56 protein-coding genes, 1 tRNA gene and 1 pseudogene (1 of these 58 running past the window's edge) are annotated in these 55661 nt (G+C 64.7%); 20 read left to right on the top strand and 38 right to left on the bottom strand.

Annotated elements, in window-relative coordinates; genetic code table 11:
• Window positions 1-251: 251 nt before the first annotated feature.
• Window positions 252-1784, bottom strand: a complete 1533-nt coding sequence (locus E2I15_RS05235) for a porin (RefSeq protein ID WP_137477768.1) — start codon at window positions 1782-1784, stop codon at window positions 252-254.
• Window positions 1785-2238: 454 nt separating this feature from the next.
• Here E2I15_RS05235 and E2I15_RS05230 point away from each other — a divergent pair, with 454 nt between their 5' ends.
• Both E2I15_RS05230 and E2I15_RS05225 read left to right on the top strand, forming a co-directional pair.
• The gene (locus E2I15_RS05230; protein WP_170991440.1) at window positions 2239-2751 is read left to right on the top strand and encodes a MarR family winged helix-turn-helix transcriptional regulator; all 513 of its coding nucleotides are present in this window, start codon (window positions 2239-2241) and stop codon (window positions 2749-2751) included.
• A 561-nt stretch (window positions 2752-3312) separates the two neighbouring features.
• On the top strand, window positions 3313-3462 hold the full coding sequence (locus E2I15_RS05225) for a hypothetical protein (protein ID WP_155262222.1): 150 nt from the start codon (window positions 3313-3315) through the stop codon (window positions 3460-3462).
• A 105-nt stretch (window positions 3463-3567) separates the two neighbouring features.
• Here E2I15_RS05225 and E2I15_RS05220 read toward each other — a convergent pair.
• From E2I15_RS05220 to E2I15_RS05190, 7 genes are all read right to left on the bottom strand, one after another.
• A tRNA-Pro gene (locus E2I15_RS05220) sits at window positions 3568-3645 on the bottom strand.
• Between the two features lie 97 nt (window positions 3646-3742).
• The gene (locus tag E2I15_RS05215; RefSeq protein WP_137477765.1) at window positions 3743-4336 is read right to left on the bottom strand and encodes a MerR family transcriptional regulator; all 594 of its coding nucleotides are present in this window, start codon (window positions 4334-4336) and stop codon (window positions 3743-3745) included.
• 128 nt (window positions 4337-4464) lie between these two features.
• Complete coding sequence (locus tag E2I15_RS05210) at window positions 4465-4800, bottom strand: integration host factor subunit alpha (RefSeq protein WP_035631661.1); 336 nt, start codon at window positions 4798-4800, stop codon at window positions 4465-4467.
• A 130-nt stretch (window positions 4801-4930) separates the two neighbouring features.
• A complete protein-coding gene (locus E2I15_RS05205) occupies window positions 4931-5908 on the bottom strand; it encodes a beta-ketoacyl-ACP synthase III (protein WP_137477764.1) in 978 nt (325 codons plus the stop codon).
• On the bottom strand, window positions 5905-6966 hold the full coding sequence (gene plsX, locus E2I15_RS05200; RefSeq protein ID WP_137477763.1) for a phosphate acyltransferase PlsX: 1062 nt from the start codon (window positions 6964-6966) through the stop codon (window positions 5905-5907). Before plsX ends, E2I15_RS05205 begins: the two co-directional genes overlap by 4 nt.
• Window positions 6967-7276: 310 nt before the next feature.
• The gene (locus tag E2I15_RS05195) at window positions 7277-7870 is read right to left on the bottom strand and encodes a YceD family protein (RefSeq protein WP_137477909.1); all 594 of its coding nucleotides are present in this window, start codon (window positions 7868-7870) and stop codon (window positions 7277-7279) included.
• Window positions 7867-8418: a ubiquinol-cytochrome C chaperone family protein gene (locus tag E2I15_RS05190; RefSeq protein ID WP_137477762.1), complete on the bottom strand. Its 552-nt coding sequence runs from the start codon at window positions 8416-8418 to the stop codon at window positions 7867-7869. Before E2I15_RS05190 ends, E2I15_RS05195 begins: the two co-directional genes overlap by 4 nt.
• Window positions 8419-8555: 137 nt before the next feature.
• Between E2I15_RS05190 and E2I15_RS05185 the strand changes: the two genes are divergently transcribed.
• Complete coding sequence (locus E2I15_RS05185; protein ID WP_137477761.1) at window positions 8556-9032, top strand: outer membrane protein assembly factor BamE; 477 nt, start codon at window positions 8556-8558, stop codon at window positions 9030-9032.
• 136 nt (window positions 9033-9168) lie between these two features.
• The gene (locus E2I15_RS05180) at window positions 9169-10176 is read left to right on the top strand and encodes a Bug family tripartite tricarboxylate transporter substrate binding protein (RefSeq protein WP_137477760.1); all 1008 of its coding nucleotides are present in this window, start codon (window positions 9169-9171) and stop codon (window positions 10174-10176) included.
• Window positions 10177-10218: 42 nt separating this feature from the next.
• On the opposite strand, the gene E2I15_RS38640 is transcribed toward E2I15_RS05180, so the two are convergent.
• From E2I15_RS38640 to glyA, 9 genes are all read right to left on the bottom strand, one after another.
• On the bottom strand, window positions 10219-10374 hold the full coding sequence (locus tag E2I15_RS38640; RefSeq protein WP_016844991.1) for a hypothetical protein: 156 nt from the start codon (window positions 10372-10374) through the stop codon (window positions 10219-10221).
• Window positions 10375-10458: 84 nt separating this feature from the next.
• Window positions 10459-12579, bottom strand: coding sequence for a sodium-translocating pyrophosphatase (locus E2I15_RS05175; RefSeq protein ID WP_028333872.1), 2121 nt, complete (start codon window positions 12577-12579; stop codon window positions 10459-10461).
• A 285-nt stretch (window positions 12580-12864) separates the two neighbouring features.
• The gene (gene thiL, locus E2I15_RS05170; protein ID WP_137477759.1) at window positions 12865-13866 is read right to left on the bottom strand and encodes a thiamine-phosphate kinase; all 1002 of its coding nucleotides are present in this window, start codon (window positions 13864-13866) and stop codon (window positions 12865-12867) included.
• Window positions 13867-14002: 136 nt separating this feature from the next.
• Window positions 14003-14497 carry a transcription antitermination factor NusB gene (nusB, locus tag E2I15_RS05165; RefSeq protein ID WP_038385411.1) on the bottom strand — a complete coding sequence of 165 codons (495 nt, stop codon included), beginning with the start codon at window positions 14495-14497 and terminating at the stop codon, window positions 14003-14005.
• Between the two features lie 2 nt (window positions 14498-14499).
• Window positions 14500-14991: a 6,7-dimethyl-8-ribityllumazine synthase gene (ribH, locus tag E2I15_RS05160; protein ID WP_016844995.1), complete on the bottom strand. Its 492-nt coding sequence runs from the start codon at window positions 14989-14991 to the stop codon at window positions 14500-14502.
• A gap of 214 nt (window positions 14992-15205) precedes the next feature.
• Entirely contained in the window at window positions 15206-15814 is a 609-nt protein-coding gene (locus E2I15_RS05155) for a riboflavin synthase (RefSeq protein ID WP_137477758.1), read from the bottom strand.
• On the bottom strand, window positions 15814-16986 hold the full coding sequence (gene ribD, locus E2I15_RS05150) for a bifunctional diaminohydroxyphosphoribosylaminopyrimidine deaminase/5-amino-6-(5-phosphoribosylamino)uracil reductase RibD (protein ID WP_137477757.1): 1173 nt from the start codon (window positions 16984-16986) through the stop codon (window positions 15814-15816). Before ribD ends, E2I15_RS05155 begins: the two co-directional genes overlap by 1 nt.
• Window positions 16983-17465 (bottom strand): transcriptional regulator NrdR, encoded by a 483-nt coding sequence (gene nrdR, locus E2I15_RS05145; RefSeq protein WP_016844999.1) that lies wholly within the window; start codon window positions 17463-17465, stop codon window positions 16983-16985. Before nrdR ends, ribD begins: the two co-directional genes overlap by 4 nt.
• 85 nt (window positions 17466-17550) lie before the next feature.
• A complete protein-coding gene (glyA, locus tag E2I15_RS05140) occupies window positions 17551-18852 on the bottom strand; it encodes a serine hydroxymethyltransferase (protein ID WP_137477756.1) in 1302 nt (433 codons plus the stop codon).
• A 587-nt stretch (window positions 18853-19439) separates the two neighbouring features.
• Here glyA and E2I15_RS05135 point away from each other — a divergent pair.
• Window positions 19440-21716, top strand: a complete 2277-nt coding sequence (locus tag E2I15_RS05135) for a TonB-dependent siderophore receptor (RefSeq protein WP_137477755.1) — start codon at window positions 19440-19442, stop codon at window positions 21714-21716.
• 191 nt (window positions 21717-21907) lie between these two features.
• Here E2I15_RS05135 and E2I15_RS05130 read toward each other — a convergent pair whose 3' ends face one another.
• The 3 genes from E2I15_RS05130 to E2I15_RS05120 are packed head-to-tail and all read right to left on the bottom strand — an operon-like array spanning window position 21908 to window position 24872.
• Window positions 21908-23407 carry a tripartite tricarboxylate transporter permease gene (locus tag E2I15_RS05130; RefSeq protein ID WP_137477754.1) on the bottom strand — a complete coding sequence of 500 codons (1500 nt, stop codon included), beginning with the start codon at window positions 23405-23407 and terminating at the stop codon, window positions 21908-21910.
• Complete coding sequence (locus tag E2I15_RS05125) at window positions 23407-23907, bottom strand: tripartite tricarboxylate transporter TctB family protein (RefSeq protein ID WP_137477753.1); 501 nt, start codon at window positions 23905-23907, stop codon at window positions 23407-23409. Before E2I15_RS05125 ends, E2I15_RS05130 begins: the two co-directional genes overlap by 1 nt.
• Window positions 23904-24872, bottom strand: a complete 969-nt coding sequence (locus tag E2I15_RS05120; RefSeq protein WP_137477752.1) for a Bug family tripartite tricarboxylate transporter substrate binding protein — start codon at window positions 24870-24872, stop codon at window positions 23904-23906. The genes E2I15_RS05125 and E2I15_RS05120 overlap by 4 nt, the downstream gene beginning before the upstream one ends.
• A gap of 685 nt (window positions 24873-25557) precedes the next feature.
• Here E2I15_RS05120 and E2I15_RS05115 point away from each other — a divergent pair.
• The 6 genes from E2I15_RS05115 (at window position 25558) to E2I15_RS38635 (ending at window position 28099) form a co-directional block, all read left to right on the top strand.
• Window positions 25558-26013: an Hsp20 family protein gene (locus E2I15_RS05115; protein ID WP_137477751.1), complete on the top strand. Its 456-nt coding sequence runs from the start codon at window positions 25558-25560 to the stop codon at window positions 26011-26013.
• Between the two features lie 79 nt (window positions 26014-26092).
• A complete protein-coding gene (locus E2I15_RS05110) occupies window positions 26093-26416 on the top strand; it encodes a hypothetical protein (protein WP_137477750.1) in 324 nt (107 codons plus the stop codon).
• A gap of 11 nt (window positions 26417-26427) precedes the next feature.
• Window positions 26428-26733: a hypothetical protein gene (locus E2I15_RS05105; protein ID WP_422109820.1), complete on the top strand. Its 306-nt coding sequence runs from the start codon at window positions 26428-26430 to the stop codon at window positions 26731-26733.
• Window positions 26730-26912: a hypothetical protein gene (locus tag E2I15_RS05100; RefSeq protein ID WP_137477749.1), complete on the top strand. Its 183-nt coding sequence runs from the start codon at window positions 26730-26732 to the stop codon at window positions 26910-26912. Before E2I15_RS05105 ends, E2I15_RS05100 begins: the two co-directional genes overlap by 4 nt.
• Window positions 26913-27717: 805 nt before the next feature.
• Window positions 27718-27897: a hypothetical protein gene (locus E2I15_RS05095; RefSeq protein ID WP_016845008.1), complete on the top strand. Its 180-nt coding sequence runs from the start codon at window positions 27718-27720 to the stop codon at window positions 27895-27897.
• On the top strand, window positions 27875-28099 hold the full coding sequence (locus E2I15_RS38635) for a hypothetical protein (protein WP_170991439.1): 225 nt from the start codon (window positions 27875-27877) through the stop codon (window positions 28097-28099). Before E2I15_RS05095 ends, E2I15_RS38635 begins: the two co-directional genes overlap by 23 nt.
• A 528-nt stretch (window positions 28100-28627) precedes the next feature.
• Here the strand turns inward: E2I15_RS38635 and E2I15_RS05090 are convergent.
• From E2I15_RS05090 to E2I15_RS05075, 4 genes are all read right to left on the bottom strand, one after another.
• Window positions 28628-28849, bottom strand: a complete 222-nt coding sequence (locus E2I15_RS05090) for a hypothetical protein (protein WP_016845010.1) — start codon at window positions 28847-28849, stop codon at window positions 28628-28630.
• 20 nt (window positions 28850-28869) lie between these two features.
• Window positions 28870-29100, bottom strand: coding sequence for a hypothetical protein (locus E2I15_RS05085; protein ID WP_137477907.1), 231 nt, complete (start codon window positions 29098-29100; stop codon window positions 28870-28872).
• Between the two features lie 310 nt (window positions 29101-29410).
• Window positions 29411-29929 (bottom strand): transcriptional regulator LdtR, encoded by a 519-nt coding sequence (gene ldtR, locus E2I15_RS05080; RefSeq protein ID WP_028333857.1) that lies wholly within the window; start codon window positions 29927-29929, stop codon window positions 29411-29413.
• A 663-nt stretch (window positions 29930-30592) separates the two neighbouring features.
• Complete coding sequence (locus E2I15_RS05075) at window positions 30593-31054, bottom strand: DUF6163 family protein (protein WP_016845013.1); 462 nt, start codon at window positions 31052-31054, stop codon at window positions 30593-30595.
• 197 nt (window positions 31055-31251) lie between these two features.
• On the opposite strand from E2I15_RS05075, the gene hemB reads away from it, so the two are divergent.
• From hemB to E2I15_RS05060, 3 genes are all read left to right on the top strand, one after another.
• On the top strand, window positions 31252-32316 hold the full coding sequence (gene hemB, locus E2I15_RS05070; protein WP_137477747.1) for a porphobilinogen synthase: 1065 nt from the start codon (window positions 31252-31254) through the stop codon (window positions 32314-32316).
• Window positions 32317-32502: 186 nt separating this feature from the next.
• Window positions 32503-33060 carry an RDD family protein gene (locus E2I15_RS05065; protein WP_137477746.1) on the top strand — a complete coding sequence of 186 codons (558 nt, stop codon included), beginning with the start codon at window positions 32503-32505 and terminating at the stop codon, window positions 33058-33060.
• Between the two features lie 86 nt (window positions 33061-33146).
• Window positions 33147-33923: an arginyltransferase gene (locus E2I15_RS05060; protein WP_137477745.1), complete on the top strand. Its 777-nt coding sequence runs from the start codon at window positions 33147-33149 to the stop codon at window positions 33921-33923.
• A 10-nt stretch (window positions 33924-33933) separates the two neighbouring features.
• Here the strand turns inward: E2I15_RS05060 and E2I15_RS05055 are convergent, their stop codons facing one another.
• Window positions 33934-35307 (bottom strand): Nramp family divalent metal transporter, encoded by a 1374-nt coding sequence (locus E2I15_RS05055; protein WP_137477743.1) that lies wholly within the window; start codon window positions 35305-35307, stop codon window positions 33934-33936.
• Between the two features lie 121 nt (window positions 35308-35428).
• On the opposite strand from E2I15_RS05055, the gene E2I15_RS05050 reads away from it, so the two are divergent.
• The 4 genes from E2I15_RS05050 to E2I15_RS05035 all read left to right on the top strand — a co-directional run bounded on the left by E2I15_RS05050 (window position 35429) and on the right by E2I15_RS05035 (window position 40363).
• Window positions 35429-36559: a PspA/IM30 family protein gene (locus tag E2I15_RS05050; RefSeq protein ID WP_137477741.1), complete on the top strand. Its 1131-nt coding sequence runs from the start codon at window positions 35429-35431 to the stop codon at window positions 36557-36559.
• The gene (locus E2I15_RS05045) at window positions 36556-37218 is read left to right on the top strand and encodes an OB-fold-containig protein (protein ID WP_137477739.1); all 663 of its coding nucleotides are present in this window, start codon (window positions 36556-36558) and stop codon (window positions 37216-37218) included. The genes E2I15_RS05050 and E2I15_RS05045 overlap by 4 nt, the downstream gene beginning before the upstream one ends.
• A 3-nt stretch (window positions 37219-37221) precedes the next feature.
• Window positions 37222-38976 (top strand): flotillin family protein, encoded by a 1755-nt coding sequence (locus E2I15_RS05040; RefSeq protein ID WP_137477737.1) that lies wholly within the window; start codon window positions 37222-37224, stop codon window positions 38974-38976.
• 145 nt (window positions 38977-39121) lie between these two features.
• The gene (locus E2I15_RS05035) at window positions 39122-40363 is read left to right on the top strand and encodes an MFS transporter (protein WP_137477735.1); all 1242 of its coding nucleotides are present in this window, start codon (window positions 39122-39124) and stop codon (window positions 40361-40363) included.
• On the opposite strand, the gene E2I15_RS05030 is transcribed toward E2I15_RS05035, so the two are convergent.
• Window positions 40364-41620, bottom strand: coding sequence for an adenylate/guanylate cyclase domain-containing protein (locus E2I15_RS05030; RefSeq protein ID WP_137477733.1), 1257 nt, complete (start codon window positions 41618-41620; stop codon window positions 40364-40366). It abuts the gene before it with no gap.
• Window positions 41621-41794: 174 nt separating this feature from the next.
• Here E2I15_RS05030 and E2I15_RS05025 point away from each other — a divergent pair, with 174 nt between their 5' ends.
• Window positions 41795-41986 carry a hypothetical protein gene (locus E2I15_RS05025; protein WP_137477732.1) on the top strand — a complete coding sequence of 64 codons (192 nt, stop codon included), beginning with the start codon at window positions 41795-41797 and terminating at the stop codon, window positions 41984-41986.
• Here the strand turns inward: E2I15_RS05025 and E2I15_RS05020 are convergent, their stop codons facing one another.
• Window positions 41987-42865 carry a DMT family transporter gene (locus E2I15_RS05020; RefSeq protein ID WP_137477730.1) on the bottom strand — a complete coding sequence of 293 codons (879 nt, stop codon included), beginning with the start codon at window positions 42863-42865 and terminating at the stop codon, window positions 41987-41989.
• Window positions 42866-42955: 90 nt separating this feature from the next.
• Here E2I15_RS05020 and E2I15_RS39140 point away from each other — a divergent pair.
• Window positions 42956-43693 (top strand): annotated as a pseudogene (locus E2I15_RS39140) (helix-turn-helix domain-containing protein); the annotation flags it as partial.
• 51 nt (window positions 43694-43744) lie between these two features.
• On the opposite strand, the gene E2I15_RS39135 reads toward E2I15_RS39140, so the two are convergent.
• The 11 genes from E2I15_RS39135 to E2I15_RS04960 all read right to left on the bottom strand — a co-directional run.
• Window positions 43745-44548, bottom strand: a complete 804-nt coding sequence (locus E2I15_RS39135; protein ID WP_137477906.1) for an N-acyl homoserine lactonase family protein — start codon at window positions 44546-44548, stop codon at window positions 43745-43747.
• Window positions 44549-44697: 149 nt separating this feature from the next.
• Entirely contained in the window at window positions 44698-45654 is a 957-nt protein-coding gene (locus E2I15_RS05005; protein WP_137477728.1) for a cation diffusion facilitator family transporter, read from the bottom strand.
• A 173-nt stretch (window positions 45655-45827) separates the two neighbouring features.
• Complete coding sequence (gene parC, locus E2I15_RS05000; RefSeq protein WP_137477725.1) at window positions 45828-48083, bottom strand: DNA topoisomerase IV subunit A; 2256 nt, start codon at window positions 48081-48083, stop codon at window positions 45828-45830.
• Between the two features lie 72 nt (window positions 48084-48155).
• Entirely contained in the window at window positions 48156-48905 is a 750-nt protein-coding gene (gene recO / locus E2I15_RS04995; protein WP_137477724.1) for a DNA repair protein RecO, read from the bottom strand.
• Between the two features lie 135 nt (window positions 48906-49040).
• Complete coding sequence (locus E2I15_RS04990) at window positions 49041-49421, bottom strand: hypothetical protein (RefSeq protein WP_137477722.1); 381 nt, start codon at window positions 49419-49421, stop codon at window positions 49041-49043.
• 14 nt (window positions 49422-49435) lie between these two features.
• Entirely contained in the window at window positions 49436-50359 is a 924-nt protein-coding gene (gene era, locus E2I15_RS04985) for a GTPase Era (protein WP_137477720.1), read from the bottom strand.
• Entirely contained in the window at window positions 50352-51173 is an 822-nt protein-coding gene (gene rnc / locus E2I15_RS04980) for a ribonuclease III (protein WP_137477718.1), read from the bottom strand. The genes era and rnc overlap by 8 nt, the downstream gene beginning before the upstream one ends.
• The gene (gene lepB / locus E2I15_RS04975) at window positions 51170-51931 is read right to left on the bottom strand and encodes a signal peptidase I (protein WP_028333840.1); all 762 of its coding nucleotides are present in this window, start codon (window positions 51929-51931) and stop codon (window positions 51170-51172) included. Before lepB ends, rnc begins: the two co-directional genes overlap by 4 nt.
• Before the next feature lie 283 nt (window positions 51932-52214).
• Window positions 52215-52631, bottom strand: a complete 417-nt coding sequence (acpS, locus tag E2I15_RS04970; protein WP_016844006.1) for a holo-ACP synthase — start codon at window positions 52629-52631, stop codon at window positions 52215-52217.
• A complete protein-coding gene (locus E2I15_RS04965) occupies window positions 52628-53398 on the bottom strand; it encodes a pyridoxine 5'-phosphate synthase (RefSeq protein ID WP_137477716.1) in 771 nt (256 codons plus the stop codon). Before E2I15_RS04965 ends, acpS begins: the two co-directional genes overlap by 4 nt.
• 155 nt (window positions 53399-53553) lie before the next feature.
• On the bottom strand, window positions 53554-55661 hold the 3' portion of the coding sequence (locus E2I15_RS04960; protein ID WP_137477714.1) for a RelA/SpoT family protein. It continues 184 nt past the right edge of the window; 2108 of the gene's 2292 nt are visible here — the last part of the coding sequence; its start codon lies off the right edge, out of view — the gene reads right to left on this strand; it ends in the stop codon at window positions 53554-53556.

The raw sequence follows: 55661 nt of genomic DNA, 5'->3' as shown, positions 1-55661 counted from the left end.
AGGGCATTGCCGGAGGTTTGGGAGGCTTAGCAGCTAGCTAAGAGCCATCATGCGATGTGTTGGCCGTGGCGTATATAGTTTAGTAGATCAGGTAAGTAAATAAGTTTGCGGCTAATGAATCGCATGGCTCGTCTTCGTGGTTCGCGTGGACCGAAATGACGCAGCTCAGCTCTTCTCGGAATCTTCCGCAAACAAAAACCCCGGCAGTTGCCTGCCGGGGTTCTGTTGGATCGTGATCAGATCAACCGGAATTACCAGTTGCGCTGAGCGCGGAAGAGCATCTGGACAGTGTCCTGATCCTTCAGCTCGTAGGTCGCGGTCGGCTTGCCGATAGCAGTCGACGACGTGGTGATGATGCCGGCATACTTCTGATCGAGGTGCGAGTAGGTCACGTCGGCCGAGAAGGTCAGGTTCTTGACCGGGGTCCAACGGGTGATCACGCCGATCTGCGCGATGTTGTAGTCGGGGTTGCAGGCGGTCACGCCAGCGCCGCCAGCGAATGCGGCACGGAAGGTACCACCGACGCCACCAACGCCGCAGATGAGCGACTTAGCCGTGTCGTTGTACGAAACAGCGGCGAACGCACCGTACAAGCTGGTGTTCCAGTAGGGATCCCAGTTGTGGGTGTACGCACCGCGCATACCCCAGGTCTTGATGGACTGCTGCTGACCGCCGGGGCCGAACACCGTGTCGGGTGCCGTTCCGAAGCCAACGCTGCCATAGACGCCCGGCAGGCTCGAACCGCCGAAGATGGCGATCGAGCCGGCCTGGCTGGCCAGTTCCTGGATGTTGTAACGGGTCGCGCCGTCGGTGTAGACGCCCTGGATGTTGATGGTGTCGCCGGGTCCGGTCGGGATGTTCTTGATCGACAGAGCCAGTGCACCAGCCCAACCCCACTTGTCGTCGGGATGACCGGTCACCTCGGTGCCGCCGTAGTAGGCAGCGTGGTTGTCATGCGCGGCGACCGACGCCTGGAAGATACCCCAAGCCTGGTCGACCTTCAGCGCAGCGACGAAATCCGGCGCGATCGTGCCGGCGTAGTCGCTGGAGCCGTAAGCACCACCGACGCCGAGGTTGTTCACGCCAGCCTGCATGTAGGCAACCTGGTCCTGCGCCGACAGAGCGAGCGACACGCCGTTGCCGAACTGCGCGGTGTAGGTGAACTGGTTGATGCCGTTGGTGGTGTTCACGCCACCGACGAGCGCGTCGTAGTTGTTGCCCGGATAACCGTTCCAGGGGGCAGCGAACTGCGAAACCGCCTTACCCATCGTGAAGCCGGCGAACTGGATGAAGGCATAGTAGACGCCGACGGCACCGGCTGCCACGTTGCCCGAACTAGCGTTGTTCGGCGCCGCGCTCGAGCCAATGGCCGAGTACACGGTCGAGCCGTTGCCCTGACCGGCGTAGGTGTCGGAGGTCCAGGTGAACACCGCATCGAAATAGGTGCGGACCACGCCGTATTCGGTCGCGGTGCGCGTATCGATGTTGAAGTCTTCACGCGAACGCCAAGTGTAGCCGTTCGTGAAACGGTTGTTGGCACCGCTGGCGCCGTTGTAGTTCGCGCCGTACACGCTGTTGCCGTTCACCACGACGTCAGCGCGCACATAGCCGCCCAGCTTGATGCAGGTGTCGGTGCCGGGGATGTAGTAGAAGCCCGGACCGTAAAGCGAGCAGACCTTCACGTACTCGACCGCTTTGGCCTTGACGGGAAGATCGGCCGCCTGTGCCCCGCCGACCGCGACCAGCGCAGCCGTCGAGCCCAGGATAAGGCTCTTCAAATTCATATTAAACCTCCAAGTTGCTCATATGCGGAGAGTCCGAGGCCGCGAGCGCCCCGTGATCCTCCCGCATTGTCCAAGACCGTTTTCCCCAAACCCCGCACCCTCAGATCAATCTGTGGTGTGCGACGGACTTGAACGATCACCGCAACGGGACGATCGAGATTCCCCTACCGCCGGGGTTCAATATGCATTGGCGTGTTCGCCAATCAAAATAGTTTATAAAGTCAGGAATGCGAATGCGGCCACACTGTGTCTCGCCGGCAACGCTGCCTGTAAGTCCTTTGCTTACCTGGGAAAACTTGTCACACCCCAAATAGTCCAACCGTCACACGACCATCATAATTACTTTACGTTCACTTGCGTTCGTTGGCGGCTTACGGGAAAAAACGTATGCCGCGCAGAAAACAAGAAATAAATCAGCACAAAGCTGAGTCGGCGCCTGAGGGAAGAGGAAGCTGTGTCAGTGACAAGGAAGGATACGACGCGCCAGCGCGCCATCGAACATCTCGACATCATCAAGCGCTTCACGCTCGAGATTTCGGCCATCAACTCCCATCTGGAGCGCGTCCGTCAGTTCTGGGGCAAGTCGCTTGGCGTCAGCGGTCCGCAATGGATGATTCTCATCGCGGTCTCGGATCTCGACAAGGATGACGGCGTGCCGATCAACGTGGTGTCGAAGCTGCTGCACGTCGATCCGTCGTTCGTGACCACGCAGTCCAAGCTGCTCGAGCAGAAGGAGCTGCTGCGGCGCGCGCCCTCCCCGGCCGATGCGCGCGTGGTCCGCCTGTCGCTGACCGACAAGACCAAAAGGCATCTCGCGGGCCTCGCCGAACAGCACAAGGCGTTCAAGAAAACCGTCTTCGAGGAGTTCAGCGAGCCTGAGCTGGCCGAGTTCACGGCCAAGCTTTCGATGCTCACCAACCGCCTGGAAAAGGCCTGCCTGATTGTTGCAATGGAGGCCGAGGCCTGAGGCGACGGCTCTTCAGCGGACGGGACGACTGGCAACCGGCACGGTCGCGCCGCTCACCTTGCGAAGCTCACGATGCGGAAACTTATCGGTGTCCGCGCCCCGGCGACTGGAACGCCAGGAAGGCCAGAACGCTCAGCAGCGCAGCCCAGACCAGGAAGTGTTCAGCAATCACTTTGGCCCCCCATTTGCCCCTCAATGGAATGCATGAAACGGGCCAAGCCGCGGTCGATCCGTGAACGGCTATGGAAAAGGAGCCCCGGCGCTGACGGCCGGGACCCCGAGAAACCAACCTTGCGGTGTAACTATCTGGACCTGGTCGAGCTGCCTCCGGTCATCCCGGTGCCCGCCCCCGTTGTCTGACCAGGCGCATAGCCAGAGGCCGCTGGGCTCCCGGCTTTCGATCCTCGTGCCTGCATCTCGTGCCCGGGTGCATAGCCCGAAGCGCCGGGACTGCCCTTCTTGGAGCCCTTCTTTTGCATCTCGTGTCCAGGTGATTTGCTCGAAACACCCTGTGCAAAAGCAACAGGGGTGGAAGCCATCAGGCATGCCGCGGAAAGGACGATGATTGCGCGGTTCATTTTGTCCTCCAAAATGCGCCCCGCAACCAACCGCCTGAAATCAGTGACGTTCCATGAACGCTTGTTCATCGACACCACAGCTGCCGATGCGATCGGCTTGGTGCTGCCTCTTCAACGAGCGTTTGCTCAATAATGACGGCAGCGTGTTGGCTGACGAACAGCATCGGCAGCCAATCGTAAGCCGGCGGCGAGCGATCCGCGTCCGCTTCAAACCTTCACCGAACAAATTTTGAGAAAATGGTCGGAGCGAGAGGATTTGAACCTCCGACCCCTAGTCTCCCAGACTAGTGCGCTAACCGGGCTGCGCCACGCTCCGATGCCGTTCCATTAGCTGCGATCCTGCGTTCGCGCAAGGCGGGGCGGCTCTCAAAGACTGTATTCCGAGGCCGGTTCCCTTAGCAGGCGTCCTTGCCTCAGCCGTCCTTCATCGCCGCGTCGATCATCTGCCGGCAGGCGACCAGCTCCTGCAGCACGCGTTCGAGCCGCTCCCGATCCGCTGACGGAACGGAGGGGCGAACCGGCGGCGCGGCGGGCGCCTTGCCCGGCTGGGCGTGCGCCTTGTAGGTCGACAGGATCGGATCCTCGTCGGGATCGACGAATCGGTAGTCGATTCCCTTCTCGTCGCCGTCGCCCTCCTCGCCGTCGAAATCGAGCCCGTCGCTGTTCTCGAGGTCGTCGGCCTCGGCCATGCTGTTGCCGACGGCCTCCTCGACCGCGCCGAACGAGACCGCCGCGGTCTGGTCGGCGATGCCCTGCACCGACTTGATGCCGTGCTCCTTCAGGATCCGCTGCACGCCGCGGATGGTGTAGCCCTCGCCATACAGCAGCCGGCGGATGCCCTTGAGCAGGTCGACGTCGTCGGGGCGGTAATAGCGGCGTCCGCCGCTGCGCTTCATCGGCTTGATCTGCGCGAAGCGCGTTTCCCAGAATCTCAGCACATGCTGGGGAATATCGAGTTCATCAGCGACCTCGCTGATGGTACGGAACGCATCCGGCGCCTTGTCCAAATGCCCGCTCCTTTGAGCTCAATGCCCAGAGCCCCTTGCGTTCCGATCGAATCGGAACGGGGCTCCGGATTCTAGTTTTGCCGCGCTTTCTTCACGCGAACCGGGTATCCACTTCGCTTGAAAACGCTCTAATCGGCCTTGCTGCCGTCGCCATTGGTGACGACATGGCCATTGATCCGCTGCTTCAGGATCGCCGACGGCTTGAACACCATCACCCGCCGCGGCGAGATCGGCACCTCGGTGCCGGTCTTGGGATTACGCCCGATACGCTGGCCCTTCTTGCGTACCATGAAGGAGCCGAATGAGGACAGCTTCACCGTCTCGCCCTTTTCCAGGCAATCGGTGATCTCCTTCAGCACCAACTCGACAAATGCCGACGATTCCGTGCGCGACAGACCCACCTTTTGGTAGACCGCCTCACACAAATCGACGCGCGTAACTGTTTTTCCGGTTCCCGTGGTCATCGCCTGCCCCGCACTCTCGGCGAACAATTTCTTGACTGAAATTAAAAGCTTAGCGCGCAATGGTCAACAGCGACAAGCATCCGTGTGCAGGAAAGATACCAGCAACCTGTCGATACTCTTTGGCGATGCGCTACCAGCGCACGAGCGCCGAGCCCCAGGTGAACCCGCCGCCCATCGCCTCGAACAGCACCAGATCACCCTTCTTGACGCGCCCGTCCTTGACGGCGACCGACAGCGCGAGCGGGATCGAGGCCGCCGACGTGTTGCCGTGCTTGTCGACCGTCAGGACCACCTTCTGCGGCGCAATATGAAGCTTGTGCGCCGACGCATCGATGATTCGCTTGTTGGCCTGGTGCGGGATGAACCAGGTGATGTCCTCGGCGGTAAAGCCGGTGGCGTTGAAGGCGTCGACGATCACGTCGGTGATCATGCCGACGGCGTGCTTGAACACCTCGCGGCCCTCCATCCGGAGATACCCGACCGTCTTGGTCGAGCCGGGCCCGCCATCGACGAACAGCTTCGCCTTGTGGCGGCCGTCGGAGCGCAGATGCGTCGTCAACACGCCGCGGTCGCCGGTGGTGCCGGACTGCTGCTGCGCCTCCAGCACCACCGCGCCGGCGCCGTCGCCGAACAGCACGCAGGTGCCGCGGTCGTTCCAGTCGAGGATGCGCGAGAAGGTTTCGGCACCGATGACCAGCGCCCGCTTGTGGGTGCCGGCGCGCAGGAAATTATCGGCGGTGGCCAGCGCGAAGACGAAGCCGGAACAGACCGCCTGCAGGTCGAAGGCGACGCCATGGTTGATGCCGAGCCCGTGCTGGACGGCGACCGCGGTGGCGGGAAAGGTGTTGTCGGGCGTCGAGGTCGCGAGCACGATCAGGTCGATCGACTGCGCATCGACTTGCGCATGGGCGAGCGCGGCCTGCGCCGCCCTGATCGCCAGATGCGAGGTGAATTCGTCGTCCGCCGCGATGTGGCGCTCGCTGATGCCGGTGCGCTGCACGATCCAGTCATCCGACGTGTCGATCCGGCTGGCCAGTTCGGCGTTGGTCAAAACCCGCTCCGGCAAATATGAGCCGCAGCCGAGCACTACCGAACGTATAGCAGTCACGAGACAGCCTCCTGCGCGGTCTGCGCCTGCACCAGGGCGCTGCCGTCGCGATTGAGCATCTGATTGATCTTGGTGAGGAGATCGAAGTGGGCCATCTCATAGCCAACATCCACCGCATAGGCAAAGCCTTCCGCGTTGGTGCCGCCATGGCTCTTGACCACCACGCCCTTCAGGCCGAGCAGCAGGCCGCCATTCGACTTGTTGGGATCGAGCTTGTCGCGCAGCTTCTGGAACGCGCCGCGGGCCAGCAAATAGCCGATCCGCGCCAGCCAGCTCGATGACATGGCCTCGCGCAGCAGCGTGAACATCTGGCGCGCGGTTCCCTCAGCGGCCTTCAGCGCGATGTTGCCGCTGAAACCTTCCGACACGATGACGTCGGCGAGGCCCTTGCCGATCGCGTCGCCCTCGACGAAGCCGATATAGTTGAACTGGGTCGAGTTCATCGCGCGCAGCATTTCGGCCGCCTCGCGGATTTCCCCGTGCCCCTTGATCTCCTCGGACCCGATATTGAGCAGGCCGACGGTCGGCCGTTCGAGGTTGAACAGCACGCTCGCCATGGCGCTGCCCATCACCGCCAGCGTCGCCAGATGGCGGGCGTCGCCGCCGATCGTGGCGCCGAGGTCGAGCACGACAGAGTCACCGCGCAGCGTCGGCCACACCGCCGCAAGCGCCGGGCGGTCGACACCGGGCAGCGTCCGCAGATTGAGGCTGCCCATTGCCATCAGCGCACCGCTGTTGCCGGCGGAGACCGCAACGTCGGCCTCGCCATGCTTCACGGCGTCGATGGCGAGCCACATCGAGGACGCCCTGCGGGTCCGCCGCAGCGCCTGGCTCGGCTTCTCATCGTTCTTCACGGCGACGTCGGTATGGATCACTTTCGATACCGCCTTCAGCGCCGGATGCTTGGCGAGCTCCGGCTCGATCTGGGCCCGGTCCCCGACCAGCAGGAATTCGCTGTCGGGATGACGGCTTAACGAGATTGCGGCGCCGGGAATGACGACGGAAGCGCCGACGTCGCCCCCCATGGCGTCAAGCGCTATTCGAACCTTTTGAGGCATGAACGTCCCGGAAGCCTGCTTTCCCGCAGCCTTCAGACGAAGACCGCGAGCTTGAAGTCACCGCCGTCAACGGCGCGCGGCGAAACACCAACTCGCGTCCCGGCCGGGCCGCGACAATAGCGTGTCCTCGATCCGACACAACCTCTTGACCGCAAATGCGGCAGCTGTCGAACCGTCACGCAACACATCGGAACATACCAGAAATACATTGTATTTCAATGTATTGTGACAGATATTTGAAGTAACTGGGAACGCCGCTCGCGCAAGCTTGCAGGCAAGCCATCCCCCGCAAATGTGGCGCCGGCTGCCCTCAACTCCCCTTGGGCTTCTTGCCGTCCGGCTTTTCCTTCAGCGCCTTCAGGGCCGCGAAAGGATGATTTTCCGGGTCAGGCGCTTCAGCCTTCTGTTCAAAGACCGCATCCACCTTGCGCGGATACGGGTCTATGCCGAGAAACAGCGCATCGGTGGCGAGCCGGCCGATGTCGATGAAGCCGCCGACGATCGGCTCCGGCGGGTCCGGCGTTTCCTCATCGCTGTCGTCGGCGTCGTCGACCAGGTCGGCCATTTGCGGGATCTGCTCGGGCGGCGCGAACACCACATCGATCGGCTCATCGATCTCATTCTCGATCGGATCGAGCGTCACCACGCAGGTCTGCCCGACCCTGGCCTGAACTCTGCCGGTGACGTGGTAGCTGCCGTCGCGCTTGGGCTGCAGGTCGAACTCCGCATGCGCGGAGACGACTTCCCGCAACTCGGCAACTTCGGCCATCGCCGTGCGCGCCGCTTCGTCGGCCGCGATCTCGCGATGCAGGCCGGTCTCCGGGATCTGCGCGACATTGACGAGGACCCGCCAGGGGTCGCGATCGCGCCGTGCATCGGGCTGCCCTGTGGTGCCCCCGCTCATGCCGCCGTCCCCACGGCCCGTGGTGCCGGAAAGCGCCACGCGCCCTTGGCCAACGCCGCGAGATCGGCGCGCGCCAGCTCTTCGATCGCCTCCGTGGCGTAGGCGGCGAGTTCGCGGGCCTTGTCGATGTTCTGACCGTTGAGGATGTTCTTGCAGAACGACTCGGCCAAAGCCGCCTCGCTGTCGGTCAGCGCCAGATCATACGCTGCGGTGCGGCCGTAGAAGGCTTCACCGAACGCCTGCATGCGCTTCGGGACGGTGAGGTCGCCGACGCCCATTTCGCGCAGATTGTCGTCCATATCGATGCAGAAATGATCGAACAGGGCTTGGGACAGCCCCACGCCACCCTCGACGGATTTCAGTCGCCGCAGCACCAGCCACAGGTGCATCAGAAGCAGGTCAAAACGGCCGTTAACCGTGTCCGGAACGCCCAAGTCACGGTAAAACAACGGTTCTCGCGCCTGCGTCACGATCATGCCATAGATGGTCTCAATGGTGCTGCGCGCGGGCACCCGGGGTCTTCTGAAGTGATTGAACGGCCAAAGCATGACGGGTTCCGGCTGCCGGTCCCCAAAAGGACACCTGTTGAGGGTTCGCCCGTTGGAGCTCGGCATGATTGCAATCCATTGAGCTGCCCGGTACGTCAATGCCTCGGCCGATGCAAGGGGACGGATCAGTTCCGCCGATGAACCACACTCTTTTAAGACAGTCTCGCGCCGCTTCCGCGCGCGGGTTCTTTTCGCGTCTCCGCGCCGTCGCGGCGATTGGCCTCGTCTGCGCCGCGCTCGGCGGCTGCGCCGGTGAACAATTCCAGAAGGGCTACATCCTGCCCGAAGGGGCGCTCGAGCAAATCCCGATCGGCGCGAGCCAGGACCAGGTGCTGATCGTGCTCGGCACGCCTTCGACGGTCGCAACGCTGGACGGCGAGGTGTTTTATTACATCTCGCAACGGACCTCCCGCCCGGTCGCCTTCATGAATCAGCGGGTGATCGACCAGCGCGTGATCGCGGTCTATTTCGACAAGAACCGGCAGGTGCGCCGGCTCGCCAATTACGGCCTGAAGGACGGCAAGATCTTCGACTTCGTCAGCCGGTCCACACCGACGTCGGGCCAGGAAATGTCCTACCTGACACCGCTCTTCAAGCTGCTGAGCTTCAATTAGAGCGAAGTGGACTCCGGTTCGCGTGGGAAAACGCGTCAAACTGGAGTCCGGCCGCTGCGCCAAGTTGTCGCTTGCCCCAGGGGCAAGCGGTCCCCTAGTTTGCTCGCAAACAAGAGCCTGAGCAGGGGGTAAACGCATGAGAGCCAAGAGATTTTCCCGTCGTACGGTATTGTCGGGCACGGCCGCATTGACGGCCGCGTCGATCCTGCCGCGCGCGAGCCTCGGCGCCGGCGACTGGCGGCCAGCCGAGACCGTCCGCATCATCGTGCCGGCGGCGGCCGGCGGCTCGACCGACGTGATGGGACGGTTGCTGGCCGCGCATTTGCAGCCGCTCTGGGGCCAGTCGGTGGTGGTGGAGAATCGCTCCGGCGCCGGCGGCACCATCGGCACATCCGAGGTCGCACGCGCCAAGGGCGACGGCCACACCATCCTGATCGGCAATCCCGGCCCCAACGCGATCGCCTACAGCATCTTCCGCAACCTGACTTACAAGGCCGACCAGTTGCAGCCGGTCTCCAACATGATCCGGATTCCGAACATCGTATCGGCGCATCCATCGACCGGCCTCAAGTCGATCCCGGAATTGATCGCCTTCCTGAAGAAGAACCCCGACAAGCTCACCTACGGCTCGTCCGGCACCGGGCAGAGCCCTCACCTCACCGGCGCCTGGTTCCTGCAACTCACCGGGCTGAAGATGACGCACGTGCCGTTCCGCGGCGCCGGTCCCGCACTGCAGGCCGGGCTCGCCGGCGACATCCAGATCCTGTTCGACAATCTCTATCCGTCGCTGCCGCAGGTGCAGGACGGCAAGCTCAACGGCCTCTGTGTCACCACGCCGGAGCGCAGCGATTCCGCGCCGAACCTGCCGACGATGCGCGAGGGCGCGCCGGAACTGGCAAAGTTCGACGTCTCGTCCTGGTTCGGCGTGTTCCTGCCGAAGACCGCGCCTGCCCCGGTGCTCGACGAGCTGAACCGTCAGGTCAAGGCGATGCTGGAACGCGACGACGTCAAGAAGAACATCGCCGGCATGGGCGCGCGCGCCGACTACGGCACGCCCCAGCAATTCTCCGATTTCGTCAATGCCGAGACGAAGAAGTTCGCGGCGATCATCGAGAAGGAAGGCTTGCAGATGGAGGTCAAGTAGCGGCCGCCGTCACAAGCATTCCTGAGCATATTGCGCCTCATGCTACGACGACTTGTTGATCTTCTTGACCTTGGCGTCGGTTGCTTCAATCGACATCGCCAATTCCAGGATCGCCTTCGACAGCAGCTCGATGGCCTCCTTCTGATCCTGTGATTTGGAAGCGCGGAGCGCGTAGTTCCGTGCGGATGAGAGCGACATCGATTGATCTCCGTGTTGTTCGCGTCTTCAAAATAAAACCCCGCGGCTTTCACCGCGGGGCTTCGCTTCAGTTGTGTCCGCCGCTCAGTGCGCCAGGATCGCCAGTAGCAGCAGCGCCACGATGTTGGTGATCTTGATCATCGGGTTCACCGCCGGGCCCGCCGTGTCCTTGTAGGGATCGCCGACGGTATCGCCGGTTACCGCGGACTTGTGGGCGTCAGAGCCCTTGCCGCCGTAGTGGCCGTCCTCGATGTACTTCTTGGCGTTGTCCCATGCGCCGCCGCCCGAGGTCATCGAGATCGCGACGAACAGGCCGGTGACGATGACGCCGAGCAGCATGGCGCCGACCGCGGAGAATGCCGCCGACTTGCCCGCAGCGCCACCGCCCGCGATGGCGTAGATCAGGAAGTAGACCACGATCGGCGACAGCACCGGCAGCAGCGACGGGATGATCATCTCCTTGATCGCCGCCCGGGTCAGCAGGTCGACCGCTTTGCCGTAGTCCGGCTTGTCGGTGCCCTGCATGATGCCGGGCTTCTCGCGGAACTGACGGCGCACCTCCTCGACGATCGCACCGGCGGCGCGACCGACCGCGGTCATGCCCATCGCACCGAACAGATACGGCAAAAGGCCACCGAACAGCAGGCCGACCACGACGTAAGGATTGTTCAGGGAGAAGTCCGGGTTGACGCCCTTGAAGTAGGCATGGGCGTTGGCGTCGCTGATGAAGAATTTGAGGTCCTGGTTATAGGCCGCAAACAGCACCAGCGCACCGAGACCGGCGGAGCCGATCGCGTAGCCCTTGGTCACCGCCTTGGTGGTGTTGCCGACCGCGTCGAGCGCGTCGGTCGACTTGCGCACTTCCTTGGGCAGCCCCGCCATCTCGGCGATGCCGCCGGCGTTGTCGGTGACCGGGCCGAAGGCGTCGAGCGCGACGATCATGCCGGCCAGCGCCAGCATGGTGGCGGTCGCGATCGCGATGCCGAACAGGCCGGCCAGGCTGTAGGTGACCAGGATGCCGGCGATGATCACGATCGCGGGCAGCGCGGTCGCTTCCATCGAGACCGCGAGACCCTGGATCACGTTGGTGCCGTGACCGGTGACCGAGGCCGAGGCGATCGACTTCACCGGGCGGTAGTCGGTGCCGGTGTAGTATTCGGTGATCCAGATGATCAGGCCGGTGACGACGAGACCGACCACGCCGCACCAGAACAGCGCCATGCCGGTATAGTCGACGCCGTCGAGCTTGCCGAAGCCGACCAGCCAATTGATCACGAGCGCGACGCCGACCAGCGACAGGATGCCGGTGGCGATCAGGCCCTTGTAGAGGGCGCCCATGATGGACTGGCTCGCACCGAGCTTGACGAAGAAGGTGCCGATGATCGAGGTGATGATGCAGATGCCGCCGATCGCGAGCGGCAGCGTCATCATGTTCACCAGGATCGGCGTCTTGGCGAAGAAGATCGCCGCGAGCACCATGGTGGCGACCGCGGTCACCGCATAGGTCTCGAACAGGTCCGCCGCCATGCCGGCGCAGTCGCCGACATTGTCGCCGACGTTGTCGGCGATGGTGGCCGGGTTACGCGGATCGTCCTCGGGGATGCCGGCCTCGACCTTGCCGACGAGGTCGCCGCCGACGTCCGCACCCTTGGTGAAGATGCCGCCGCCAAGACGGGCGAAGATCGAGATCAGCGAGGCGCCGAAGCCGAGCGCCACCATGGCGTCGACCACGGTGCGGCTGCCCGCTTCCAGACCCATGAACTTGACCAGCACCATGAAGTAGATGGTGACGCCGAGCAGCGCGAGACCGGCAACCAGCATGCCGGTGATCGCGCCCGCCTTGAAGGCGAGCTCGAGGCCGCCGGCGAGCGAGGTGGTTGCCGCCTGCGCGGTGCGGACGTTGGCGCGCACCGAGACGTTCATGCCGATGAAGCCGGCAGCCCCCGACAGGATGGCGCCGATCGCAAAGCCGATCGCCACCGGCAGGCCCAGGAAGTAGGCCAGCACCACGAAGATCACGATACCGACCATGCCGATCGTGGTGTACTGCCGCCGCAGATAGGCCTGTGCGCCCTCGCGCACCGCGGCCGCGATTTCCTGCATGCGCGGATTACCCGCATCCGCGTTCAAGACCGACTGCGTCGCCCAGATCGCGTAGACGATGGAAAGCGCCCCGCAGAGCACAATCAACCATAAAGCTGTCATGTTGCCTCAGATCCTTGATGTAACCCCCGCGCCTTCTTGTGCCGCTAGGGGGCGGCAGGCGCTTATTTTGCGAGGACAATCCTCCCCAAAAACGGATTGCCTCAAATCGGGCGCGACCTTGCCAAAATCGTTACCGGTGTGCAACGCCACCTGTGGCCGAAAACGCCGATATCGGCAGCTATTTAGAAGGAAAATCGGCGCGATCAGGCGCGGGAAGTCCAGCGCTGCTTCCGTTCCGACGCGTTTTCTTAACGCGAACCGGTGCCCGCTTCGCTCGAAACCGCTCTAGAAATGGCTGTAGGACAGCCGCTTCAACTTCAGTTCCCGACCCTGCCCGTCAAGGAAGCTTGGTGGCGACAAGCCCGCGATCAGGCCGCCGATTGCGGTTACCGCGACCTTGGCCTGCCGTGCGTCCCGCAGAAACGCGTCGACATGATCGCTCGGGACCGCGCACAACAGCTCGTAATCATCACCGCCCGTCACCAAGGTCTCGATGTCGATCGCCTTGCGCGCGAGCAACCCTGCGGCTGCAGACGACAACGGCACACTCGGCACATTGATCACGGCCGCCACTCCACTGGCTGCACAAAGCTTGGCCAGATCGCCGGCAAGACCGTCGGACACATCCATCGCAGCGCTGGCGTGGGCGCGGACGGCCCTGGCCAAGGCGTTACGCGGCTGCGGAACACGGTAACGGGCGGCAAGAAAATCCAGCCCGACGACATCGTCCGCCAGCGCCGCGGCGACCGGGCCACCCCGGAGCACATCGAGACCGAGCGCGGCGTCTCCGATCGTGCCGGTGACGAACACACGGTCGCCCGCCTGAGCCCCCGCGCGATGCACCATCGTGCCCTGCGGCACCCGGCCGAACGCGGTGATCGAGATCATCAGCGGCCCCGGCGTCGAGACCGTGTCGCCGCCGAGCAGCGGGCAGCCGAAATGCGCGGCGTCCTCGCCGAGCGCCCGGGCAAACGAGTTCAGCCAGGCCTCCTCGGCGCCGCGCAGCGCCAGCGTCAGCACGAAGCCCGCCGGCACCGCGCCCTTGGCGGCGATGTCGGAGAGGTTCACCCGCAGCGCCTTGCGCGCGAGCGTGTCGGGCGGATCATCGGGAAGGAAGTGCACGCCCTCGACGATGGCGTCCGTGGTGACCACGATGTCCTCGCCGCCTGCCCTCAGCGCGGCGGCGTCATCGTCGAGCCCGAACGCACCCGGATCGGTCGCGAGCGGCTTGAAATAGCGCGCGATCAGGGAGTCTTCGCCGGATATCGGTTTGTCGCTCTGCGTCACGATAGCAGCCCCGTCATCCTGAGGTGCGAGCGGAGCGAGCCTCGAAGGATGCACGGCCCCAGCCGGGCCGTCGCCCTTCGAGACGGCCGCTGCGCGGCCTCCTCAGGGTGACGGTCAAGCGATCATATGTCTCCACTCAGCTCCGCACAAACTCGTCGCCGCGGAACTGGCGCGCGATCTGGTCGAGCACGGCGTTGACCATGCCGGTTTCGTCCTTTTCGACGAAGGCGTGCGCGACGTCGACATATTCGGAGACCACCACCCGGCCCGGCACATCCTTGCGATGCTCGAGCTCGTAGGAGCCTGCCCGCAGCACCGCGCGCAGGATGGCGTCGATCCGCTTCAGCGGCCAGCCCTTCGACAGCGCCTCGTCGATCAGCGGATCGAGCTTGGCCTGGTCGCGCACCACGCCGGAGACCACGTCGCGGAAAAACGCGGCTTCCGCCGGCAGGTATTTCTCGCCCTCGACCTCGTTGCCGAGCCAGTGGCTCTCGAACTCGGCGAAGATGTCGTTGATGCCGGCGCCGCCGATGTCCATCTGATAGAGCGCCTGCACCGCCGCGAGCCGTGCCGCGCCGCGTCGGTTGGCTTTTCTGTCGGGGGCTTTCGCGGGCTTCTTGTTGTCAGCCATGGTCAAGCCTTTGCCAGGCGGCGTTTGATCCGCAGCATCGCCAGCGCCGCACGCGCCGCGTCGCCGCCCTTGTTGAGTTCGCTGGCGCGCGCCCGCGCCCAGGCCTGCGCCTCGGTGTTGACGGTGAGGATGCCGTTGCCGAGCGGGAATTTCCGGCTGACGGCCAAATCCATCAATCCGCGCGAGGACTCCTGCGAGACGATTTCGAAATGGATGGTGTCGCCGCGCACCACGCAGCCGAGCGCGATCGCCGCGTCATAGGGCTTGCCGTTCGTTTCAGCCGCATCGATCGCGATCGCGATCGCCGCCGGAATCTCCAGCGCGCCCGGCACCGTGATCACGTCATGGCTGGCGCCTGCGGCCTTGATCTCGGCAAGCGCGCCTTCCAGCAGCGCATCCTGGATGTCGTCATAAAACCGCGCCTCGACGATCAGCACGCGTGCGCCGGTAATGTCGGTCTGGTCCTTCAGGGGTGCGCGCCGCGCGTCAGCCATTGCAATACCAATCGGAACTTGGGGAGGAGTTGAGCTGCGTTTTAGGCGCAGCAGGGGCTAAAGCCAAGGGCAATACTGGCCCGGATGTCACCGCGATCAGCCCGATTTTTCAGGCCGGGTTCGCCTGCAATGCATAGGCCGCCCGGGCTGAAAATCACCCGAGGCGCATAGGCAGATAGGGACGTCTGTGTTGGCCGCAATGCCCAGGCCGAAGCTATTTCATCTCCGACAGCCGCGCCGCGTAGCGGGCCATCAGATCGACCTCGATATTGACCTCGCTGCCGGCCTTCCAGCCGCTCAGGGTCGTGACAGCAAGCGTGTGCGGGATGATCAGCACCGAAAACGTGACGTCGTCGACCGTGTTCACGGTCAGCGACACGCCGTCCAGCGTGACCGACCCCTTCGCCGCGATGAAACGCGCCAGTTCGCGGCTGGTTCGCAGCTCGAAGCGCGCCATGTCGGGCAGGTCCTCGCGCTTGACGATGGTCGCGATCCCATCGGCATGCCCGGCCACGATGTGACCGCCGAGCTCGTCGCCGATCTTGAGCGCGCGCTCGAGATTGAGCCGGCCGCCCTGCGCCCAGTGCTTGGCGGTGGTCATGCCGAGCGTCTCGGCCGCGGCATCGACATCGAACCAGGTCTTGCCATCGGCGGTGCCGGAGGCGACGACGGTGAGGCAGACGCCGTTGCAGGCGATCGAGGCGCCGTCGGCGATCGTGGTCTGGTCGTAGTCGCAGGCAATCCGCATCCGGTGCAGCTGCCCCTGCGCGACCTGCTTCAGGCTGGTGATCTCACCGATATCGGTGACAATTCCGGTAAACATTACGCACGCTCGTAGATCATGAGACTGTCTTTGCCGAGGGTTTCGCTAGCACGAAGGCGAAAGGCGGGCGACTGCGTGATTGCGTCGAGCGGCATTGCGTCCAGCGCGGGAACGCCGTCGGCACCGATCGTATCGGGTCCGCGCAACAGCCAGATCTCATCGACGAGGCCGGCCGCCACGAAAGAATTTGCCACGCGCGATCCGCCCTCGACCAGCAGCCGCGAGATCCCCTTCTCCGCCAGCGCACGCAGCACGGACGGCAGATCGAGTCCCGCGGGCGCAGTGGCGGCAACACGGATCACCTGCGCGCCGGCGGCGCCGAGCTTCACCGCGGCAGGCGCCTCCGCCATGTCAGATGTCAGGACCCAGAGCGGCGTCTCGCGCGCCGAATGCACCAGGCGGCTGTCGCCCGAAATCCGCAGCGCGCGGTCCAGCACCAGGCGCGCCGGCGAGCGCGTCGCCATCCCCGGCAACCGGCAGGTCAAAAGCGGATCATCGGCCTTGACCGTGCCGATGCCGACCAGGATCGCGTCGCTCTGCGCGCGCAGCAAATGCACCCGGGTCCGCGCGGCCTCGCCTGATATCGCGACCGGCTTGTGGCCGCTGGCTGCGATCTTGTCGTCGGCGGACACCGCGAGCTTGAGGATCACAAGCGGGCGCTTGTCGCGGATGCGCCGGAAGTGTCCGGCATGGTCGCGCGCGGCCTCCGCCGCACACAGCCCGACGTCGACTGCGATGCCGGCGGCGCGCAGCTTGGCATGCCCCTGCCCCGCGACTTCCGGATTGGGATCCTCGATCGCCGAGACGACGCGGGCGAGCCCGGCCGCAACCACGGCGTCCGCACAGGGCGGCGAGCGGCCGAAATGCGAGCAGGGTTCGAGCGTCACATAGAGCGTGGCGCCACGCGCGGCGTCACCTGCGCGCCTGAGTGCCTCGACTTCGGCATGCGGGCGGCCGCCTGCTTGCGTCCAGCCGCGGCCGACGATGACGCCGTCCTTGACGATCACGGCGCCGACCGCCGGATTGGGCCAGGTACGCCCGAGCCCGCGCCGGCCAAGCGCCAGCGCCAGCTGCATGAAGCGCAGATCGGCCGCCTTTGCCGCTTCCTTGGCTGCTTCCTTGGCCTCTTTGGCCTTCTGCGCGAACTGGTCTTCCAGAATGCGGAAGATCATTTGCGTAGCGTCGCGAGCCGCGGGTCCTCTTCGCCGGTCAACTCGTCGAGCACGGCCTCGAAGTCCTTGGCCTCGCGGAAATTACGATAGACCGAGGCGAAGCGTACATAGGCGACGTCGTCGAGCTGGCGCAGGTGCTCCATCACGATCTCGCCGATCGCCTCCGAGGAGACCTCGGCTTCGCCGCCGCTTTCGAGCTCGCGCACGATGGTCGACACCATCTTCTCCACCCGCTCGGATTCCACCGGGCGCTTGCGCAAGGAGATCTGCAGCGAGCGCACCAGCTTGTCGCGGTCGAACGGCACGCGGCGGCCGTTGCGCTTGATGACGGTCAGCTCGCGCAGCTGCACCCGCTCGAAGGTCGTGAAACGGAAGTTGCAGGCCATGCAGACGCGACGCCGGCGAATGACCGCGGAGTCCTCGGTCGGACGCGAGTCCTTGACCTGCGTATCGAGAGAATTGCAGCTCGGGCAGCGCATCCGACGGGACCTCTACACGAGCATGATCCGGAAAAGTGCGAAGCGGTTTTCCGAAGAGATCATGCTCAAAAACAATACGAACCTTTTACTGATAGATCGGGAAGCGATCGGTCAGCGCCTTGACGCGCTCCTTGATCGCGGCCTCGACCAGCGGCGCCTTGCCGTCCGGCGACTGCGCCAGCGCGTTCAGCACTTCGGCGATCATGCCGCCGATTTGCTTGAACTCGGCGACGCCGAAGCCGCGCGTGGTCGCCGCCGGAGTGCCGAGGCGCAGGCCCGAGGTCACGAACGGCTTTTCGGGATCGAACGGGATACCGTTCTTGTTGCAGGTGATGCCGGCGCGCACCAGCGCCTTCTCGGAGATGTTGCCCTTCAGGCCCTTCGGCCTGAGGTCGACCAGCATCAGATGGTTGTCGGTACCGCCCGAGACGATGTCGAGGCCATGGCCGCGCAGCGTCTCCGCCAGCGCCTTGGCGTTCTCGACCACGTTCTTGGCGTAGACCTTGAAATCCGGCCGCAGCGCTTCGGCGAACGCGACAGCCTTGGCTGCGATGACGTGCATCAGCGGACCGCCCTGCAGGCCCGGGAAGATCGCCGAGTTCAGCTTCCTGGCGAGCGTCTCATCATTGGTGAGGATCAGGCCGCCGCGCGGGCCGCGCAGCGACTTGTGCGTCGTCGTGGTGGTGACGTGGGCGTGCGGCACCGGCGAGGCATGCACGCCGCCGGCGACGAGGCCCGCAAAATGCGCCATGTCGACCAGCAGATACGCGCCGACGGAATCCGCGATCTCGCGGAAGCGCTTGAAGTCCCAGGCGCGCGAATAGGCCGAGCCGCCGGCGATGATCAGCTTCGGCTTGACCTGCTCGGCCTGCTTCTGCACCTCGTCCATGTCGATGATCTGGTCCTCGCGCCGCACGGTGTAGTGCGCGGCCTTGAACCACTTGCCGGACATGTTGACCGGCGAGCCGTGGGTGAGATGGCCGCCAGCCGCAAGGTCGAGGCCCATGAAGGTATCGCCGGGCTGCAGCAGCGCCAGAAACGCCGCCTGGTTCATCTGGCTGCCGGAGTTCGGCTGGACGTTGGCGAAGCCGGCGCCGAACAGCTTCTTGGCACGCTCGATCGCCAGCGTCTCGGCGACGTCGACCCACTCGCAACCGCCGTAGTAGCGCGCGCCCGGATAACCCTCCGCGTATTTGTTGGTCATCACCGAGCCCTGCGCCTCCAGCACGGCGCGGCTGACGATGTTTTCCGAGGCGATCAGCTCGATCTCATGACGCTGCCGGCCGAGCTCGCCCCTGATCGCGGCGGCGATCTCGGGATCGGCCTCGGCGAGGTTCGCCGTGAAGAAGGAATCGGGCGCGGAAGCGGTCTTGGTGGATGAGGTCATCGGCGAAATATCTCCACCGCCGCAAGCCTTTAGGCGGGATGCGGACGGTCACGAGTGGCGGTCGAAGCTGGCTTCAGAGCGTTATCACATCGCCCCAAAATGGCCAAGCGCTTGCGGTCCCTGCCGGTCAATTATGCCAGATATGGTGGGGATGGCGGGGATTGCCAGCCGGCCCGGCGCCCGCCCCCTACCCGGTTCCAGCCGCCCCGCCAGCACGGCTGTGGCGGCCGCTGAATGGAACGCGACGTCCGTTGTTGACCGCGCGGGACTCACGCACAAGACGACCAGCGCCTTAAGGTTTGCAAGCGCTGCTCGCGCAACCACGCGACATCAGACGCGCTTGATCATGTCGCGCGCGATCGCGATGCATCGGCTCACGCGAGGACGGGACGATTTTGAATCGTTCAACACTGGATCGATTCAAAGCTCTCACGCGATGCGTGCAATTGCGCGTCATACGCCGTTGTCTCCCGGTCACACAGACAAGCTTTGCGCGCAACTTCGACAGCTTCTAACCGCGCGCAGGCTGCTCGCGAAAATCACCGTGATAACGACTCGCTCAAGATTTTTTACGGGGCGTGGAATAAATGTCGTGCAGGTGGATTCGGCCGCAGCGGTTTGCCGCTTCGGCTGTCGCGGTGCTTTCGGTTGTTGGTGCGGACGATGTCTTCGCCCAGACCCAATTGCCGTCGGTGACCGTCGAAGCCCCGCAGCGGCAGGCGGCGCGATCGCAGCAGCCCTCGCAACGGACCACGCGCGCACGCAGCGCCTCGCGCCGCACAACAGTTGCGCCAGTGGGCGCCCAGCCACAACTCGCACAGCAGCCGGCAGGCGCCGGCGGCGGGCACGAACGCGCCAACGGCCCGGTCACCGGCTATCTGGCGCGGCTGAGCGCCAGCGGCACCAAGACCAGCACGCCGATCATCCAGACCCCGCAATCGGTGTCCGTCATCAGCGCCGAGCAGATCCGCGACCAGAAGATCGTCAGCAAGTTCGACGAGGTGCTGCGCTACACGCCGGGCGTCATTGGCGGCACCTATGGCGCCGATTTCCGCAACGACTGGTTCATGATCCGCGGCTTTCCCGCGCAGAACGAGTCGCTGTTCCTCGACGGCCTGCAGCTGTTCTACACCTCCTATGCGAGCTGGAAGCTGCAGCCCTTCAATCTCGAGCGCGTCGAGGTGCTGCGTGGTCCATCCGGCATCCTGTATGGCGGCTCGGCGCCGGGCGGCCTCGTCAACGCGGTGAGCAAGCTGCCGCAGGCCGAGCCCATTCGCTACATCGAGACCGGCGTCAACAATTTCGGCAACGCCTATACGCAGTTCGACATCGGCGGCGCGACGGCGCAGCCCGGCAATGGCCAGGTACAGTACCGCCTGGTCGGCCAGGCCCAGGGCGGCGGCACCCAGACCGACTATGTCTACGACAACAACTTCTTCTTTGCCCCGTCGGTGACCTGGCGGCCCGATGCCGACACCAGCCTCACCGTCTTCGGCATGGCCTCGCACAGCAACACCCGCGCGCTGAACTTCCTGCCCTATGTCGGCACCGTCACCAACGCGCCGTTCGGCCGGATTCCGACCAGCCTGTTCGTCGGCGATCCCAGTGCCGACCAGTTCCGCCGCGACCAGCAGATGGTCGGCTACCAGTTCCAGAAGAGCGTGACTGACAGCGTCGACTTCCGCCAGAACGCACGCATGGCGCATGTCGACGTCTATTATGCCGGCCTCTACGGGCTCGGCTACGCGACGACGCCGGCCGCCGCCGACATCGCCCGCGGCAATTTCTACACCCGCGGCATCGCCACCCAGCTCAACCTCGACAATCAGCTCGAATACCGTTTCGCCACCGGCGCGCTGCAGCACACTGCGCTGGTCGGCGTCGATCTGAAATATTACGGCATCGACGACCGCCAGGGCTTTGGCATCGGCACGAATCTCAACGTGCTCAATCCGGTCTATGGCACCAACCTGCCGTACAGCGGCCCGCTGTATCAGAACGCCTATCTCGCCCAGGGCATGGCCGGCGTCTATCTGCAGGATCAGGTCAAGCTCGATCGCCTGACGGTCGTGCTGTCCGGACGCCAGGACTGGGTCGATCTCACCAACAACAACCGGATCGGCGCGTCCCAGGGCCGCGACGACAGCCAGTTCTCCGGCCGTGTCGGCGCGATCTACAATTTCGACAGCGGCGTTGCGCCCTACGTCTCCTACATGACGGGCTACAATCCGGTCATCGGCACCACCGCGTCCGGCCAATTGCTGCTGCCGGAAACCTCCGAGCAGACCGAGGTCGGCGTCAAGTACGAGCCGGTCGGGCTCAACGCACGGTTCGGCGTCGCGTATTTCGACCTCAAGCGCAAGAACGCGCTGACAACAGATCCGAACAACCCGCTGTTCCAGACCCAGAACGGCGAAGTCACCTCGCGCGGCGTCGAGCTCGAGGCGGTCGCGAACATCACGCGCGATTTCAAGCTGGTGGCGAGCTACACCAATTACGAGCTGTTCGTCAGCAAGGACCTCAATCCCGCGCTGATCGGCACCGTGCCGACCAACGCACCGCGGCAGCTCGCATCAGCGTGGACCGACTACACCTTCCGCGACGGGCCGCTGAGCGGCTTCGGCTTCGGCGGCGGCGTGCGCTATGTCGGCTCGTCCTTTGCCGACACCGCGAACACCGCACGCGTCCCGGGGGTCGTGCTGGGCGACCTCGCCTTGCATTACGAATGGGACAACAACTGGCGCGCGGCGCTCAATGTCGTGAACGTCACCGACAAGGTCTATGTCGCGAGCTGCGCGACCATCAGCTCCTGCTACTACGGCGATCGCCGCCGCATCACGGCGAGCCTCGCCTACAAATGGTGAGCTGAACATTTCGTTCACGGAAAATCCTGCGACAGCGAGGCGGCGTTTAGTTACCTCGCTTTTTTCGCCGCCGTCAGGGTGGTGTCAGCTTGTCGCGCTAGGTTTCGCGTCGCGGCGATATTTGCCGTGCCCAGACTGGCCCGCTCCGAAATGCGAGCCCCGGAGCGGGCCTTTTACGGTCTGGTCGCGCGCTAATCCTCGTTCGCCTTGAATCGCCCGAGCCCCTTGAGCACGAACGGCGCCAGCAGCGCGATCAGCGCGATGCCGAGCAGCGTCGCCGACATCGGGCTTTGCAGCAGCACCATGGGATCGCCGAGGCTGATCGCCAGCGCGCGACGCAGCTGGCTTTCGGCGATCGGCCCGAGGATCAGCCCGATCACGACGGGTGCGATCGGGAAGTCGAACCGGCGCATCAGAAAGCCCATCACGCCGAACGCCGCCAGCATCGACAACTCGACGACCGACGGCTTCGCCGCGATCGTGCCCATGGTGGCGAATACCAGGATGCCGGCATAGAGCCAGGGCTGCGGGATCGCCAGCAGCCGCACCCAGAGCCCGACCAGCGGCAGATTGAGCACCAGCAGCATGCCGTTGGCGATGAACAGGCTCGCGATCAGGCCCCACACCAGGTCGGGCCGCTCCGCGAACAGCAGCGGCCCCGGGTTGAGGCCGTATTGCTGGAAGCCCGCCAGCATCATTGCAGCCGTTGCCGAGGTCGGCAGCCCGAGCGTCAACAGCGGCACCAGCGTGCCGGCGGCGGACGCGTTGTTCGCCGCTTCCGGCCCTGCGACGCCTTCGATCGCGCCCTTGCCGAATTCCTCGGGATGTTTGGTCAGTCGCCGCTCGGTGGAATAGGACAGGAATGTCGGGATCTCCGCCCCGCCGGCCGGCAGCGCCCCGATCGGAAAACCGAACAGCGTGCCGCGCAGCCACGGCTTCCACGACCGCCGCCAGTCCTCTTTCGTCATCCACAGCGAGCCGCGCACCGGCTCGAGCTTCTCCTCGGCGTGGTGACGGCGCGAGGCGACATAGAGCGCCTCGCCGACCGCGAACAGGCCGACCGCGAGCGTCGTCACCTCGACGCCGTCGAGCAGCTCGGGAATGCCGAAGGCAAGCCGCGCCTGACCGGTCAGCTTGTCGATGCCGACCAGCCCGAGCGTCAGGCCGATGAACAGGCTGGTGAGGCCGCGGACCGGCGAGTCGCCGAAGGTAGCGGACACCGTGACGAAGGCGACGCACATCAGCGCGAAGTAATCCTCCGGCCCGAAGCGCACCGCGACATCGACCAACCATGGCGCGAGGAATGCGAGGCCGATGGTGGCGATGGTGCCGGCCACGAACGAGCCGATCGCCGAGGTCGCCAGCGCCGGGCCGCCGCGGCCGGCCTTGGCCATCTTGTTGCCCTCGAGCGCGGTCGCCATCGACGCGCTCTCGCCCGGCGTATTGATCAGGATGGCGGTGGTCGATCCGCCATACATGCCGCCGTAATAGATGCCGGCGAACATGATCAGCGAGCCGCCGGGATCGAGCTTGTAGGTCACCGGCAGCAGCAGCGCGACCGTCAGCGCCGGACCGATCCCCGGCAACACGCCGACGGCGGTGCCCAGGAACACGCCGATCAGGGCGTAAAGCAGGTTCATCGGCTGCATGGCGACCGCCATGCCGTGCGCCAGCGCGGCGAAAGTGTCCATCACAGCAGTCGCTCCAGCGGGCCGGCGGGAAGACTCAGCGTCAACAGCTTGTCGAACGCGAGATAGATCAAGGTCGTGATCACGAGCGCGATGGCGGTGTCGGCGAGGACGGCGCGGCGGCCGAACGCCGCCGACGTGGTGACGAACAGCGCCGATGTCGCGAGGATGAAGCCGCCGCCAAGGCCGATGATGGCGATCAGGAGCGCCAGGCCGCCGATGATCAGCCCCACCGGTTTCGGATCCATGCTCTCGCGCGGCGGCAGGTTGCCGCGCAGCGCATCGATCAGATTGCCGACCGCGAGGATGACAAGGCCGATTGCGATGACGACCGGCATCGCCTCCGGCCCCATGCCATACATGCTGGTGGACGGCAGCTTGCTGGCGTCCCACACCAGCACCGCGGCAAGCCCGGCAAGTGCGGCCGCGATGACCACGCCGGCGCGATCGACGCGTCGCGCCGACGCGGGCGGGAGATTCTCAGACGCCGCGTCCGGCGTCATGACTTCACGAGGCCGACGGACTTCAGCACCTCGGTCACGCGCGTGATCTCCTTCTTCAGGAAATCCGCGAAGGCGTCGCCACCGAGATAGGCGTCATCCCAGCCCTTCTGCTTCAGGATCTCCTTCCAGGCATCGGACTTCACCATCTTCTCGACCGCATCGCTCAGCACCTTGCGCTGCTCGGACGTGATGCCGGGCGGTGCGACCACCGAGCGCCAATTGGCCAGCACGAGATCGATGCCCTGATCCTTGAAGGTCGGGATGTCGACGCCGGGCAGACGGTTCGCTGACGTCACGCCGAGCGCGCGCAGCTTGCCGGCCTTGATCTGGCCTTCGTACTCGCTGAGGCCGGAAATGCCGGCCGTGACCTTGCCTCCGAGAATGGCTGCAAGCGACTCGCCGCCGCCCGAGAACGGAATGTAGTTGATCTTCTTGGCGTCGGCGCCGACCGTCCCCGCGAACAGCGCCGCCATCACATGGTCGACGCCGCCGGCCGAGCCGCCGGCAAAGGTCACCTTGGCGATATCGGCCTTCACCGCGGCGGCGAGATCCTGCGCTGTCTTGATCGGCGAGTTGGCCGGCACCACGATGACCTGGGTCTCCTCGGTGAGGCGCGCAATCGGTGTCACCTGATCCAGCGTCACCGGCGACTTGTTCATGGCCAGCGCGCCCACCATGACGAAGCCGTTCACCATCATCTGGTTGCCGTCGCCCTTGGCGCCGTTGACGAACTGCGCGATGCCGACGCTGCCGCCGGCGCCGGGAACGTTGGTGACCTGGACGCTGCGCGCGACACCGGAGGCGACCAGCGCCTGCTGCATCGAGCGCGCCGTCTGATCCCAGCCGCCGCCGGGCGCCGCCGGCGCCATCAGCTTGAGCTCGAGTTGCTGCGCGGGCGCCGGACCGCTCGCCCCAAGCAACAGCGCGACGACCGCGCCGACCAGGCGCATGTGGGACGGGATCATGGGGCTTCCTCCTGAATTTTCGGAAAGCAGCCTGCCGATCGCCGGCTGCATCCGGTCACGTGATCGCATCGCCACTCGGACACCGCGATCCCTTCGGGTCAGGAATCGCTCGCCGATCTCGCGTCTGCGTATCCCTAGCGACCATTCGCCACAGGCTTCGGCAAGCGGGAGGGCGCGGCTAGCCAGTGCTGCAAATCGCCGCACCATCTCTGGCCATTTTTCGCTTGCTTTGATTCGGAACGGCTCGCCAACAAAACGGCCCCAGCACCTTTGGGGGCCTAGGAGCCGGTGCTGGGGCCGTTTGCCTGATCCGCGCTGAGCTGTTGGAGACAGGCAGCCCGATCGATCAACGTCCGTACGGTTCCAGCATTAGCCTATGTAAATCGGTGATTTGGTTTTCCACGACGATGTCTTGCCTGCAACAGTCGTCCTTCGAGCGGCGTTAATCCCAGCGACTTGAGCTGTGCCGCCGCAGACGAGCCCCAGGAAGGCGGGGAGCCCTCTCCCATCATCGACCGCAAAATTTTCGGCCGAGCTCTTGACACGGCATCTCCGATTTTTATTTTTTTCCCGCCAGTTCCCACCGCGGAGGCTGGTGCCTGGTCGCCGTTCGGGTCCAGGCGAGACGGGCACCGGTCGTGTCCGGTGCCGTTCATATCCATCTTGCTCTATGGAGGATTTGGCTATGCGCACATACGACTTCTCTCCCCTTTTCCGGTCGACCATCGGCTTCGACCGGCTCTTTGATCTCGCCGAAGCAGCCCACCGGGCCGGCGAAGATCACTACCCGCCCTACAATATCGAACGGCTGTCCGAAGACCGCTATCAGATCGTGCTCGCGATCGCCGGTTTTGCGCCGGACGAGATTTCCGTCACGGCAGAGCAGAACGTTCTGACTGTCGAAGGCGTCAAGGTCGAGAAGGCCGAGCGCGAATACATCTATCAGGGCATCTCGACGCGCAGGTTCAAGCGCCAGTTCAGCCTGGCCGACTACGTCGAGGTCAAAAGCGCAGCGTTCGACAACGGACTTCTCAGAATCGAGCTGGCACGCGAGGTGCCGGAGGCGATGAAGCCGCGACGCATCGCGATCAATGCGGCGTCGAGCAATGCGCCCCGGCAGCTGGAAAACGTCGCCGCCTGATCAAACCGGCGAAGCCGCGTCCGGCGAACGGCACGCGGCTTCGTCTCCTCAGCAACTCGTCTTTCGAATGGAGGCATCCATGCGGCCGACGATCGCGCCTGCACCCAACATTATTGGCTTTCATCTGCCGATTTGCGACCACCACGAATATGAGACCCCGCACGACGTGGTGCGGGACACTCGCCTGAGCCTGTCCGAGAAGCGCGCCATCTTGGCATCCTGGGCCTCGGACGCCAGTGCTGTAGCGTCCAATCCTGCCTTGCGCGCAGCCAAGGGGCTCAAATCTCCCGTTCCTGTCAGCGATATCCTTGAAGCGCTTCGTGCGCTCGACAGCGATCCGCGCCATCCGCCAGGCGGCCGGCCTGCTCGCCTGCGCTCCGTCGACCGCTGCCTGGCTGCATAGGAGGAGAGGAGATGACGGACATCAGACTACCGAAGCAGGTTATCGACCGGCTCGAGGAACGATGGCGGTCGAGATTTGAACAGGCAAGGCGCCGGAACTCAGAACTGTTCGACCACAGGCTTGAACAGTTGCGCGCTCATCGCAACAATATTCATCGTTATCGGCGATTGCTGCAGACCCAGCTCTCCGATCTCGAACGCGAATTCATCGAGAGACGCCTGTCCGAAGAAACCACGGCGATGCAGGGCCTCGCGGCCGACATTCCGCCACTCCCCTCCTCAGCCGTTCGCGCAACTTGCGAGGAGATCACGCCATGAATGAGCTGCAACAGCTGCTCATAAAAGGCAGCGAAAAAGTCATCGGCCACTATCAATTCCTGCTGGACAGCGCGGCCTCGGAACAAGAGCGCGAACGCTATCGACGGCGAATCGAGGAAGAACGCCGGATACTTGGCCGGTTGCTCGATCATTTCGATCAATCGACACGCGCTGCGTGAGGCGATCACGGCGGCGGAAGATTCGCATCGCTCGCGATGTCCCCGCCGCGGCGCAGGCCTTCGAACCATCAAAGGACGCATCCGTTATCCCGGGCCTTGTACGCATCCCGGAGAGGTCGCCTTATGTATCGGGTCTACTATTTCGCTGTCTTCCTCGCGGTGACCGTCGCAGTCTTTGGCTCACTGGTCGCGCTCGAGAAGATTTTTCATTCTATGGGATCCGCATAGCTGTCCCGATGAAGTCTCGATCGGAGCCCTCCTTCGGAATTTCATCCCAGCAGAAGCCAGGCCATGGAGGCGATGAGAGCGACAAGCGACACGGTCGCAGCGCTTACAAAGGCAATCTCCACACTGTCGATATGGTGGTGGTTTGTATGCATTGAGCGTCCTCCTAGATGGGTGCCCGCGGACCTTGGGACAGTAGCCACGCCGTCAAATTGGCGGTGGTTTCGTCATGCCGCGCCTGCCTCAACAGGGTCTCTCGCTCTCGACAGGGAGGAAGGTTCTTGGCCCGTTGACGTAGCCTTTTGGCTTCCTGGGCAAGGCGTTCTTCAAGGGGGAAAATCTGCCTAACCCGGCGTCGTCGCTTCATGGCTCCTCTCTCCAACGCTGACGTTTGGCTGCCCCCAAAGCAAAATCAAAAAGCCCGGGAGCCTGAAAAGTTCCCGCCAGCTTCGCGTCAAATGAGAGGAACAGGTGCCATTTTTCGACGTCTCTCATCCGTTCAGCCGGGCGAGAATTCGCTGATCGTGATCGTGAGATCCGGACGGATGGAACTGCCGGAACGGCGTGGAAGTTACAGGACATGGGCATCGCCAAGGACCTGAAGAAGCAGGCCAAGACCGCCGAGCAGGCGGCGGTGCGGACGGCTGACGAATTCGCGGCCGAGCAAATGAAGAGCCTCGCCCAAGCCTTCCGGGCTCAGGCCGAGGTCGTCAAGCGAAACAAGAAAAAGAAGAAAGATGAGCTTCACCGTAAAAGCTAGGTGCAAGTTTGGAGAGATCGTGCACCGTCGTGACACCGCCGAGGCAGCTCTGCGCAAGGCAAAAGAGCTTTCACGGTCACAGTGTTACGACATCCACATCGTGACACCTGAAGGCCGAGACTACGACTCGTCCGAGTTTGGGGATCTTCCCCGCACGCCGTTGGCTGTGCGCGTTGCTCAGAAAGGCCACACCTATCCGTAGAGCAGCAGAGGTCTCAAAACGGCCGGCTCAAAAAGCGGCCCCAGCGAGGGGGTACAGGCTGAGGCCGGGAGCAACTTGGTGCTCAATCCTAACCTGGACCCGACATTTGCCGCCGCTCCGTCCGGTATCGGCGCTTGCGAAGTTGAGGTACCCCTTCTTGGCTACGAAACTCCTGGACCCGTCAGCAGACCAATTGTCGTCAGGATTTTGCATCATCCATCCTGGGGCTAGAGCCCATCGCCGCTCGCATGCATTTCAAGCGGGCGGCGTTGGGTTATGAGCGCACCCTCCACGACCCGCCTCGCGCGCGCCATTGGCGAGACAATCAACAGCGGTCGCGATATCCCCGTCGCTGCTGACCAAATGCCACGCTATGATTGATACCGCAGGTCACGTTCCTTCCGGAGACAGGTCTCGTTCCTTCCGGAGACCGCGCAACACACTCAGTGTCGTCATGGCGAAAAAGCCAGGACGACGATCGTGTGTGGCCATCCGCAGTGTCATCGCTAGGTTGGCGATCCAGTATGCCTACAGCCCGGTATACCCGGCCTTGACATGGTCGGTGCTGCCGTCGAGCTGGCGCAGATAGGTCAGCCCGCACACCGTCAACCGATGCGGATCGCGCTCGCCGGCGTCGAACAGCGTCTGCACGTATTCTGTCACCTTCGCGCGCGCTTCGTCGCTTGCAGCGGGCGTGCGGTTGAGCAGCAGATCATACGTCTGCATGATCCGATCGATAGCGGCTTCCATTGAAGTCTCCGGGTTGACGCTCAGGCGACCACCAGCGTCTCGGCCTCGAACTTCGCGATCGCCTTGTTGGCGAGGCGGAGGCGGTTCATCTCACCGCGCTGGAACAGCTTCACGATGATGCCGAGCAGGCGCTCATTGGTGGCGAAATTGTCGGGAATGACGCCGGATTTGCGCAGATAGTTCGAGGCGATCGCGTAGGCGTCACCGACGACCTCGACATTCAGCACCTCGATCCCGCGCTCGACCAGCATGTCCTGCTTCTCCATCAGAGCGTTTTCAGGCGAAGTGGACACCGGCTCGCATGAAGAAAACGCGTCTAAAAATCCGAGCGTGACGAGATCCGATTGGATTTCATTCACGTCGGGAGACAGGATAAAGCGCCGGCAACGGCTTGGTTCCTCGCCGGACCCCATTTATTTTCGCAGGTGCAGCATGAAACAGGTGCAGAAAAACGCACCGGCCGGGCATGACCGATGCGTTGACTGGAGCAAGGCTGGACTGGAGGAAGGCTGCCGGTCTTCTCGAGCGGCCGGCTTGGCCATCAGGCGAAAACAGGAAGGCTCAGAGGCGGTACAGGATCTGGTCGGTCCAGAACCGCTCGAGGCGATGCAGCGACTTGTTGAGGCTCGCGAACTCCTCGTTCGAGATGCCGCCGACCTGCTCCACCGTCTTGACGTGCTTCTGATAGAGCGCATCGACGATGCGGCGGACTTCCTGGCCCTGCGGGGTCAGCCGGATGCGGACCGAGCGGCGATCGACGCGCGAACGCTGATGATCGAGGAAGCCGAGCTCGACGAGCTTCTTCAGATTGTAGGAGACGTTGGAGCCGAGATAGTAGCCGCGGGTGCGCAGCTCGCCGGCGGTCAGTTCCTTGTCGCCGATGTTGTACAGGAGCAGCGCCTGCACCGAGTTGATGTCGGCGCGGCCACGACGATCGAATTCGTCCTTGATGACGTCGAGGAGCCGGCGATGCAGCCGCTCCACCAAAGTCAGGGCTTCGAGATAGAGCGGCTGCACCGGAGCTTGACCGGTAGCGCGATCGGCGGCGTCCGCCGCCGTTGTCGCAACGGCTTTCATCATGACACTTCCCCTGTTTGTCGTTTTTATCGACTTTATTCGACGAAACTTGTGTCCCGCCTGATAGGTCCAACGTAAGGGGGCCGTTTGAATATCCGCTTAAATAAGAGAATAAAGAGATCATGAATTTAAGACAGTGAATCGTGGATTAAGCCCTTGGATCAAGGGCTTTTCGCAACTTTTCATTGACGGTGGCAGAGCCTTGTTCACGCTTCGTCTGCCTGCCCTGTCACATTCGGAAACAGCATCGTCTGAATTCGAAACGGTGGCGTAACGGGTATGAGGGAACCCTTTACGGTGACCGATCGGTTACCGGAAAATTCTTTGAAAATTTTATCGGAGTGCATCGGCGGGACGTGCACGCGATGCGCGCAAGCGGTGCTGATCCGGTGCGGGGGCCAGATCGGTTCCGCCGTCGGCCCGCGCAAAGCCGGCCGGCACACGCGCCGAGATCCGGTGAAATGGGTCCCGACGGCAGGTCCCGTAGAGACGGTCCCGGAAGGGGGTGTCTCAAACGGATGCGATCTGTCGGCACCCACCTATCAGAACCAGCGATGCTGTCTTCTCGTTGCGCGCACGGCCGCCAAATATTGCCGGCCGCGGCCAGCTATTCGCGGCGCTGTCGCCACGGGGCAACAGTGCATCACGCCATCGCTCCGCGCCGGCCTATGGGGGGCGTTCGCGCGCCGACATCCAGGCCAGCGCGAGATAGGCGGCGAGCATCAAGGCCTCGAGCCCGACCACGGTGAGACTGCCGCCATAGATGCCGGGAAACATCAGCTCGATGACCGCCATCGACACCACGGTGGTCAGCCACACCACGGCGCCCCAAGGGGTCGCGAGCCAGAGCCCGACCGCGGCGACGAGTTCGATGACGGCGAAATAGATCGTGGCGGTCTGCCAGGCCATCGACTGGTTCTCGAAGGCCTCCTCCTCGCCGCCGACGAAGCCGGTCACCTGGGCCCAGTGATAGAGGCCCTTGGCGACCGAGACGACGGCCATGATGCGCAGGAAGATGACGAGGCGCCGCGTCCACGCATTGTCGTCCGGCTCGATCCGGTCGGACGAGATCGCGCTCACCGAGATGGCATTGTCCCGCGCCTGATCGCGTGCAGAGGTATCAGACATCCGAATCGCCGCATGGCGGCTGCAAAATGGGGTTCATGGGCGCAGTCTTGGCCCGCCGGGGACGCAAAATCAATTGCCGTTGCGGCAAATCGAGGGCGCCACGGATGCAACAGCGGCGCAATGACGGCGCCCCTGACAGGTGCTAGAAGCGAACTTATATCAGGTCTAAAACTGCCGTCCCTCGAGGAGAAGAAGACATGGCGATCAAATTCGGGCGCCCGATCGAACTGCGCGATGCGCCGCGGCGCCAGACTGACACCCTCGCCTCCCCCTCGCTCGACCTCACGATCCGGATGCGGCGCAATCGCAAGTCGGAATGGGCCCGCCGCCTGGTGCGCGAAAACGTGCTGACCACTGACGATCTGATCTGGCCGATGTTCGTGGTCGATGGCCACAACACCCGCACGCCGGTGGCCTCGATGCCCGGCGTCGACCGGCTCACCGTCGACCAGATCGTCCGCGACGCCGAGCGCGCGGCAAAGCTCAAGATTCCCTGCATCGCGCTGTTCCCGTTCACCGAGCCGTCGCTGCGCGACGAGCAGGGCTCGGAAGCGCTCAATCCCGACAATCTGGTCTGCCAGGCGGTGCGCGCGATCAAGAAGGAGTTTCCCGACATCGGCGTGCTGTGCGACGTCGCGCTCGATCCCTTCACCAGCCACGGCCATGACGGGCTGATCGAGGACGGCAAGATCCTCAACGACGAGACCGTTGCGGTGCTGGTGAAGCAGGCGCTGACCCAGGCCGAGGCCGGCTGCGACGTGATCGCGCCGTCGGACATGATGGACGGCCGGATCGGGGCGATCCGCGAGGCGCTCGACGACAATGGTTTCGTCGACGTGCAGATCATGTCCTATGCGGCGAAATACGCCTCCGCCTTCTACGGACCGTTCCGCGACGCGATCGGCTCGGCCAAGACGCTGACCGGCGACAAGCGTACCTACCAGATGGACAGCGCCAATTCCGACGAGGCGCTGCGCGAGGTCGAGCTCGACATCGCCGAGGGCGCCGACATGGTGATGGTGAAGCCGGGCATGCCCTATCTCGACATCGTCCGCCGCGTGAAGGACCATTTCGCGATGCCGACCTTCGTGTACCAGGTGTCCGGCGAGTACGCGATGATCGCGGGCGCCGCCGCCAACGGCTGGATCGACGGCGAGCGCGCGATGATGGAGAGCCTGGTCGGCTTCAAGCGCGCCGGCGCCGACGGCATCCTCACCTATTTCGCGCCGAAGGCCGCCGAAAAGATCAAGGCGGAGAGCTGACGGCCGCCGCCGGTTATTGCGACAAGTGGACCCCGTCGCGCCGCTCGCAATGACGGCGTGGAGGTAGAACCGCTCAATCCAGCCCCCGAATCGCCGGAATATTTCGGCTAGTTAATGTTCGCGCAGGCTTGGCGAACGCGCCTGCTGTTCCCATGTCCTGCGCGGGAGTTTCATCGGAGGTTGGTCATGTCCTACGGCAATGACGGCGGCACCTGGCGCAACGAGGCCTGGCGCAACGACGGCGGCGTTCCTCCGCATGCGTTCGATCCATTGATGCAGCCGGATTTGTTCCGTGGCGTGCTGACGCGTCGCGCGTTTGCATTCCTGATCGACCTGTTCGTGCTGTCGGTGCCGGTGATCCTCGCGGTGATTTTCATCGCGGTGTTCGGCCTCGTCACGCTCGGTCTCGGCTGGGCGCTGTTCTGGCTGGTCTCGCCGGCCTCGATCGTCTGGGCGATCGTCTATTACGGCGCCTCGATCGGCGGGCAGCACTCGGCCACCGTTGGCATGCGCATGATGGACCTGGAACTGCGGACCTGGTACGGCGCGCGCGGCTATTTCGTACTCGGCGCCACCCACGCGGTGCTGTTCTGGGTGACGATCTCGTTCCTGTCGCCGCTGGTGCTCCTGATCGGGTTGCTCAACGGCCGCCGCCGGCTGCTGCACGACATCATCCTCGGAACCGTCATTATCAACAGCTCGGTCCGGACCCCGGTCGCCCCGGCCGCGCGGACCTCCTATTAGGCCCGCCTAAACCAATTGACCGTTAGCCTCAGGGGGGCGATGCTCACTCGGCTGCCTGTATTGTTTGTGGAGCCCGACGATCTGACGTGACCCAGCATTCGCGTGATACTCCCCAGTTCTATTTGACGGCGCCCTCGCCCTGCCCGTATTTGCCGGGCCGACATGAGCGGAAGGTTTTCACGCACCTGGTCGGCGACAAAGCGGGCGATCTCAACGACTTGCTGACCCACGGCGGCTTCCGCCGCAGCCAGTCGATCGCCTACCGTCCGGCCTGCGATCAGTGCCGGGCCTGCGTCTCGGTCCGGGTGATCGCCAACGAATTCCGCCCCTCCCGCAACTTCCGCAAGGTGCTGGCCCGCAACGCCGACATCATCGGCGAGCAGCGCACCGCGGTGCCGACCTCGGAGCAATATTCGGTCTTCCGCGCCTATCTCGACCGCCGCCACCGCAACGGCGGGATGGCCGACATGACCGTGCTGGACTACGCCATGATGGTCGAGGACAGCCATGTCGAGACCCGGATCATCGAGTACCGCAAGCGCAATGCCGACAGCGCCATCACCGGCCGCGGCGACGAGCTGATGGCGGTGGCGCTGACCGACGTGCTCAGCGACGGGCTGTCGATGGTCTATTCGTTCTTCGAGCCGGGGCTGGAGAGCCGCTCGCTCGGCACCTTCATGATCCTCGACCACATCGCCCGCGCCCGCCGGCAGGGCCTGCCCTACGTCTATCTCGGCTACTGGATCGAGGGCTCCAAGAAGATGGACTACAAGGGCCGCTTCCTGCCGCAGCAGCGGCTCGCGCCGTCGGGATGGCTGCGCGTCGATGCGTCAGGCGAGGTGCTCGCCGAGCCGCAGGACTAGCTGCCGAGGACTAGCTGCCGAAGAACGTATCGATGAGCAGCTTCACGTTCAGGATCACGATCAGCCCGGCGACGGCCCACGCCGCCACCGCGACGGGGCGCGAAATCGCAAATGCGCCCATCTTGCGCTTGTCGGACACGAAGCGCACCAGCGGGATCACCGCGAACGGCAGCTGCATCGACAGCACGACCTGGCTGAACACCAGCAGCTGCGCCGTGCCGCTCTCGCCATAGAGCGCAGCGACCACAATGACAGGGACGATCGCGATGCCGCGGGTCACCAGCCGCTGCAGCCAGTCGGGCAGCTTGAGATCGAGAAAGCCCTGCATCACGATCTGGCCGGCCAGCGTCGCCGTCACCGTCGAGTTGAGGCCGGAGGCGAGCAGCGCCACGGCAAACAGCGTCGAGGCGATGCCCAGCCCGAGCAGCGGCGACAGCAGCTCGAACGCCTGGTCGATCTCGGCGACGTCGGAATGGCCGCTCTTGTGGAAGGTCGCGGCCGCCAGCACCAGGATCGCGGCATTGACGAACAGCGCCAACATCAGCGCGATGGTGGAATCGGTGGTCGCCCATTTGATCGCATCGCGCCGTCCCTCCTCGGTGCGCGGATAGGCGCGGGTCTGCACGATCGAGGAATGCAGATAGAGATTATGCGGCATCACGGTGGCGCCGATGATTCCGATCGCGATGTACAGCATCTCCGGATTGGTGACGATCTCGCGCGAGGGCATGAAGCCGCCGATCACGGCGGCAATCGGCGGCGCGGCGGCCGCGATCTGGATGACGAAGCAGACCGCGATGACGATGAGCAGAGCGATCACGAAGGCCTCGAGGAAGCGGAAGCCGCGGTTCATCAGCAGCAGCAGCAGGAACGCATCGAGCGCCGCCAGCAGCGCGCCGCCGATCAGGGGAATGCCGAACAGCAGCTTGAGCGCGATCGCGGTACCGATCACCTCGGCGAGGTCGCAGGCGATGATCGCGGCCTCGCAGGCGAGCCACAGCAGCAAATTCACCGGGCGCGAATAGGTCGCGCGGCAGGCCTGGGCGAGATCGCGGTCGGTGGCGATGCCAAGCCGCGCGGCGAGTGCCTGCAGCAAGATCGCCATCAGATTGGAGAGCAGGATGACCGACAGCAGCGTGTAGCCAAACTTCGATCCGCCCGCGAGGTCGGTGGCCCAGTTGCCGGGGTCCATGTAGCCGACCGAAACCAGATAGCCCGGCCCGGCGAAGGCCAGCAGCCGCCGCCACCACAGGCCGCCCGACGGCACCGCGACGGTCGCGTTCACCTCCGGCAGGCTGCGCACATGTCCGGCATCGCCCCGCCAGCCGCCTGGCACGGCATTGGGAACGGAAACGGAAGATAGTTCAGGGGTCCGAGCATCCATCCCACAAAGATGGCCGATCTCTCCCGTTATTGCAACTCATTTGCAACTGCATCTAGGCTCACGAAAATGATATCAGCCGACCTTCTTGTAAAGCACTGAGGAAGTGCTTTACGTTCGATGCATGATCAAGCTGCCCGTCGAGACGCCCACCGCGACGCTGCGCTACGCCCTCGCCCCCGACCCTTCAGGCATCGAGGCGATCGAGGCGACCTTTGCGGCCTACGACCGGATGATGGCGATCCTTGCCGAGGTCGCCCCCGTCGGCGCCAATCTCGTCTCGCTGCACGCCCAGGCCTACGAGAAGATCCGCAAGGAGACCGGCCTGCCCGCACGGCTGGTGACGCTCGGCCTGCGCGACCGCGCCAATTACATCGCAGGCGCCGCCGTCCGCCGGATACCGCTCGACGACAAGTTGTTCGCGATCAAGGGTCCAACTTCACTGACCATTAGCACTGTCAGCGGACGCGTCTTGGTGCCGTTCGACGTGCCGGGATATGTCTCGGGCTGGGAAAGCCCCTTCCCGGCGCATTTGATCTCGGATGGACGCGGCTATGAAATCCACATCGCCGTCAAATCGAAATCAGCACAACCGGAGGAGAAGACCATGCTTCACGAAGGCATCCTTGCGCGCATGGGCCGGCTTCTTGCCGCCATCGCGAGCCAGACCATCGACAATGTCGAGAGCAACAACAAGGTCGCGCTGGTCAGACAGGCGATCCGCGAGATCGACGCCGGCGCCGACGAGGCGCGCTATGCGCTCGGCAAGTCGCGCGCCGAAGAATTCCGCTTGAGGAAACGGCGCGAGGAACTGGATACCGAAACGGCTGCTCTGAACGAAAAGATTCGTCTCGCACTTGCGGAAAATCGCGAGGATCTCGCGCGCGCCGGCGTCGCACGGCAAATTGATCTGGAGTCGCAGGTGATCGCGCTGGAACGCGCGATGGATTTCATCGAGCTCGAAATCGATGAGCAGACCAAGGCGCTACAGGCCATGCTCGGCGCGCGCCGCGAGGCAGAAACGCGCTTGGCCGATCTCGAACAAAGCCTGATCCGCGAGGCTCAGGACGAAACCAGCCGGGGCCCATCCGCGACCAATACATTGAGTGCTGAGCGCGCCATGGCGGCGATCGCCCGGGTCACCGGCGTTCCCGCCTCCAGCGTGCTCGGCGACAAGGAGCTTGACGAACTCGATCGCCTGCATCGCGAAAAGGAAATCGCGGCGCGGCTTGAAAGGATCAAGTCAGAAAAATGAGTGCAGTTGGCGACATTCTGCTCGCCCCCGACGTGCGGCCCTTCGCGGTCGCGGCTGCGATCATGGTGGCACTTGGCGGTATCGAATTGCTGAGCACCATGATCGGACTTTCGATCAGCGAATTGATCGGCAAGGATTTCGCGGTCGAGGCCGAGAGCCACAACGCTCTCAGTGGCCTGTTTCTCTGGATCAACGCCGGGCGGCTTCCCCTCCTGATCCTGATCATCCTGATCCTCGGCATCTTCTCGATCGGAGGCTTCCTGCTTCAGGGACTGGCGCATGCCGCAGGCACCGCCATCCCAGTCTCGCTTGTCGCGGTGGTTGCTGCCGCAGGCAGCATCCCCGTGATCAGAAATACCAGCCGCGGCCTCGCCCGCATCATTCCGCGCGACGAGAGCTATGCGGTCAACGACAGCGACTTTGTCGGCAAGGTCGCAACCGTGTCGGTCGGCCCGCTCGATCAGGGCCTGCCCGGCAGGGTCCGTCTCAAGGATGTCTTCGGCAACTGGCACACCGTGTCGGCGCGTGCCAGCGCGGAGTCCGGGGCATTGCCGGTCGGCGCCAGCGTGCTGCTGGTCGATCGCGACGCTAGGGGCTTCATCGCGATTGCCGCACCGGCCGACCTCGTCGAACAACAACGGTCTTCCAACAGGGCATAACACATGTGGGAACTTGCTGTACCCGTCGTTATTGGCGTCATCGTCATCCTCGTTATCGGTCTCTTGTTCGCAAAACTCTACAAGCGCTCGACGCGCGACGAGGCCTATGTCCGCACCGGCCTCGGCGGCCAGAAGGTGGTGCTTGACGGCGGCTCGCTCGTGCTGCCGATCTTCCACTCCACCGCGGCGGTGAACCTGAAGACGCTGCGGCTCGAGGTCGCGCGCGGCGGCCCGGACTCGCTGATCACCAAGGACCGCATGCGCGTCGATATCGGCGCCGAGTTCTATCTGCGCGTCAAACCCGACTCGTCGTCGATCGCGCTCGCCGCGCAGACGCTCGGCAACCGCACCAACGACGCGGCCGAGCTGCGCGAGTTGGTCGAGGCTAAGTTCGTCGACGGCCTGCGCTCGGTCGCCGCGACCATGAACCTCGAGGAATTGCAGGAGCAGCGCGCCACCTTCGTCAAGGCGGTGCAGGACGCGGTCGGCGCCGACATCCAGAACAACGGTCTCGAGCTTGAATCGGTGTCGCTGACGAAGCTCGACCAGAGCGACATCAAGCACTTCAACCCGAGCAATTTCTTCGACGCGCACGGCCTGACCACGCTGACCAAGATCACCAAGGAGCGTGAGCAGGAGCGCAACCAGATCGTCCGCACCACCGAGGTCAACATCGCCCAGCAGGACCTGGTGGCGCGGCAGACCACGCTGACGATCGAAAGCACCAAGCGCGAGGCCGAGCTCGCCCAGCAGCGCGACATCGCCAACAAGACCGCCGCGATGCGCGCGCAGACGGCGCAGGTCGAACAGACAGCGCTGCAGAACGAGGCCGAATACCGCATCCAGCAGGAGCTCGCGGTCGCCAACAAGCAGACCGAGGCCAACCAGGCCCGCGACACCCGCAAGATCGAGGCCGATCTTGCGGTCAAGCGCCGCAACACCGAGATGGAGCGCGACCTTCAGATCGTGGCGCAGGAAAGCGCGATCGCGGTCGCGGCCAAGAGCAAGGAGCAGTCGGAGGCCCAGACCATCGCCGAGACCGCGCGTGCGGTCGCGATCGCCGCCGAGGAAAAGGTCACCACCGCCCGCGCCACCGAAATCGCCGAGCGCGACAAGATCATCAACGTGATCGCGGCGCGCAAGGCGGCCGAGACCGACGCGATGCCGATCACGGTCATGGCCGAGGCCGAACGCCAGGCCGCCGCCAACAAGGCGGAAGCCACCAACGTGCTCGCCAAGGCCGATGCGGCTGCCGCCACCACCCGCGCTGCCGGCGTCAAGGCGCTCGGCCAGGCCGAAGCCGAGGTCGCGACGATGAAGGCGGAGGCGCGCAACAAACTGAGCGCCGACATGATCGCCTACGATCTCAACCTCGCGCGGATCAACGTGATCCCGAGCGCGCTCGCCGAGGCGGTGAAGCCGATCGAGAAGATCTCCGACATCCGGATCTTCGACACCGGCAGCATGCTCGGCCGCGGCGGCGCCAATGGCCACGCCAACGGCAATGGCGGCCTCGGGCTCGGCGACGGCCTCGCCGCGCAGCTGCTGTCGGTCTCGGCGTTCAAGCCGATGATCGACAAGATCCTATCGGAGGCAGGCTTCCCGGCCGGAGCCGACGCGCTCACCAGCCTGACCAGCGCGCTGGCGCAGCGCAAGTCCGAGGTCGCCGAAACACCGACGGTTGGCATCGAAAGCGCGCCAACCGCACTGGTCGGCACCATTACGGGCCAACTGGCGCCTGCTCCCAAACCGCAGTGACGGCTTTCAACCAAGTCTGACTCCGGAAAAGCCCGCCGATCCCCTTCGGCGGGCTTTTTCTTTTGGCGTTATCGGGAAACGGGTGGGATCGGGCCTCTTCCAACCACACACTATGGCCATATCGAATGTCCCAAGGGATTCTGCCATGTCCGCCGATACGCCTCGCCTGCCGGCCACCTTCAACCGCCTGGCCTGGTCCAACCTTGCCGCGCAATCGGCCGAACAGATTGCGCTCGCGGCTGCGCCGATCGTCGCCGTGCTGCTGCTCGGCGTCGGCGAAGGCCAGACCGGCCTGTTGCAGACCGCGCTGACGCTGCCCTTCATCCTGTTTGCGATCCCCGCCGGCCTGCTCGCCGACCGCGTGTCGCGGCGCTGGGTGATGGCGGGCTCCGAAGCGCTGCGCGCGGCCGCGCTCGCCGCGATCCTGCTGCTCTTGTGGCTCGGCCTGATGACGCTGCCGCTGCTCGCCCTGCTCGGCTTCATCGCGGTCTGCGGCACGGTCGCCTATAGCGTCGCCGCGCCGGCGCTGGTCCCCTCGCTGGTGACACCACAGCAATTGCCGGCGGCGAACGCCCGCATCGAGCTCGCGCGCACCGTCGCGTTCGCCAGCGGCCCCGCGCTCGGCGGCGTGCTGGTCGGCTGGGTCGGTGCCGCGCCGGCGTTCGGCTTCGCCGCAGCGCTGTCGGCGATCGCGGTCGTGCTGCTCGCCGGCATCTACGAGCCGGCGCGCCAGCCTGCCCCGCGGCGCCATCCGTTGCAGGACATCAAGGAAGGCGCAGCCTTCGTGATGCACCACGCCTTGCTGCGGCCGGTGTTCATCACCCAGTTCATCTTCAACACGGCGTCGTTCCTGCTGCTCGCCGTCTTCGTGCCCTATGCGGTGCGTCATCTCGGGCTCAGCGCCACCGGTGTCGGCACCACGCTTGCGATGTACGGCGTCGGCATGGTGGTCGGCGCGCTGTTCGCCACCCGCGTGATGAAGCGGCTGGCGTTCGGCACCGTGATCGGGCTCGGCCCGGTCACCGGCTTCGTCGCCGCGGCCGTGATGGCGCTGACGACCTGGATTGCGACGCCGCTGCTCGCGGGCCTCAGCTTCTTCCTGCTCGGCGTCGGCCCGATCCTGTGGGTGATCTCGACCACCACGCTGCGGCAGTCGGTGACGCCGCCCTCGCTGCTCGGCCGCGTCTCGGCGATCAACATCATGAGCTACGGCGCGCGCCCGCTCGGCTCCGCGCTCGGCGCCATCGTCGGCGGCCTCTACGGTGCCGAAGCCTGCCTCTATCTCGCGGCCGCAATCTTCGCCGCCCAGGCGCTGGTGATTCTGATGTCGCCCGCGGTGTCGCTGACGCGGCAGCCCGACATGGTCGGCGAACCCGCGCGTTGCTGATCAGCTCGCCAGGTACCGCTCGTATTTGCCGCCGACGACCTCGTCGGCGGCGACAGCCGGATCCAACGTGTAGAGATCCTGCGCATGGCCGATGCCGCGCAGCACGAAGCGGCCGGTGGAGACCAGATAGTTGCGGCCGGCGGCGTCGAGCCCGGTGCGAAAGTCCGTCGAAGTCAGTAACTCGCGGTCGACCGAGGCGCACATCGAGGCGATCCGGCTGACCTCGTTGACGGCGGGCCCGACCACCGTGAAATCCAGCCGGTCCTCGCTGCCGATATTGCCGTAGAATACCTGGCCGACATGGAGCCCGACATAGGCCCTGGTGGTCGGCCGGCCCTCGTTCTCGCGGCGATCGTTCAGCACGCGGATGTTATGCCGGAATCTGTGCTCGGCCCGCAGCGCCGCTCGCTTGGCGCCTGCCACGTTCTCGCCGGTGAACATCGCCAGCACGCCGTCCCCTATCAGCTTCAGCACCTCGCCGCCGGCGTCATGGATCGCGTCGATCGAGGCCTGGGCGTAGTCATTGAGAAACGGAATGATCTCGTCCGGGCCGATCCGCTCGCTGATCGCAGTGGAGCCGCGCACGTCGGAGTACCACAGCACGGCCTTGATCTTCTCGGTGATGCCGCGCTGCATGCGTCCGCGCAGCACCTGCTCCGCGGTGTCGCGTCCGAGATAGACCCGCCCCAGCGTGCGGGCGATCTCGACCTGGGCGGCGGACTTGATCGCGAGCCCGAGCACCGGCACCAGGTCGCGCAGCGCCGCCAGATGGTTCTCGTCGAACCCGTCCGAATGGCGGGTGGTGTAGTAGGAATAGAAGCAGTCCATCTCGCCGATCGTGCCGGCCTCGCCGAAGCGATGCACGAAGGCGGCGAAATGCTTGTGGCCCTTCTCGGCCAGTTCGCCGATCATCGAGAAATCGTGCGAGGTGTCGGCAAGATCGATCACGATCTCGTCATGGCCGTTTTCGAGCATGTGATAGAAGGCCGACCGCCGCCAGGTCTGACTGGCCTCGCCGGTGCTGGTCGAGCCGTATTCGAAGATGTCGGCCTCGTTGCTCTCGCCGTCGTTCCAGCGGAAACCGCGTCCCTCGAAGATCGGATGCAGGGTGTCGATGAAGACGATCGCCCGCGACAGCGGCATGCCCGCGGCCCGGCAGCGCTCGCAGAAACCGCGCAGCAGGTCGTTTTCGGGCAGGCCCGTCAGACCCTGGCGGACCAGCCAATTCATCAGGCGCAAACGGGGCGTCAGTTCCATAGATTGGATTATGCCGGGCAATTGGTGCGGGAGGAAGGCCTGGTCGTCGCGTGACAGATGCGAACGTCAATGCGGCATTGCAAGGCCGCCCGCCTCACCGTTTCCCGCGGAACACGGCCGCCGAATGGCGCCGATTCCGCTTCCTTTTGTTCGGCCGCTCGCGCACAACAGCGCATGCACAACGACACTGACCCGCAAAACCCGATCCGTCGCCTCATGCAATGGGCGATCACCCCGCCGCAATCCTATGGGGTCTATCTTGTCGGTCTTATCCTGGTGTTCGTGCTGTCGTTCTACGCCGGCACGCTGAAGCCGAAGCACCCGCCTGCCCCGCCGGCGACCGCGCCGGCCGCCCCGCGCGGCTGATCAGACCGATTTGGTTTCCGACGTCGCGATCCAGATCCCGGCGAAGACCGCGATCAGACCGACGACCAGATTGGCCGTGATCGGCTCGCCGACCAATTGCTTCGCAAGCAGCCCGGCAGCGATCGGATTGACCGTCATGGTGTTGGCGACGCGGGTCGGCGAGGCCCGCTCCAGCGCCAGCACCCACAGGATGAAGGCCAGCGCACCCCCGGCCATGCCGAGATAGAGCCCCGCGATCCATTGCGACATGCCGAACTCGCGCAGCGTCGCCAGGCTGCCGGTGAACGACCCCACCGCCACCAGCGCCGCCGCGCCGGCGCCCATGCCGACAGCAAGGAAACCGAGCGCGCTGGAGCGGCGGATGAACGGCCGCGACAGCACGTTGTAGAAGGCCATGCAGAGCACCGCGACGGCCATGATCAGTTCGCCGCGCCATGCCCCCGCTGGCGCTGCCGTCAGCCCGGATGCCAGCGCCGCCGCCACGCCGAGCACCGCGATCGAGACCCCGATCGATTTGCGCATCGTCAGCGGCTCGATGCCGAGCAAGGCGCCGACGACCATGGTGGAGAGCGGCAAGGTCGCCAGCGCCAGGCTGGCGCGCGCTGCCGTCGTGTAGGACATCGCGAGATTATAGAGCACGAAGAACACGCCGAAGAAGGCGACGCCCAGCGCCACGACCGCCGGCAAGTCCTCGCGCCGCGGCCACTTCGCGCCGAGCAGGACCGCGGCGGGAAGTACGCAGAGAAAGCCGATCGCCCAGCGCAGGATCGCCAATGTGATCGGGTCGGCGTTGCCAGCCAGATAACGCGTGATCGCCGCCGCCGTGCCGCCGAGGCAGCTCGAGACCAAGGCAATCGCAACGCCGATCCACTCGCCCATCCCGATCCCCATGCGTTTCGCATTCGCTTGTGGCATCTTGCCCGGCGAGATCATTCCGGCAACTACTTGGCAGGTATTTGGCAGGTACCCATGTCGCAGCAGCGCGATTTTGCAGCCAGCCTGCGCTGGTGGCGGCAGCGCAAGGGGCACTCGCAACTCGAGCTCGCCGGGCGCGCGGATATTTCCCAGCGCCATCTCAGCTTCCTCGAGCTCGGGCGCGCCGCACCGAGCCGCGACATGGTGATCCGGCTTGCCGCGGCGCTCGACGTGCCGTTGCGCCAGCAGAACGCGCTCTTGGTCGCGGCCGGCTTCGCACCGGTATGGCGGCAAACCGACCTTGCCGCACCGGAGCTCGCCCAGATCCGTTACGCGCTGGATTTCATCCTGGCGCAGCAGGAGCCCTTCCCGGCGGTCGTGGTCGACCGGCACTGGAATCTGCTGCTCGCCAATGCAGGCGCGGGGCAGCTGGTCGAATTCCTGGTCGGGCCGCTGGTATCAGGCGCGGCGGTCAACCTTGCCGATGCGCTGGTCGCGCCCCGTGTGTTGCGCCCTTATCTCACCAACTGGACCGAGGTGGCCGGCTACTTTGTCCGCACCGTCGAGGCCGATGCCGCCGCCGACGGCACCACTGCGACGGCGGAATTGCTCAAGCGCCTGCTGGCCTATGACGGTGTCGAGGCCGCGTTGGCCGCGCCGGCGGGACCCACATCCGGGCCGGTGCTGCCGATGCTATTCTGCAAGGGCGACGTCCGCCTGCAGTTGTTCACGACGATCGCGACGCTGGGGACACCGCAGGACGTCACGCTGCAGGAGTTGCGCATCGAAAGCTTCTTTCCGGATTTTTCGAGCCTGGTCGAAAGCGAACGCCGCCAAGGCGGCTCAGTCGTAGAACTCAGGCGACAGCTTCAGCCCGTCGCGCTGCGCCTTGTCGTGGTTGGTCCAGAGCTGCGCCTTCTCTTTCGTCAGCGTGTCGGCGATCTTCTGCATCGAGGCCAGCGTCTGCTCCTTGTTCGCGTTCATGCTCGGCGCGCGGCGATTGTCCCAATTGTCGCTGAAGTGAACGGCATCGCCGGTCAGCACGACCGCGCCTGTCTTCGGCAGTTTCACCAGCAGCGACTGGTGGCCGGGCGTATGGCCCGGCGTCGACAGGATGGCGACGCTGCCGTCGCCGAACACGTCGCGGTCGCCTTCGAGCTTCGTCACGGGATGCTCGGGCTTGAAACGCGGCGCGTTGTTGGCGCCCGGCCATTCATACTCCGCCTTCTGCACATACAGCATCGCGGCCGGGAACAGCTCGACATTGCCGATGTGATCGGGATGGGTGTGCGACACGGCGATCGCCTTGATGTCCGACGGCTTGACGCCGAGCTGGTCGAGCTGCGCGGCGAGCGTCTTCGGCCGCCGCCAGGTGACCGCCTTCGGATCGGCCGGCGCAAGACCATTCGGCATCGCCGCCACCGCGTCGGGAATCCCGGTATCCCACAGGAACCAGCCCTGGGCATGCTTGATCAGGTAGCAATTGTCGACGAAGTCCATCGACTTGCCTTCGTTGACGCCGGGCGACCAACGCGAAATGTCGCCTGCAACGCCTTCGCCGCAGTTGAGGATGTAGAGTTTCTCGACGCCTGATTTCGCCGGCTCAGCGTCCGCATGCGACAGCGCGCCCATGGCCCAGAACAACATTGCAAGACCGATTGCCTTTTTCACGTCGCCCTCCGTTGATCACGCCGGCCATTCGCGCGGTCGCAATGTGCCGTGTCGTCGCCGCCCGTGGAAGACCTGGACATGGGTCGAGTGATCAATTGAATGCGAGTGCGCGGCAGCTGCGTCGGCTAGACCATTTCCGCCGGCGCCAGCCGACAGGTCTCACTGCTGATCTCGACCTGCAGCGTCGCGTGGTGGATGCTGAACCGCTCCGACAACTCGGCGCAGACGTGATGCAAAAAGACATCGTCGTGTCCGCCGGGCCGCACCAGATGCGCGGTCAGCGCGGTCTCGCTGGTGCTCATCGCCCAGATGTGCAAATCGTGCACCTCGGTGACGCCCTCGAGCGCGGCGAGATAGTCCCTCACCTCTTTGAGATCGATCCCCTTCGGCACCGCGTCGAGCGCGAGGTTGACGCTGTCGCGGGCAAGCTCCCAGCCGCTCAGCATCACCACCACCGCAATGACCAGGCTGATCGCCGGATCGAGCCACTGCCAGCCGGTCGCCATGATCAAGAGCGCGGCGATCACGACGCCGAGCGAGACGCCGGCATCCGCCGCCATGTGCAGATAGGCGCCGCGCACATTGAGATCGCTGTCGCGGCCGCGCATGAACAGCAGCGCCGTGCCGCCATTGATCAGGATACCGAGCGCGGCGACCCAGACCACGGTCCAGCTTGCGACCTCCGCCGGCTCGCGGAAGCGGTTGATCGCCTCGACCGCGATGCCGCCGACCGCGATCAGCAGCAGACCGGCATTGAACAGCGCCGCCAGGATCGAGGCGCGACGGTAGCCATAGGTGTGAGTATCGGTCGGCCGCCTGCCGGCGAGCCATGTCCCGCCCCAGGCCAGCAGCAGCGCGATGACGTCCGAGAAATTGTGGACCGCGTCGGAGACCAGCGCCAGCGAGTTGGCGGAATAGCCGAAGATCAGCTCCGCGACGACGAAGGCAGTGTTCAGCGACGCGCCGACCGCAAAGGCCGTGCCGAAACTGTCAGGCGCGTGGCTGTGCCCGGCATGGGAATGCCCGGCGTGGGCATGTCCGTGAGAATGACCGTTGTGGTCGTGGTCGTGATTGTGCGCCATGGCAACCGTCGCCCGATGTCGTCGGCGACGGTTATAGCGCGGTGAAATGTGGATACTATCACACCGCGCTCGCCGAAAGCGTAGCCCGGATGGAGCGCAGCGCAATCCGGGATCTTTGCCCAATGCGACAGCGGCCCCGGATTTCGCTTCGCTTCATCCGGGCTACAACACAGTTACTCCACGCCGCGATTGAACTTGTTCGACTTCGGCAGGCCGTGGGCGAGCCGGCCGGCATCGGCGCGGTTGCCGCGCCAGTCGGCCAGTTCCTTCATGGTCATGCTGTGCTCGCGGCCGGCGGAATCCTTCCAGGTCAGGCCAGCCTTGGCGTCGAACACCGCAACGTCAGACAGCGACGCGCTGGTGTATTTCTGCAGCCGCACGCCGCGGCCGCGCGCCATCTCCGGCACCTGGTCGAGGCCGAACAGCACCATCTTGTGGTTGGTGCCGATCACCGCGACGGTGTCGCCGTTCACGGTCGTGATCGCGCGGGCCTCGTTCGGCATTTCGACGTTGAGCACCTGCTTGCCCTTGCGGGTGTTGCCGACGCAGTCCTCTTCCTTGACGATGAAGCCCTGCCCCTCGCTGCTCGCGATCAGGAACTTGCGCTCGCCCTTGTTGACGAACAGCGAGATGATCGCGGCGTCCTGCTCGAGGTCGATGAACATGCGGATCGGCTCGCCATGGCCGCGGCCGCCCGGCAGTTTTGCCACGTCGAGCGAGTAGAACTTGCCGTTGGTCGCGAACAGCAGCAGCTTCGAGGTGGTCTCGGCGAAGAACGAGTGCTCGAGCTTGTCGTCGGTCTTGAAGGCAAGGCCGGAGAGATCCTCGACATGGCCCTTCAGCGTCCGCACCCAGCCCTTCTCTGATATCACGACGGTGCACGGCTCGCGCTCGACCAGCGCTTCCTCGATCGCGGCGAGGTCATGCTTGGGCGCATCGGCGAAGGTGGTGCGGCGCTTGCCGAGCGGCGTCTTGGGTCCAAAGATGTCGCGGACCTTGCGCACCTGATCGCTGACCTTGGCCCACTGCTCGGGCTCGGAAGCGAGCAGACCCTCGATCCCCTTCAGCTCCTTGCGAAGATCCTTGTCCTCGGTGCGGATCTCCATCTCCTCCAGGCGGCGCAAATTGCGCAGGCGCATGTTGAGAATGGCGTCAGCCTGGATCTCTGACAGCTTGAAGGTCTTCATCAAGACCGGCTTCGGCTCGTCCTCGGTGCGGATGATCTTGATCACCTTGTCGAGGTTCAGATAGGCGACGAGGTGGCCGCCCAGCACTTCCAGGCGGTGCTCGATCTGGGTTCTGCGGAAGTTGGACCGGCGGACCAGCACGTCGCGCAGATGGTCGAGCCATTCGCGCAAGCACTCGGCAAGGCCGACCACCTTCGGGATGCGGCCCTTGATCAGCACGTTGAGGTTCAGCGAGATCTTGCTTTCCAGCTCGGTCAGGCGGAACAGCGACTCCATCATCAGCGCCGGATCGACGGTGCGCGATTTCGGCTCGATCACGAGCCGGACGTCCTCGGCCGACTCATCGCGGACGTCGGCAACCAGCGGCAGCTTCTTCTCGTTGATGAGCTCGGCGATCTTCTCGACGATCCGCGACTTCTGCACCAGCCAGGGAATCTCGGTGACGACGACCACCCAGGTGCCGCGCGCGCCCTCTTCCCGGGTCCAGCGCGAACGGGTGCGGAACGAGCCGCGCCCCGTGGTGTAGGCCTCGACGATCGCTTCCTTGGAATCGACCACGATGCCGCCGGTCGGGAAGTCCGGACCCTTGACCCATTTCAGCAGCGCCTTCGACTTGGCGTCGGGCTTCTCGATCAGATGCAGCGCGGCGTCGCAGAGCTCGGCGGCGTTGTGCGGCGGGATCGAGGTCGCCATGCCGACCGCGATGCCCTGCGCGCCGTTGGCGAGCAGGTTCGGAAAGCCGCCCGGCAGCACCACCGGCTCTTTCGACTGGCCGTCGTAGTTGAGGCGAAACTCGACGCCGTCCTCATCGATGCCGTCGAGCAGGAGCCGCGCGACCTCGGTCATGCGCGCTTCGGTGTAGCGATAGGCGGCCGGATTATCGCCGTCGATATTGCCGAAATTGCCCTGGCCGTCGACCAGCGGGTAGCGCGAGGAGAAATCCTGCGCCAGGCGCACCATGGCGTCGTAGATCGCCTGGTCGCCATGCGGATGGAACGAGCCCATCACGTCGCCGACGATCTTGGCCGACTTCTTGAATGCGGCGCGCGGGTCGAGCCCGAGCAGGTCCATGCCGTAGAGGATGCGCCGGTGCACCGGCTTCAGCCCGTCGCGGGCGTCCGGCAGCGCACGATGCATGATGGTCGAGAGCGCATAGGCGAGATAGCGCTCCTCGAGCGCGTCACGCAGCGGCACCTCGTGAATTTCGGCCGGCTCTTCCGGCGGTATCTGTCGTTTTCCCATGGGGAGGCGTTAAACCTTGGCGCTGAATCGGGCAAGCCGCGAATCAGCGGGAATTTAAGGCCCGAATCGGCCTTACGGAACCGCGCTCCGGCCCCGCCGCCGCGTTACGGCGTTGATAAATCCGTCGCGGGCGTCGGAATGGCCCTGGCCACGCGGCTCCAACACGTGGCGGAGCAGGAACAGGCCGGTGATCTGGAAGCCGTCGAGCAGGTCCTGGTCCGACCAGCTGTTGGCGCCGCCCTCGCCTTCGCGCAGGAACTCCGGCAGCGGCAACAGCCGGTCGCGCCACGGCTCGCCGGCGGCGCGGGACACGGCGCCGCCGGATTTCGGCGACACGTAGATCAGGTCCGACGTCTCCCCGGTGGCCGCGCAGTTCTCCAGGTCGAGCCCGAAGCCGAGCTCGGTCAGCATGGCGAGCTCGAACCGGATCAGGTGCACGGCGGCAACGCCGGCGTCCTCGAAATCGTCGAGCGTCACCTGCAGCATCCAGTAGATGTCCTCATGCGGATCGCGCTCCGGCAGCAGCCGGGCCAGCGCTGCCAGATGCGTGACGCCGTAGACCGCGTGCGACGAGCCGAGCAGCGTCGCCGCGCGCAGCCGCGTGCCCTCCAGCGCATACATGCCGAGATGCTCGTCGAGCCGCGCCCGCCACACCGCGGTGACGCTATTGCCGGGCTGCAGCAGCGGCCGCATCCGCGAGCTGGCGCCGCCACGCACCAGGCCGAGATGGCGGCCGTGCTCGCGCGTCAACAGCTCGACGATGGCGGAGGATTCGCCATGCCGCCGCACGCCCAGCACGATGCCTTCGTCGGTCCATTCCATGCGCGGAGTCTAGCAGGATTCCGCGGATGAACGCAGCGATCTCGACGCGTCATTCCGGGGCGATGCGAAGCATCGAACCCGGAATCTCGAGATTCCGGGTTCGCGTCTTCGACGCGCCCCGGAACGACAGCGGGACTACGCGTTGAACCAGCCCCGCGCGTCGCCGGTGAAGGAATAATAAAGTCCGGCCGTGGTCAGGATGCATGACACCACCTCGATGGCGCTGTCGATCTCCACGCCCTTTGCGCCGATGACCTGCACCAGGGACATCACCGACAGGACAAGTACCGCGAGCAGCGCCCAGCGCGGCCAGTTCTTGCGGTGCTGCGCGGCAAGCCGGACGAAATACATCAGCAGCAGGATCATGCAGCCGGCCGTCAGGGTCTCGCCCATGATCATCTGCTCGGTCTTCAGCACAGTCGGCGTGCGGTCCTGGAACGCCACCGACAGCGCATCCAGCGTCAGCGACACATAGAGCAGAACCTCAAACCACAGCACGTTTCTGGGCACGTTCATGCAAACGTCGACTCTTATTCCTTGGGGAAGTCCAATCCCATTTCCTTGTAGCGATCGGGATCGTCACTCCAGTTCTCACGCACCTTGACGAACAGGAACAGATGCACGGGCACGCCCATGATCTCGGCGATCTCGGCACGTGCCTGCGCGCCGATCGACTTGATGGTGGCGCCGCCCTTGCCGAGCACGATCTTGCGCTGGCTCTCGCGCTCGACAAAAATCGTCTGCTCGATGCGGATCGACTTGTCCTTGCGGTCGGTCCAGCTGTCGGTCTCGACCGTCGACTGGTACGGCAGTTCCTGATGCAGATGGCTGTAGATCTTCTCGCGCGTGATCTCGGCCGCCAGATGCCGCATCGGCGCATCCGACATCTGGTCCTCGGGATAGAGGAAGGGCCCTGCGGGCACCAGTTTGGCCAGCGTCTGGCGCAAATCGGCAACGCCGTCGCCGGACAGCGCCGAAATCATGAAGGTGTGCTCGAAGCGCATCCGCTCGTTGGCGGCCTGCGCCAGTGCCAGCAACTTTTCGCGCTGCACGAGATCGACCTTGTTCAGCACCAGGATCTTCGGATGCGCGACGGTCTCGAGCTTGGCCAGGATCGCGTTGGCCTCTTCGTCGAGGCCCGACTTCGCATCGAGCAGCACGCAGACGAGATCGGCGTCGTGCGCGCCGCTCCAGGCGGTCGACACCATGGCGCGGTCAAGCCGGCGCCGCGGCGCGAAGATCCCGGGGGTGTCGACCAGGATGATCTGCGCGTTGCCCTCGATCACGATGCCGCGGATCAGCGCGCGCGTGGTCTGCACCTTGCGCGAAACGATCGTGACCTTGGAGCCCACCAGCGCGTTGACCAGCGTCGACTTGCCGACATTGGGCGCGCCGATCAGCGCGACGAAGCCACAGCGCGTCGCGTCCCCTTGACCTTTGGCCTCGTCAATCATTGGTGCCGACGCCTTCGCGCTCGATCATCGCGGATGCTGCCGCCTTCTCGGCCGCGCGCTTGTTGCCACCGAGGCCCTCGGCGGAGGCCAGGCCCGGCAGGTCAACCGCAACGCGGAATTGTGGATCGTGATGCGGGCCGGTGCGTTCGACCTCGCGATAGACCGGCGTCGGCAGCCCCTTGCCCTGCGCCCATTCCTGCAACACGGTCTTGGGATCGCGCAGCGGCCGGCGCAGCTTGTGCATCCGTTCGGTCCAGTTGCGCTCGACGAACTGGCGCGCGGCCTCATAGCCGCCGTCGAGAAAGATCGCCCCGATCACCGCTTCGCAGATATCGCCGAGCACGGACTTGCGCAGCCGGGCGCCCTCGACCGCCTTCACCATGCCGAGCTTGATGTCCTCGAGCAGCCCGAGTGCCTTGGCAACGTCGGCGCAGCTCTCCTTGCGCACGAGGTCGGCGAGCCGCTTCGACAATTCGCCCTCGTCGGCCTTTGGGAACGACCGGAACAGCATGTCCGATACGATCAGCCCGAGCACGTGATCGCCGAGGAACTCCAGCCGCTGGTAGCTGTCGGCGCGGTTGCGGGTGGCGGGCTTCAGCGCGGAGACGTGGGTGAACGCGGTGGTCAGCAGCGCGGGATCCTGGAACGTGTACCCGATCCGCGCCTCGGTGCCCGCGATCGCGGCCTTCTCCTCAGCGGCCTTGGCCGCCTTGCTGCGCCGCTTCCTCGGCGCGGCTGTGCTGTCGGCGGCAGGCGTCTGGCTCGGCTCGCCGGTTGGCGCTTGGTCGTTGATGGCTGCGGTATCGTCGTTCATCGCACGATAGAGAATAGGCGATTCCACCGCACGGCAAGCGGCCAGCGCCAGATCATCCAGGCCTGCTCGCCCTCGGCGATCGAGAAGAAGATCATCTGGGCTCGCCCGATGATGTTCTCGAACGGCACGTAGCCGACCTGCGACAGGAAGCGGCTGTCGGTGGAGTTGTCGCGGTTGTCGCCCATCATGAAGAAATGCCCGGGCGGAACGGTGTAGACGATGGTGTTGTCCATGTAGCTGTTGTCGGTGCAGTCCAGCGTCTCATAGCTGACGCCGTTCGGCAGCGTCTCCTTCCAGCGCTTGACGCGGGCGGTCGCATCCGCCGAGCCGCAGGGATCCTCGCCGACGAAATCGCTCAGCCGCTCCCGCTTGATCGGCTCGTCGTTGATGTAGAGCAGCCCGCTCTTGACCTCGATGCGGTCGCCGGGCAGCCCGATGACGCGCTTGATGTAATCGGTGGAGTCATCCCGCGGCAGGCGAAACACCACGATGTCGCCGCGGTTGGGCTCCGAGCCGAAGATGCGGCCCGAGAAAATGTTCGGCGAGAACGGGATCGAATAGTGGCTGTAGCCATAGGAATATTTCGAGACGAACAGATAGTCGCCGACCAGGAGCGTCGCCTTCATCGACCCGGAGGGGATGTTGAACGGCTGGAACAGGAAGGTGCGGATAACGAGCGCGATCAGAAGAGCATGGATGACGACGCGGATGGTCTCGCCCAAGCCGCTTTCAGATTTGGTCCCGGTGGTCACGCTCATTGCTTTCCCAATTCCCGTGGACTGATGTCCACGCGGTGGCAGAACGTTCTCTTCGCGCGAAGCGTTCGGCCTTCGCGTGAGGAAAATGGCCTTGATTCTGATCTTGAGGGCAAATTCCGGCCTAAACCCGAAATCAGCATCTCGCTCGATATAACCCTGCGGCGTTTTAGACGGTTGTTCGCAGGGGCGCAATCAATCGTCGCCTCAAAACTTCGCAATTCATTGAAATATCAATGATTTTTTAGTTTTCTGAAGTTTTCCGGCGGAATCTGGCGCCGCGGGCTCATCTGGCGGGCGCAACCGCCGAAATTATGACGAAGGCCTGGGCCAGCGGCCAATCGTCGGTGATCGAAAGGTCGATCTGCGCCTGCATGCCCTCGGGCGTCAGTTCCTGGAGCCGGGCCAGCGCCCCGCCGGTCAGCCGCATCGACGGCCGCCCGCCCGGCAGGTTCACGACGCCCATGTCCTTCCACCACACCCCGCGCCGGATACCGGTGCCGAGCGCCTTGGAGCAGGCTTCCTTGGCGGCGAAGCGCTTGGCGTAGGTTGCGACCACCATCTTCTCGTTGTTGGCGCGGCGCATCGCCTTGGCGCGCTCGGCGTCGGTGAAGATGCGCTCGAGGAATCGCTCGCCATGGCGCTCGATCACCTTGGCCACCCGGGTGATGTCGATCAGGTCGGAGCCGATGCCGATGATCATGCGCTGACGGCGCCCTGAGCCCTGGCGCGGCCGCGGTCCATTGCCGCACGCATCTCACGCACCGTCCCGGCAATGCCGACGAACAGCGCCTCGCCCATCATGAAATAGCCGATGTTCAACTCCCGGATTTCGGGCAACGCGGAAATCGTCTCCGCAGTGTCATAGTCGAGCCCATGGCCGGCATGGACCTCGAGCCCGGCCCCCTGCGCGAGCCTGGCGCCGGCGACGATCCGCTTCCATTCGGCCTCCGCCTTGTCCTGGTGGCCGTCGACCACGGCGTCGCACCAGCCACCGGTGTGGATCTCGATCACCGGCGCCTTCAGCTTCGCGGCCATCTCGATCTGCCTGGGATCGGCGGCAATGAACAGCGAGACGCGGATACCGGCGTCATTGAGCCGCGCGATGAACGGCGCCAGCGCGTTGTGCTGGCCGACGACGTCGAGGCCGCCTTCGGTGGTGAGCTCCTGGCGCCGTTCCGGCACCAGGCAAACCGCGTGCGGCTTGGTGGCGAGCGAGATCCGCAGCATGTCGTCGGTCGCCGCCATCTCGAAATTCAGCGGCTTGGAGATCTCGGCCTTGAGCCGCGCCATGTCCTCATCGCGGATGTGGCGGCGATCCTCGCGCAAATGCGCGGTGATGCCGTCGGCGCCGGCCTCGATCGCGGCAAGCGCCAGCCGCACCGGATCGGGCCGTGCACCGCCGCGCGCGTTGCGGAGAGTGGCGACGTGATCAACATTGATACCGAGACGCAGCGGCGGAGACGACATCAAATCACTCTCTGACAAACCAGTTGAACCATCCGCTCATCCTGAGGAGCGGCGCCTGCGCCGGGTCTCGAAGGATATGGCCCCGCCTCGGGCCGCATGGTTCGAGACGGCGCTGACGCGCCTCCTCACCATGAGGGCCGATGACAGGCGGAACCCTAACCATTGACGCGCTCGACCCGAGCGACGACGGCCTTGGCGCGCAACTGGGCGATGATAGCGCTGAGATGCTTGAGGTCATAGACCTCAAGATCGATGGTCAGCTCCGTGAAATCAGGCGATTGGCGCGACATGTGGATGTTGTCGATGTTGCCGTCGTGCTCGGCGATCACGGTCGCGATCTGGGCGAGGCTGCCGGGCTCGTTGACATTGTGGACCAGGATGCGCGCCGGGAAGCGCTGTGGCATGGTCTCGTCGATATCCCAGCGCACGTCGAGCCAGCGCTCCGGCTCCTCCTCGAAATCCTTCAGCGCCGGCGACTGGATCGGATAGATCGTGATCCCCTCGCCCGGCGTGACGATGCCGACGATCCGGTCGCCCGGCACTGCGCCGCCGTTCGGCGCGAACTTCACTGGCAGGTCGGAATTGATGCCGCGCACCGGGATCACCGAGGTGGCGCGCGCCGGATGCGGCGGGTTCTGCGTCTTCAGCTTGGCGGCGAGGCCCTTCTTGGTCCCATAGCGCACCAGCCGCTCTTCCTTGTAGTCCGGATACATCGCGCGTGCGACGTCGGAGGCCTTGATCTCGCCGCGCCCGACCGAGGCCATCACGTCCTCGATCGAACTGCGCGCGAGCCGCGGCAACGCGCCCTTCAGCTTGTCGTCGGCGTATTCGATCTTGGCGCGGGCAAACAGGCGGTCGACGATGCGGCGGCCGAGGCCGGCATACTGGTCGCGCACCGCGTCGCGGGTGGCACGGCGGATCGCGGCCCGCGCCTTGCCGGTGCGGGCGAGCGCCTCCCAGGCCGACGGCGGCGCCGACTGCGCTTTCGAGGTCAGCACCTCGACCTCGTCGCCGTTCTGCAGCTCGGAGGACAGCGGCGCGAACTTGCCGTTGATCTTGCAGCCGACCGCGCTGTTGCCGACACCGGTGTGCACGGCATAGGCGAAATCGATCACGTTGGCGTTGCGCGGCAGCGCGATCAGCTTGCCCTTCGGCGTGAAGCAGAACACCTGGTCGTGGAACAGCTCGAGCTTGGTGTGCTCCAGGAATTCCTCCGGATTGGCGCTTTCCGAGAGGATGCCGATGGTGTGGCGCAGCCAGGCGAAGGCGTTGGACTCGTGCTTCAGCCGCTCGTGCGGCGAGCCCGCGCCCTCCTTGTAGAAGGCATGCGCGGCGATACCGAACTCGGCGATCTGGTTCATGTCCTCGGTGCGGATCTGCAGCTCGACGCGCTGCTTGCCCGGCCCGATCACCGTGGTGTGGATCGAGCGGTAGTCGTTCTGCTTCGGGGTCGAGATGTAGTCCTTGAAGCGGCCCGGCACCACCGGCCAGGTGGTGTGGACGATGCCGAGCGCGCGGTAGCAGGCCCCGACATCGTCGAGGATGATGCGGAAGCCGTAGATATCGGACAGCTGCTCGAAGCCGACCGACTTGCGCTCCATCTTGGTCCAGATCGAAAACGGCTGCTTGCGGCGGCCGAACACCCGCGCGGTGATGCCGTTCTTCTGCAGGTTCTTGGAGAGCTGGGTTTCGATCTCGCCGATCAAATTGCGGTTGCGCTCGGCCAGTGAATCGAGCCGCTGCTTGACCACCGCATAGGCCTCGGGATCGAGCACGAAGAAGGACAGGTCCTCGAGCTCCTCGCGCATCTCGTGCATACCCATGCGGCCGGCCAGCGGCGCGTAGATATCCAGCGTCTCCTCGGCGATGCGCCGGCGCGAGGCCGGCGGCACGAATTCCAGCGTGCGCATGTTGTGCAGGCGGTCGGCGAGCTTGATCAGCAGCACGCGGACGTCGTCAGCGATCGCCAGCAGGAGCTTGCGCAAATTCTCGGCCTGCTTGGCCTCCCGCGACACCAGTTCCAGCCGCTTCAGCTTGGTCAGGCCTTCGACCAGCGCGCCGATCTCGTGGCCGAACACGTTGTCGATCTCGGCCCGTGTCGCCTCGGTGTCCTCGATCGTGTCGTGCAGCAGCGCCGCCACGATCGTGGCGTCGTCGAGCTTGAGGTTGGTGAGGATCGCGGCGACCTCGAGCGGATGCGAGAAATAGGGGTCGCCGGAGGCACGGGTCTGCGTGCCGTGCGCCTTCATGGCGTAGACATAGG

Source organism: Bradyrhizobium sp. BR2003 (genome assembly GCF_009720285.1).
GTDB lineage: Bacteria > Pseudomonadota > Alphaproteobacteria > Rhizobiales > Xanthobacteraceae > Bradyrhizobium > Bradyrhizobium elkanii.
Note: the sequence above shows the minus strand (reverse complement) of the source record. Positions and strands in the feature narration are given on the sequence as shown.

Bases quoted from the DNA above. Each gene is read 5' to 3' on its own strand.
- nusB (WP_038385411.1), bottom strand. From the start codon at position 14,497: ATGGCTGACAACAAGAAGCCCGCGAAAGCCCCCGACAGAAAAGCCAAC.
- E2I15_RS05005 (WP_137477728.1), bottom strand. From the start codon at position 45,654: ATGGCGCACAATCACGACCACGACCACAACGGTCATTCTCACGGACAT.
- E2I15_RS04990 (WP_137477722.1), bottom strand. From the start codon at position 49,421: ATGAACGTGCCCAGAAACGTGCTGTGGTTTGAGGTTCTGCTCTATGTG.
- E2I15_RS05040 (WP_137477737.1), top strand. From the start codon at position 37,222: ATGTGGGAACTTGCTGTACCCGTCGTTATTGGCGTCATCGTCATCCTC.
- E2I15_RS05185 (WP_137477761.1), top strand. From the start codon at position 8,556: ATGAACCACACTCTTTTAAGACAGTCTCGCGCCGCTTCCGCGCGCGGG.
- era (WP_137477720.1), bottom strand. From the start codon at position 50,359: ATGATTGACGAGGCCAAAGGTCAAGGGGACGCGACGCGCTGTGGCTTC.
- E2I15_RS05020 (WP_137477730.1), bottom strand. From the start codon at position 42,865: ATGGGCGAGTGGATCGGCGTTGCGATTGCCTTGGTCTCGAGCTGCCTC.
- acpS (WP_016844006.1), bottom strand. From the start codon at position 52,631: ATGATCATCGGCATCGGCTCCGACCTGATCGACATCACCCGGGTGGCC.
- parC (WP_137477725.1), bottom strand. From the start codon at position 48,083: ATGGGAAAACGACAGATACCGCCGGAAGAGCCGGCCGAAATTCACGAG.
- E2I15_RS05130 (WP_137477754.1), bottom strand. From the start codon at position 23,407: ATGGACACTTTCGCCGCGCTGGCGCACGGCATGGCGGTCGCCATGCAG.
- E2I15_RS04965 (WP_137477716.1), bottom strand. From the start codon at position 53,398: ATGTCGTCTCCGCCGCTGCGTCTCGGTATCAATGTTGATCACGTCGCC.
- E2I15_RS05095 (WP_016845008.1), top strand. From the start codon at position 27,718: ATGGGCATCGCCAAGGACCTGAAGAAGCAGGCCAAGACCGCCGAGCAG.
- E2I15_RS05110 (WP_137477750.1), top strand. From the start codon at position 26,093: ATGCGGCCGACGATCGCGCCTGCACCCAACATTATTGGCTTTCATCTG.
- E2I15_RS05235 (WP_137477768.1), bottom strand. From the start codon at position 1,784: ATGAATTTGAAGAGCCTTATCCTGGGCTCGACGGCTGCGCTGGTCGCG.
- E2I15_RS38635 (WP_170991439.1), top strand. From the start codon at position 27,875: ATGAGCTTCACCGTAAAAGCTAGGTGCAAGTTTGGAGAGATCGTGCAC.
- E2I15_RS05105 (WP_422109820.1), top strand. From the start codon at position 26,428: ATGACGGACATCAGACTACCGAAGCAGGTTATCGACCGGCTCGAGGAA.
- E2I15_RS05055 (WP_137477743.1), bottom strand. From the start codon at position 35,307: ATGGATGCTCGGACCCCTGAACTATCTTCCGTTTCCGTTCCCAATGCC.
- E2I15_RS05075 (WP_016845013.1), bottom strand. From the start codon at position 31,054: ATGTCTGATACCTCTGCACGCGATCAGGCGCGGGACAATGCCATCTCG.
- E2I15_RS05175 (WP_028333872.1), bottom strand. From the start codon at position 12,579: ATGACAGCTTTATGGTTGATTGTGCTCTGCGGGGCGCTTTCCATCGTC.
- E2I15_RS05195 (WP_137477909.1), bottom strand. From the start codon at position 7,870: ATGAGCGGGGGCACCACAGGGCAGCCCGATGCACGGCGCGATCGCGAC.
- E2I15_RS05155 (WP_137477758.1), bottom strand. From the start codon at position 15,814: ATGTTTACCGGAATTGTCACCGATATCGGTGAGATCACCAGCCTGAAG.
- E2I15_RS05135 (WP_137477755.1), top strand. From the start codon at position 19,440: ATGTCGTGCAGGTGGATTCGGCCGCAGCGGTTTGCCGCTTCGGCTGTC.
- rnc (WP_137477718.1), bottom strand. From the start codon at position 51,173: ATGAACGACGATACCGCAGCCATCAACGACCAAGCGCCAACCGGCGAG.
- E2I15_RS05050 (WP_137477741.1), top strand. From the start codon at position 35,429: ATGATCAAGCTGCCCGTCGAGACGCCCACCGCGACGCTGCGCTACGCC.
- nrdR (WP_016844999.1), bottom strand. From the start codon at position 17,465: ATGCGCTGCCCGAGCTGCAATTCTCTCGATACGCAGGTCAAGGACTCG.
- E2I15_RS05085 (WP_137477907.1), bottom strand. From the start codon at position 29,100: ATGCTGGTCGAGCGCGGGATCGAGGTGCTGAATGTCGAGGTCGTCGGT.
- E2I15_RS05035 (WP_137477735.1), top strand. From the start codon at position 39,122: ATGTCCGCCGATACGCCTCGCCTGCCGGCCACCTTCAACCGCCTGGCC.
- E2I15_RS05065 (WP_137477746.1), top strand. From the start codon at position 32,503: ATGTCCTACGGCAATGACGGCGGCACCTGGCGCAACGAGGCCTGGCGC.
- E2I15_RS05115 (WP_137477751.1), top strand. From the start codon at position 25,558: ATGCGCACATACGACTTCTCTCCCCTTTTCCGGTCGACCATCGGCTTC.
- plsX (WP_137477763.1), bottom strand. From the start codon at position 6,966: ATGCCTCAAAAGGTTCGAATAGCGCTTGACGCCATGGGGGGCGACGTC.
- E2I15_RS05125 (WP_137477753.1), bottom strand. From the start codon at position 23,907: ATGACGCCGGACGCGGCGTCTGAGAATCTCCCGCCCGCGTCGGCGCGA.
- E2I15_RS05090 (WP_016845010.1), bottom strand. From the start codon at position 28,849: ATGGAAGCCGCTATCGATCGGATCATGCAGACGTATGATCTGCTGCTC.
- E2I15_RS05025 (WP_137477732.1), top strand. From the start codon at position 41,795: ATGCACAACGACACTGACCCGCAAAACCCGATCCGTCGCCTCATGCAA.
- E2I15_RS05180 (WP_137477760.1), top strand. From the start codon at position 9,169: ATGAGAGCCAAGAGATTTTCCCGTCGTACGGTATTGTCGGGCACGGCC.
- E2I15_RS05120 (WP_137477752.1), bottom strand. From the start codon at position 24,872: ATGATCCCGTCCCACATGCGCCTGGTCGGCGCGGTCGTCGCGCTGTTG.
- E2I15_RS39135 (WP_137477906.1), bottom strand. From the start codon at position 44,548: ATGTTGTTCTGGGCCATGGGCGCGCTGTCGCATGCGGACGCTGAGCCG.
- lepB (WP_028333840.1), bottom strand. From the start codon at position 51,931: ATGAGCGTGACCACCGGGACCAAATCTGAAAGCGGCTTGGGCGAGACC.
- ribD (WP_137477757.1), bottom strand. From the start codon at position 16,986: ATGATCTTCCGCATTCTGGAAGACCAGTTCGCGCAGAAGGCCAAAGAG.
- E2I15_RS05045 (WP_137477739.1), top strand. From the start codon at position 36,556: ATGAGTGCAGTTGGCGACATTCTGCTCGCCCCCGACGTGCGGCCCTTC.
- E2I15_RS05030 (WP_137477733.1), bottom strand. From the start codon at position 41,620: ATGGAACTGACGCCCCGTTTGCGCCTGATGAATTGGCTGGTCCGCCAG.
- recO (WP_137477724.1), bottom strand. From the start codon at position 48,905: ATGGAATGGACCGACGAAGGCATCGTGCTGGGCGTGCGGCGGCATGGC.
- glyA (WP_137477756.1), bottom strand. From the start codon at position 18,852: ATGACCTCATCCACCAAGACCGCTTCCGCGCCCGATTCCTTCTTCACG.
- E2I15_RS05190 (WP_137477762.1), bottom strand. From the start codon at position 8,418: ATGCTTTGGCCGTTCAATCACTTCAGAAGACCCCGGGTGCCCGCGCGC.
- E2I15_RS05210 (WP_035631661.1), bottom strand. From the start codon at position 4,800: ATGACCACGGGAACCGGAAAAACAGTTACGCGCGTCGATTTGTGTGAG.
- E2I15_RS05100 (WP_137477749.1), top strand. From the start codon at position 26,730: ATGAATGAGCTGCAACAGCTGCTCATAAAAGGCAGCGAAAAAGTCATC.
- E2I15_RS38640 (WP_016844991.1), bottom strand. From the start codon at position 10,374: ATGTCGCTCTCATCCGCACGGAACTACGCGCTCCGCGCTTCCAAATCA.
- ldtR (WP_028333857.1), bottom strand. From the start codon at position 29,929: ATGATGAAAGCCGTTGCGACAACGGCGGCGGACGCCGCCGATCGCGCT.
- hemB (WP_137477747.1), top strand. From the start codon at position 31,252: ATGGCGATCAAATTCGGGCGCCCGATCGAACTGCGCGATGCGCCGCGG.
- E2I15_RS05225 (WP_155262222.1), top strand. From the start codon at position 3,313: ATGATTGCGCGGTTCATTTTGTCCTCCAAAATGCGCCCCGCAACCAAC.
- ribH (WP_016844995.1), bottom strand. From the start codon at position 14,991: ATGGCTGACGCGCGGCGCGCACCCCTGAAGGACCAGACCGACATTACC.